The following is a 57,671-nucleotide window of genomic DNA, read 5'->3' on the forward strand; positions in this document are numbered from 1 at the left end:
CCTATACCTTCTGCACCGAATTCTTTTGCAATTTTTGCATCTTTTGGAGTATCAGCGTTCGCTCTCACTTTGACCGTTTTGATTTCATCTATCCAGTTGATTATCGTTTTGAATTCTTGCGATAATTCAGGTGAAATTGTAGGAAGAATGCCAAGCATAACCTCCCCTGTTCCTCCTTTGATGGTAATTGGTTCACCTTTATTTACTTTTGTATCCCCCACAGAAAAGAAAGTTCCATCTTTATCGATATAAAGTCCACTTACACTGCAAATGCATGGCTTACCCATTCCACGGGTTACAACAGCAGCATGCGAGGTCATCCCTCCCCGTGCTGTTACTATGCCACTTGCAGCATTCATTCCATTAATATCTTCAGGACTCGTTTCTGACCTTACTAAAATCACTTTTTTACCCTGCTCTGCAGCTTTTTCAGCATCACTTGCACTAAACACTACATATCCAGAAGCAACCCCTGGAGAAGCCGGCAGTCCCTTCCCTATTACTTTTTGGTCACTCTTAACGTCAAGAACTGGATGCAATAAATTGTCAAAAGTTTTTGGATCAATTCTCAATATTCCTTCTTCTTTTGTAATCGTTCCTTCGTTTACCATATCAACTATTATGCGAATAGCAGCTTCAGCCGTGCGCTTGCCAGACCTAGTCTGCAAAATCCATAACTTACCGTCCTGCACAGTAAATTCGATATCCTGCATGTCTTTATAATGCCTTTCAAGTTTTCCACATACCACACATAATTCTCGGTAGACACTTGGCAGCAACTTCTCCATGGTGTTTTCTTGCTCTCCGTCAATTGGCATAGGAGTATAAACACCAGAAACCACATCCTCACCCTGAGCATTAACCAAAAACTCACCAAAAAGCTTTTTTTCTCCAGTTGAAGGATTTCGTGTAAATATCACACCAGTTGCAGAATTATCATTTAAATTACCGAAAACCATTGCTTGCACGTTGACCGCTGTTCCAAGGTTTTCAGGAATGTTATGTATTCTTCTATAGGAAACAGCCCTATCATTTTTCCAAGAGGTAAATACTGCATTAACTGAGTTTAACAATTGCTCTTCAACGTTCTGCGGGAAATGTTTTCCTGTTTTTTCATGTACTATCCTTTTGAAATTGTTAACAATTCTCTTTAAAACATCAACATCAAGATCAGCTAAGCTTTTTGCTCCACTCTTTTGCTGCTTATTATCAACAACATCTTGAAATAGGTGATGGTCAAGCTGTAGTACAACATTGGAGTACATCATGATGAAACGGCAGTAGCTATCATAGGCAAAACGTTCTCCACTTTTTTTTGCAAGCCCAATAACTGTTTCATCATTTAAACCAACATTTAAAATAGTATCAAGCATGCCCGGCATTGAACTAACACTACCAGAGCGTATTGAAACTAATAAGGGGTTATTTAAATCCCCGAATTTACAACCGATGTCATTTTCGAGCATCGCCATGTAGTTTTTAATCTCGTTACGTAGGTCGTTAGACAATTCATTATCCTGACAGTAGGCCTGACAAACAGAGGTGGAAATTGTGAAACCAGGTGGAACAGGAATGCCAACATTGCACATTTCTGCTAAATTTGCTCCCTTTCCTCCCAGCAGATTTTTCATTTCTGCATTGCCTTCGCATTTACCCTGGCTAAAGTAATGTATTAACTTTTCCCCCATCATTTTCTCCGGATTTTCACTGATAAACACATTGTACATATAGTTCCAATAAACCTATGAGGACTTGAAACCTTAGGATAATAAATTTTACAAAATTTGGCAACAACGTTCCTTCTGGCAACATCAGTAAAGTTAACAAAAAAGATGACAAATTATTATCAATAAGAATATATAATATAAAGATATATTTAAAAATTTTTTTATGGCTCTTTCTAAGTTTTTCAACCCTAAGAATAATGGTGTGCTGCAGTAACAAACAAAGTAATGTTTGTTTTATTGAAGATGAAGGAAGGCCCTTCAAAATCGGGTTTCAGGAGCAGCCACCCTAAGTGGCTCTACTTAAGAGATAGGGTTAATTTTTCTATGAGCAGCTACAATTTAAAGACCTTGCTTCATCAATGTAATGGAACAAAACCTTTTTAGTAAGTTCAAAACCTTCTAAGGTATCTCCTTCGCATCTTGCTGTAATGCAGTTTTGTGTATTTGATGCTCTAAGGAGCCACCAACCTTTATTATCGTTATCATTTACCTTAACACCGTCAAGATCTGAAAATACAATATTTTGCTTCTCTAGTGTTTTCTTTATTGATTCAATTATTTGAAATTTTTTCTCATCTTTCACTATAATCTTTACTTCATGAGTGATATATAACTTCGGTAAATCCTCAATCACCTGAGATAGGCTTTGGTTTTTCTTAAGCAAAATGTCAACTGCTTTAACAGCAGAATATAGCCCATCATCAAAACCTAGCTCAGAAAAGAAGAAGTGCCCGCTTAACTCACCAGCAAACTTTGCCTCTTCCTCTACCATCTTCTTCTTAACTAGTGAATGTCCAGTAGCGCAGGTAATAACTTGCCCTCCTAACTTACTAACAAAATCATGCACCTTCATACTCATTTTTACGTTAGCAATAACTTTGCTTTCTGGATATTCCTCCAGCACTTCACGTGCAAAAATTATAAATAAATGGTCATTGGAAACAACGTTGCCTTTATTATCAATTAAGCGCACCCTATCGCTATCGCCATCTAGCGCAATGCCAAGATCACATCCATATTCCTTCACAATGTCAATTAATTGAGCGAGATTTTTTTCCTCTATGGGATCTGGATCATGCAGTAGAAATGCCCCATCTATAGAGTTATTGGTTACGATATGCGTATGACCAGGCAAGATCTTTTCAATACACCTTATAATTCCACTTGCTGGACTATTTCCACAATCCCAGGCTATTTTTAATTTCTGTGTAGTATTATTCTTCACTGCACCTTTTAATATGCGAATGTACTCACCATATATATTTATGTTAATTAAGCTTCCAATTCTTGTACTGTTTTTAATTGGACTGCTTATAATTTCCTTCATTTCTTGATCTGAGAAGACTTTTTTATTACTAAAAAATTTAAAGCCATTATATTCGCTGGGGTTATGAGAGGCAGTTATTATGATACCAAGATCCGCCTGCGTGATTTGCGTTGCAGCGTAGAGCATAGGTGACGAGCATAGTCCAACACGTATAACATTTGCTCCAGATAAAGTTAAGCCCCTAATTAATTCTCTTTCTATACCTGGTGAATCTATTCTGCTGTCGTAGCCGACACAAACACTAGCTACGGTTTGGCCAAACTTTCTACCTATCTCGTACCCATCATTAATCTGCAAATCTTTGCCTACTATACCTCTAATATCGTATTTTCTTATAATGGTACTGTCCATACTGCACTGCTTAAGGAGTAACTACTATATAACATAATGGACAAGTGCTCAAGTTTCTTCTTTATTTACCCACATAATTAGTTGATTTTTTAATCAAAGTTGTTAATATTATAGTATACTTTTTAAAGATACAAAATTATGCCACAGGAAAACGAAAATTTATTTATAGCTGAGAATCAAAGTCTAAATGTAGATGAACAGAAGAAAAATGATATTCTAAGTGTCATTGAATCTTGCAACGATCTTCAGGATTTTATTAAAAGACTGGAGGAAGAAAATTTAATCTGGTACTTTATTGGTCATTTACGCAAAGATGAGGACATTACAGGACAGATAAATTTAAAGTGGGAAAAGGAGTTCCAAAAATTTGAGCAATCAATAAACACAATGCATAAAGAACTTAAGTCGTCTCTGCCTGGTCAAAATTTCTTAGCGTATTCAACAAAAGATAACGACTTCAAAATTAGATTTGAAAATGAAGAAAAACCAATAGAAATTAGCAATATTTAAGAGCCAGCAGAGAAGGTAAGGTTTATAACATATCTTTAGAGAAAGATAGTCAAATAACTGCGACCAAAAAAGGCAGCGAAAGGCACTATGATTTTACTGGTTCAAGCTCATGTGAAATGACCATTAACTGGCAGGCTAAAGATTCTGAAGGTAATAACATAGACTGTAGCATGACCGTAAAATTGGATTCTAGTGGTATACAAAGTGTCATTGGTGAGCCAAAGTTTGGTGATTTAAAGTTCACACCAGAGGAAACAAAAGATAAAATATTAAAATTAGTTGAGCAGAATAAAGAAGTTTTTATCAATGGAAAAACTCTGCATCAAGCTTTTACTGACATGTCCAGGAGTGTAGACGATCAGCAAGTACCAGCAGAGGAAATATTTACAAAAGATCCACATATATCACCACAGTCACCTACACCAAACAGCAGTGGGTATTCCTCTCCTAGCACACCTTCTTCACGTAGAAGTTCTTTCTCTAGTGTTAGTGAATTTAGTGATGAAGATGAAATATTTGAGGATGATATGTCTAGTGATGAAGAAGAGCATGAACAAGAAGGAGCAAAAGGTGAAGTAGACGAAATTGAGGAATTAGAGAAAGAAAAAGAAACATTTGCTAAATATTTTGCAGCGCAGGCAAAGCAGCTTGAGGATCTAAGATTAGAACGTGACTCCTTGAGAGATAAAGTTAATGAACAACAGTGAGCGATACTTGAAAGAGATCAAAGAATAAAGGAACAAGATGCTTCTATTGAGTCACTTATAGAGAAACTCGAAAAATTAGAAGAACTTAATCAAAAGATAGAAAAAGAAGGTGATACACAAATAAGCGCATTAAGTGAGGGAAAGCAAACTGGGGAATAAGAAGCTGAAAGACTTAAAGCTGAATTGAAAAGGATGAAGCAAGAATTAGCTTGGAAGGATCAAAATATTGAGCAGTTAACACAAAAGATAGAGAAAGAACTACAGGATAAAATGATGTAATAAAGAGCTTAAATGATCAGTTGAAAGACAAAGAAGATGAAGTTCAATCAGTAAATGGGATAAACAAAGAACTACAGAAGAAATTGAAGCAAAGTGAAGCTAATTTAACTGTACCAGAGGAAAAGAATGCAAATTTGGAGAATGACCTGAAGAAAATAGTGGAAGATTTAAAGGATGATCATGAAAAGTAGTTGGCAGAACAGTTGATCGAAACAAAAAAGGAAAACAATACATTGGCTGAAACGGCGAACCAATTGTCTAAAGAATTAAATGAATTACAGAGAGAAAAGGAAGATTTAGAGAGGGCAATTCGACAACTTGAACCTGGAAGATCACTTGCAGATGAGCTAAGCGAAGAAAATACGAAGGGGGAAATAGAAAAGCTTCAACGTCAGCTTAAGGAAAAGGAAGGGATGTTAACGTGTACACAGGAAGAGCTGGCATCTGTCAAAGAGAGTCTAGAGCAGCTGCAGAACATATTACAGCAGGAAAAAGGTCAGGCAACTCAAACTGAAGTTGAATATGAAAGTAGAGGAACAAGCATGCAGCAGCAAGACCAAGGTATACAAGCTGTAAACAACAACTCAAGCAGAATAGCTAGTGGGTTAAGACAAGAAAACAAAAAATTGACTAGGGACAAACTAACTATATCTGAACAATTAAAACAAAAAATAAGAGAGATTGACGAGTTAAAGAAAAATTTAAAGCAATTACAAGAAGAAAATAAACAACTAAAACAAGAAGTTACTAAAAATGCAGGAGTTGATACACCATCTTCAACAGGTCAAAAAGAAGCTAAAGAAGCAGAAGTTATACCGCAAAACATTATGGATTGGCCTGTTCCAATTCCAGACGATAAACCGGAAGAGCAGAAAACTCCATTAGAGCCAATCAAGGTAAATACAGAATTATCAGATCCAAAATCAATCCCCGCTGAGGATCCAGAAAAATCTCCTCCTCTTTCAAAAGGATGAGTTTTGCTTCTATTGTTAACTATAGCTAAGACGTCATACCGCCACGGCGCTAACGAGTAGCGGAATGACGAGGTTATCGTCATTCCGCCGCAGACCGTCATACCGCGATTCATTCGCGGTATCTCATCCGCTAACACGTAGCGGGATGACGGTTATCAGGGTAGCTGTCATCCCAGTGCCCTGACTACTTGGATCCAGAAAACTTAACTTTAAATAAGTGGCTTCATAATAAAGACTAGATTCCAGCGTCACGCGTTGGAATGACACCATTTTCGGTCTCTTAAATTGCTTTAGCTACAAACATTAAGAAATTTACCAGGCAGAAAAAAAAGGCAAAGAACTCCCGTGGTGCGAGTTTTGACCCTATAATAATTTAAACTGGCGCTGTAATAATGTGCTAACGCTTAAAATAAGCGCGATTTGGCTGAATGTAGAAAAAATAAAAAAGACATGCAGCCGCTATAATTTTATGTAATCCGCCAAAAAATACCCTGAGTTTTTTACTGAATTTTGTCATTGAGCCCGCAGGTCAAAAACAATGAGTCATAAATACCCTTAGTACTGCAATAAGTGGCCTGGAGGAGTTTGTCAAGTAAGTTTTTTCGTTTCTATAGGTTAGTTGGTACGCGCTTTGCCTTTTAACAGATGTAAAAGCACAATTATTACGAACAACATTCCACCAATAACTGATATAGCTCCACCCGCAATAAAACAAGCACGTGCCAACATTGATGAAATACTTGGCAGATCTGCAACTTTTCTTAAGGCACCATATCCACCAAGCCATACAAGTCCAGTAATATGGAGAAAATGCCCCACACTGTACGCATAAATCTGTAATCTTACCATGGAACTTTTTACCTCTTTAAAGTTTAATTTAGGTAACAGCCAATAAATGAAATTCATAAAAGCTATAGTGATCCCAACTACAGAACCATGATAATGAGCGGGAATGGTGACATTTCCTTCAATAGTCAGCACTCCAAGCACATCTCCATAAATGAACAATAAAAATGAATGTAATAAATAGTTGCTTTTATCATTAGTAAAAGTCCTGATGTTGCAGCACACTAATATTATCAAAAAGCACGGCAAAACTGCTCCAGCAATTCTCATATGCCAAGTAAAAAACTGTATTAACTTAACACTATCAACTGGATAAACAAAATATACAAACGGTGCACCTATAGCCAAAATCGTGTTTATAAACAGCGGTAAAATAGTAATTTTATTGCTTGAAGCTAAACTAACATCACTGATTATTAAATACACTAAAAACATTCCTTGAGTAAAAGCAAATTGCAGCAAATGTCCGCCTCCCCAAAAGAGATATTCGTAAAACAAATTCTTATCTGAGTGATATAGACCTGGAGGCATATTTTGATATGCTAAAACAAAGCAAAGAAATGATGAAACAAGTGTAATAACCAGCCCAACTTGCCCCACAGAGAGAAATGAAACCTCTTTTTTTGATGTGTATGCTAGCATTGCATTTACTAATATACTGGTGGTAAACAAACCAAGACCAAATAAGAATAATTTGTTTTGTAACACGGGAATATAGTTACTTTTGATAACTTCAGTGTTTGGAACGAATGCGGATATAAACATCAGCAGCATCGAAAGGGTTGATAGAACCCATGAAAAGTTAAACCAATTATTGGTATTTTGTAGGTTTATAATAAAAAGCAGAGATATTATAGAGCACATCCACACCAAAATTGACAAATTCACGTGTATCACCAGCGCATTATCAAAGATATATTGTGCAGAAGGAACGAGAGAGGAGATAAAAGGCAATCGTAAAAAAATAACAATTATTGACAACAATCCAGAGCAAGCAAGGGCACATACTGCTAAGAATATCCACTGTTTGCAAAGTGCAGCGTTATTTTGTATGTTGAGCACGGTCATTTTCTCTTTTTATTTTTGATTGATAAAGTATTATAATATAAAGCGCTATAAATTTTTCAAATTAATTGGCATTGATGAATAATATCACAGCAAAGCAGGTCATATCCTTATGGAATGCACAAGTTAGTGGATTTTTGCCAGATAAAAAGGAAAGTGAAGAAATTGAATGTTCAAATGAATCATCAGCTACCTAAAACTTTATATTCTTTCATCTGGCATTTTTTTGAAGCCATACAAATTATCGGTCTCGATTTTTGCTTCCCTTGCAATCTTTGCGGGGTTTTGGGGACCTTTTAACAGGATGCTGATTAAACATATAATCAATATTTTGCCCCAGGTACAAGTGGGTGACATCTCTCTCTTAACTTGGCCTGCTGTATTGATTATATTAAATTTTATAATTTTTGATAATGTTACATGGCGCGGAGTCGAATACATTAATTATAAATTCCAGGCTGTTATTAAAATTCAAATCATTAGTAGAACATTGAATTATGCCTTAAGTAGCTCTCATGAATTCTTTCAAAATAATTTATCAGGACGTATTGCAAATCAGATTACGACACTTGCCGACAATATAGAGTTAATCTTGCATATTATTTCTAAAGATTTTATCAGAGGTACTTCATTATTAATGGTTGCATTTATTGCCAGCTATTATGTAAATTCAATGTTTTTTTACACATTATTCTTGTAGTTTATTGCTTTTTCTTCTTTTAGTATCTTGATGTCAAGGCGTCTTGTAACTTTAGCAGATAATCATGCAAGCAGTGAATCCCTTCTTTCTGGTCAATTAGTAGATTGCATAACAAATCACAACAATGTCAGAATTTTTTCTAGGAAAGATTATGAAATATTAAGAATGAACCAGTTTTTTCTGCAACTTCAAAAGGCATTTCAAATAAAAAAGTTTTTCTTAGTTATTTTGTCCAGCGTGCAGGGATTAATGATTGCAATTATGATGGGTTTTACTACATATTTTTTGGTCCATCTATATAGAAAGAATTTGATCAGCATTGTAGACTTTGCCTTAATTTTGGGGCTTTCAATGGAGCTAGGACACATGATGTGGTATACGATATCACGTGTTGATGAGTTCAACCAAGCAATTGGAAAATGCAAACAAAGTCTATCATCTTTAGTGATTAATCCAGAAATCAATGATAGATCAGACGCTCAACCTTTGATCGTGCAAAAAGGTGAAATCAAATTTGATAAAGTTCATTTTCATTATAAAGGTGCAGAACCAATATTTGAAGACAAATCCATAATAATTAAGTCTAGTCAAAAGGTAGGACTTGTTGGTTATTCAGGTGCTGGTAAATCAACATTTGTAAACCTGATTCTTAGGCTTTATGACGTACAATCTGGAAAAATTTCAATTGACGGGCAAGATATTCGCAATGTAATCCAGGATTCTTTACACAGAAATATTGGAATGATTCCACAAGATCCATCACTTTTTCACAGAACTCTGATGGAAAATATTCGCTATGGAAAAATAGATGCTAGCGATGATGAAGTGATAGAGGCTGCTAAACGCGCACATGCTCATGAGTTTATTTCAAAATTACCCCAAGGTTACGAGTCACTCGTTGGAGAAAGAGGTGTGAAACTTTCAGGAGGACAAAGGCAACGTATTGCAATCGCCAGAGCTATCTTAAAAAATGCTCCTATATTAATTCTGGATGAAGCAACTTCTGCACTTGATACTCCAACAGAACAGTTAATACAGGAATCACTAAATGAAGTACTCGAAACAAGCAATGCTACAACTATCGTTATTGCCCATCGTTTATCTACACTTCTACATATGGATCGTATTTTGGTTCTTGACCAAGGCAAGATTGTAGAAGATGGCACGCATCAGGAACTTCTTGATAAAATGGAATGTATAAAACTCTGTGGGATGCACAAATTGGTGGATTTTTGCCGGACAAAAGAGAAATGGAGATTGTATAATATCTTCTTAATCTAATGCTTCAATGTTTCCGACATAGGAAAAGTATCATCTTTATTTTCTATAGAGGAAGGCACACTATTTTGATTATCATCACCATCAATTGGAGTAGTAGGGTGCATTAAAGCAACTTTCATAACTTCATCAATATTCTTAGCAAAAACTACGTTGATCCCCTCTTTGATGCTTGCAGGAATCTCTTGCATATCTTTCTCATTTTCACTTGGTATAATCACAGTTTTGATTGATCCTCTGAGCGCTGCAAGTAACTTTTCTCTCAAGCCCCCAATAGCTAAAACTCTACCACGCAATGTCACTTCGCCTGTCATAGCAACATTTTTGTTAACTGGTATATTTGTCATAAGAGAAACAATAGACGTACATACCGCGCCGCCAGCAGAAGGGCCATCTTTTGGTACAGCACCCTCAGGTACATGCAAATGTATATCATTATTTTGGAATTTTTCGGGCTTTATACCAAAAAACAAACAATTTGATCGAATATAACTATACGCAGCTTTTATAGATTCTTGCATAACCTCTCCAAGCTTTCCTGTGTATTTTATTTCTCCCTTGCCCGGAATTAGGACTGATTCTATCATCAAAATATCACCACCTGTTTCAGTATAGGCAAGCCCAGTTACTACTCCCACTAAACTCTCATTTTCTGCAATACCAAAGGTATATTTACGTACCCCTAAATAATCTTGTAAATTGTCAACCCCTACGGATATTTTCTTATTTTTATCAGTCAATATTTCTTTAACTGCCTTTCTCATGAGCTTTGCAAGCTCCCTTTCCATACTCCGCACACCACTTTCACGTGTATATAAACGTATCAACTTGTATAACGCCTCATTAGTTATGTCCCATTCCTTCTGATACAAACCATGCTCCTTCTTTAACTTCGGAATAAGGTGGTGTGTAGCAATACTGATTTTTTCATCTTCAGTATACCCGGACAATTGTATAATTTCCATCCTATCACGCAAAGGATGTGGCAAATTTAAGCTGTTTGCCGTAGCTACAAACATTACACTTGAAAGATCAAACTCAACTTCCAAGTAATGATCCGTAAAGTGTTTATTGTGCTCAGTATCTAAAACCTCAAGTAATGCAGATGCAGGATCGCCACGCGAATCAGAACCCATCTTATCTATTTCATCAAGCAGAAAAAGCGGGTTGCATGAATTAGCTTTTTTCATATGTTGAATAATTTTACCAGGCATTGAGCCAATATAAGTTTTCCTATGCCCTCGTATCTCGGACTCATCACGCACACCACCAAGAGCTATGCGAACAAAATCTCTTCCTACTGCTCCTGCCATAGACTTAGCTAAAGAAGTTTTACCAACACCTGGCGGTCCAACCAAGCAAAGTATAGGACCTTTTATCTCTTTTACTCTTTTTAATACTGCTAAAAATTCTATTATCCTATCTTTTACTTTCTCTATGCCATAATGATTTTCATCTAAGATTTTCTTAGCTGCATTTAAGTTAATTTTTGCATCTTTGTACTTTCCCCACGGCAAATCAAGTAACCAATGCAAGTAACTAGATATAACTGTAGCTTCAGGAGAAATGGGATTCATTTTCTTGTATCTCTTCAAATCAGTTATAGCTTTCTCTCTTGCTTCCTGAGAAAGCTTTGTTTCATTTATCTTTTTTTCAAATTCATTGAGTATATTTCCTTCATCACCATTCTCAAATTCGTCTAATTCTTTCTGTATAGCTTTCAATTGCTCGTTAAGGTAGTAAACTTTCTGAGTGCTTTCAACTTGCGATTTAATTGTCTTATATAAACGGTTTTGTGCGTTCAAAATACTTATTTCTCCCTCAATAAAAGCAAAAGCTTTTTTTAAACGCTCTTTTGGGTCATAAGCCTCAAGTATGCTTTGTTTATCCGATACTTTTATATTTAAATGTGAAGCTACCGTGTCTACAAGTTGATCAACTTCTTTGATTTGATCAATGGGGTTAATGGCAACTTCAGGCTGATTTTTCTTGTTTAGCTTACACCAGCTATCGAACGCGTCTATAACAGATCGCCTTAAAGCTTCTAAATCAATATTGTCTTCATCTTCTTTATAATGATTGTCTAACTCTACCCTGGCTTGTAATAAAGTATGAGAGCTAATATATTCTACAACTCTTCCCCTTCTTATCCCCCGGATTATAACTTTTACTGCATTGTCAGGCAATTTTATTAATGGTTGTATAATGTTTGCTAACACACCTACTTCATAAAGATCTTCTGGCTCCGGATTATCAACAGAGCCATCTTTCTGTGCTACAAGAAAAATCTCATTTTGGTGACTACTACTACTTGTTGCATATTCTAGTGCATTAACAGATTTTTCTCTGCCTATGAATAAAGGCACCATTATATTTGGAAAAATTACTACATCTCTTAAAGGTAATACTGGCAATGCAGTAAAACTAGAGCTCACAGCACGTTCAATGTTCATAATATATGCCTCAAATTAATCATTAACCGTTATAACATTGCCATTATTATTATGATTAACCGTTGCTTTTCCTAATTCTACCATTTTCTTAGTGATTACTATAGTGCTACCTTCAAAATCTCCGTTTCCAGCTGTATACATAACGTCAAGCAAAAGTGACTCCAAGATAGCACGTAACATTCTTGCACCTGTTTTATAGCTTATAGCCTTTTTAGCAATAGCTGATATTGCTTCATCTGAAAACTCAAGGTTTACTTTGCTAAACGCAAGCAATGCTTTGTACTGTTTTATTAGTGCATTCCTTGGCTCTGTCAACACATGTATTAAATCTTCATGATCCAACTCATCTAAAACAGCAGCTATTGGAACCCGCCCTACAAATTCGGGTATTAAACCGAATTTGATTAAATCTTCAGGTTGAACATCATGTAAAGCATTCTTTTTCTTTTGCTCTTTAGACTGACTTATATCTGCTCCAAAGCCAACTGACGTTCCCTTTTTTCTCGCTTCAATAATCTTATCGAGGCCTTCAAAAGCTCCTCCACAAATAAATAGTATGTTACTAGTATCCACTTGTATAAACTCTTGTTGTGGGTGTTTTCGCCCTCCTTGTGGCGGAACATAAGCAACTGTACCCTCCATAATCTTAAGCAGAGCTTGCTGGACCCCTTCACCTGAAACGTCACGGGTTATTGAAGTGCTTTCAGATTTTCTTGTAATCTTGTCTATTTCATCTATAAACACTATACCACGCTGTGCTTTTGCAACGTCATAATTTGCAGCTTGTAATAAACGCGACAACACGCTTTCTACATCATCACCCACATAACCTGCCTCAGTTAAAGTTGTCGCATCAGCCATAGCAAATGGCACATCTGAAACTTTAGCAAGTGTTTTGGCTAGCAAAGTCTTACCAGAACCAGTGGGACCAATAAGCATTATATTTGACTTCTCGATTTCAATATCACTTATAGCATGAAATTGTACCATGGATTGACAATGGTTATACATAGCTACAGATAAAACGTGTTGCGCGTGTTCTTGACCTACAACATGCTTGCTGAGAAAATTTTTTATATCCTCAGGTTTCTTTAGTAATAGCTTCATATCAGATATACGATCTGAATTAAAAGATCTATCTTTCTTTTGACTTATTGCTTTATGGGATAATTCTATGCACTCATTACAAATAAACACCTTTAAATCATCCGAGGAGTTAGTAATCAATTTATATACTTCATCTTGCGCCTTGTTGCAAAAAGAACAGTAGTGTAAATCATTATTGTTATCCATTAACCCACCTTTTGTTTAACTTTAATATTTTCAATTTCAATATCTGTACGCTCAGCTATCACCCTGTCAATTAAGCCAATTTTCCTTGCTTCTTCAGGATCCATGAATTTATCTCTTTCCATCATTCCTTCAATTTTCTTCAGTGAATTTCCAGTATGTTTTTCATAAATTTGATTTAGTTTTTTCTTAACTCGCAAAATTTCATTAGCATGTATTTCTATATCAGTTGCTTGACCATGATAACCACCAGATGGCTGATGTATCATAATTCTTGAATGAGGTAGAGAGTAGCGCTTACCTTTTGTACCAGATGCAAGCAATAAGGAACCCATAGACGCAGCTTGACCTATACATAAAGTTGAAACGTCTGGGTTTATATACTGCATTGTATCGTAGATCGACAAACCAGCAGTTACAACACCACCTGGTGAGTTGATGTACATACAAATGTCTTTATCTGGATTTTCCGATTCTAAAAATAAAAGCTGTGCTACTATTACACTGGCCATGTTGTCCTCAATAGGACCTGTTACGAAAATTATTCTTTCTTTCACTAGTCTTGAATATATGTCATAAGCGCGCTCACCGCGACTAGTTTGTTCAACTACAATTGGTATAAGAGTCATACCTTTTCCTATTAAATATTACCAAACAATTCCTTTAATTCTTTCACAGAAATAATCTGCTCTTCTTTACTAACTTTTTCTATTATATAATCTGTCACTTTATACTCAAGCGCTTGCCCCCTAACTAATTCTTGAAATTGTTTATTTGATTCAAAATGCTTAAGTACTCTGTCAAACGGTACATCCTTACTGACATATTGATTTACAATAACATTCAAAACATCATTTTGAGTTAATGATATTTTATTTTCTGCACTAAATTTCATAAATAACATAGCAAGCTTTACACGTTTTTCAGCTTCTTTACAAGAATCATTTTGAGCACCCAGTTCTCCTTCCATTCTTTGTTGCTCCTGTTTTACTATGTCTGTGGGTAAATCAAAACTATAATTAGCATCCAAATAATCAAATAGCTCCTTTTTAATTAAGAGATTTCTCATTTCGGTGCACTGATCACCAATCATTTTTTTTGCATGACTTATTAGCAAAGAATAATCTTTAAAACCAATACTCCTAGCTATTTCATCATCATTTTCAAAATCTTTGGCAATTTGAATCTCATTAACTCGCACAGAAAAATCAGCTTCCTGTCCTGCAAGGGAAATGGCTTGGTAATTTCCAGGAAATTGCAACTTAAAGTCCTTTGTTTCTCCCTTTTTCATACCAGTTAATTGATCTTCAAAACCATTAATAAATGTGCCAGACCCTAAATTAACGGCAAAATTTTTGCTACTTCCACCCTGAAAGAGCTTATTCCTAATCCGCCCTTCAAAATCAATTATCAATTTATCCCCATCTTTCGCTTGATAAGAAGCATCATCAACAGAGGCGAAATTGGGGAACTTTGTTTTAATAGAATCAATAAATTCTTTTATATCTTCCTCTTCAATCTTTGCTTCAATTTTCTTTAAGTTTATTTTGTCAAGATCTATCATCGGTACTTCAGGCATCGACTCAAAAGATAGCTTGTATACAAAATTGCCCTCCTCATTTTCTTTGCCCAGATCTGGTAATGATATAACATCAACCTTAGGATAAATGTGAGACCTGACTTCAATTTTTTTCATCAAATCACTTGAGCAATAATCAATTGTATTATTTATCACATATTCCAAAGCTTCGTTTTTATAATTTGCAACAACAAGGTCATAGGGCATCTTTCCAGCCCTAAATCCAGGTGATTTTGCATTTTCTGCTATCTCTTGCAACCTGGAATTTACCTTTTGTTTTATATAATCACTACCAACTGTGATTTCATACTCATACTTTAGTTTATCTATACTAAGCTCTTTGTAGGTATATACGCTACTTACTTCGACTGTATTTTGAGGTATATTATTAGACATCATAATTCATTTATTAACATTTTAACTCATATCTTAATAGAGTCATTTTACCAGAATTTAAGTTAAACACAATCCTTAAGAACAGGTTTTTATACAAACAAAAGTGTATTCAGTGATTATAAATTTTCCCTTAAAACCTAAGTTACATGACTTTAAAGTGCGGATAGAGGGACTTGAACCCCCACGAGCAAGCTCACCAGGACCTAAACCTGGCACGTCTACCAATTCCGCCATATCCGCAAGAAATTTTCAGTACCCTATTATAGGTATTCCATTAAAAATATTCAAGGTTTAAAGTCTTACTTAATTTATAGTATTTACACAATCAAAAAAGCTTATTAACATTTCTTAATGAAAGCTCTAAATCCTGAAAATCAATAATGAGATTAATAACAAGCTTCTTACTTGCAATTTTTTTGATTACACAAAGTGGTTGCACAACCCTTATAATAGGTGGTGTGGTGGCTACAGCGACAGCAACAGCAATAACAATGCAGGACAAATCCTTGGGAAATATCATTGATGATACGACTATGGTCATCAGAATTAATAAGGGGCTCTTAAAACATGGGCTATTTTCATCCATAAAAGTTAAAGTAAGTGAAGGAAGAGTATTGCTCATTGGAAGTGTTGACACTCCTGAAAAACAACTTACAGCAGAAAAAATAGCTTGGCAGCAAAAAGAAATTAAAGAAGTGATAAATGAAATAAGAGTAATACCAATTCAAATGGCTTCCATGCTAGACACTACTGTAGATGGCATGATAACAGCGGAAATAATAACAAGACTTCTGGGGAAAAGAAATATTAAATCAATTAATTATAGCGTTAATACGGTTGATAGAGTTGTTTATTTGATGGGTATAGCCCAAAATAAAGCGGAATTAAAAGCTGTAATATCAATTGCAAGAAAAGTAAAGGGAGTAAAACAAGTTGTAAGTTATGTACGATATAAGTACAGTAAATTACGCCATTAGGCAAAAATCGCCTTCAAATTATAACATTTGTACAGTTGTGACAATAGGTAGAGAACATAAATGAAAGTTGCCTTTCAGATGGATGAAAATATAAATTTTGAAACTGACACTACATTCGTGCTAATAAAGGAAGCACAAAGGAGGAAGCACGAAGTTTTTATCTATGCTCCTAACAATTTAGCACTAAAGCTAAACCATCCAATTGCTCTTGCTCAGAAAGTCAGCGTTGATGATTTTAGTTTTATCTCTAAAGAGGATGTAGCAATCAACTTGAATGAAATGGACATCATATTTATCAGACAGGATCCACCCTTTGATATGCGCTACATTACAACAACCTATATCTTAGAAAAAACCAGCGCATTGGTAATTAACAATCCAACAGAAATAAGAAATTGTCCTGAAAAATTGATAACTTCATTATTTCCAGAGCTAATTCCGTCGACTTTGATCACTGAAAATATATCGATGATTAGAGATTTCTACTACAACTATCAAGATATTATTCTGAAGCCATTGTATAGCTATGGCGGAAATGATGTAATAAGAATACGAGATGAGAATAGTATTCAAGTAGTAGTGGATCTCATGACAGCAAAATATGAATGTCCTGTAATTGCGCAATCATTTTGTAAAAACATAGATAAAGATAAAAGAATATTGCTACTTTATGGTCAACCAATTGGAGTAATGAAACGAGTTCCAAAAATCAGTGGAGAGATCAGAACAAACATGCGACTTGGAGCAAGTTTTGAGCCCGCTCAAATGAACGATAGAGACAATGAAATATGTAACAAAATTGGTCCTGAATTAAAGAAAAGGGGGCTAATATTTGTTGGTATTGATATTATAGATGACTTCCTGCTCGAAATTAACACAACTTCACCCACGGGAGTGGTTTATATCAATAAATTATATAATATATCGCTAGAAAAAGACCTTTGGGATGTGTTTGAAGAAAAAGCAAGCAGCCATCAACTAAACCTGTGAACAATTACCTTAACAAACTCAGTAGTCCCATTCTTTATCCCTGTTTTTTTTGTATTATTGGTCATATCACGCAATTTTTGAGAATTATTTAATAGATCAAATAGTACCTCTGTTAGATTTTTTTTTGCTTCACTATTCTGCTCAACTATTACAGATGCTCCCGAATCTTCAATATATTTTGCGTTATAAAATTGGTGATTATCTTTTGAGTCAGGGTAAGGAATGTATATAGTAGCGCGCCTAGCAAGAGTGATCTCTGCTATTGAAGTTGCTCCTGCTCTGCTAATTACCAAGTGAGCATTGGCCAATCTATTTTCCATATCATCAAAAAATTCACTCAATTCACAATCGATCTTTTCACTTTTGTATAGACTCTTGACCTTGTTTACATTTTTCTTCGTACATTGCTGCGTCACTCTAATTTTCTTTTTCATTTTAATAGGCAAATTACAAATTACGCTGCTTACTACATCATCAAAAAAATTTGCACCTTGGCTACCTGCTATGACTAATATGTTTAGGGCTTTCTCAGTGCTAGAATGGCTCTGTGCTTTTATATCAATAAAATTTCCTGTAAAAATACATTTATTACCTTCTGCATATTTAGTCTCCGGAAAGCTGGTTGCAATTAATTTTGCACTCTTGAAAAAGAATCTATTTACTCTTCCTAAAACTGTATTTTGTTCATGTAAAATTATAGGTATAGAAAGAACCCTTGCTGCAAGAAGAGTTGGAAAAGAAGCATAGCTACCAAAACCAATTACTAATCTTGGCTTCAATTTTCTGATTTTATATATTGCTAGCACACAACTATACATTAATAAAAGGAAAAACTTAAATTTGTTGCCGCTTGGTCTACATAATGGTAAAATATAGTTTTCTATGTCGATATTTTTATTTGTTTTTTTATCAGTGAATAATATGCAATTGTATCCTTGTGTCTTTAGTGCTTTTGCTAAGGCTATGGCCGGAAAGATATGCCCACCTGTGCCACCTGTTGCTAAAATAATATCCATCTGTAAATAATGAATCCTAGATTGTTAACTGTTATTTAATAATTTGCACGTAGAATTTTATTAAGCTTTATGATAGTTGAGTTAAAAATGCCTAAAACTAATAGCAAAAAAGAACCTAATGAGAAAAATAAATCTCAAGAACAAAGAGAAGGCAGAAGCGGAGGTTTTTTAGAACTGCTAAAAAATATAATAAAAATTCTTTTCAATTCGGTTGTTGACCTACCTGAGCACGAGCAGCATAATAAAATGAAAAGCACTAATCTACAACAAGGTTTGGATACTAAAGGAAAAGGCCCAGAAGATCTTCATCCAAAGGCAAAGCTTGAAGTCAAAGAAGCAGCTAAGGGATTGAAAGAAGAGTTACAGAATTCTGATGCTGGTGGTAATCAATCTATTAAAATTAAAGTGCCTAATCAAACTACTACCCAAGACATTGACAACTCTAAAACGATAGAACGTTAGTTCAACTATTTAACGACTCATCATCTGCAGCAAGCACTGATTCGTGTATCGTCTCTGAAATGGTTGGATGAGGAAAAATCGTAGATTTTATGTCGAAGTCTGTTCCTTCTAGTTGCTTTGCAAGAGCAAAATTGCTAATTAACTCCGTTACTTCTGCACCTATCATGTGGCTACCCAGAAGTTCGCCTGTCTTTTTGTCTATAATTGTTTTCACTAACCCTTCAGTTTCACTGAGTGCAATAGACTTACCATTAAAGTTAGAGTGAAATTTTCCTATTTTTACATCATACCCACCTCTTATTGCCTGTTCCTCAGTAAGGCCGATGCTCGCTATTTGTGGATGAGAATAAGTGCAATTTGGTATGCATTCTTTTTTTAACGCATGAGCACTTTTACCAGCAATCTTTTCAACGCAGATCACAGCTTCATGGCTCGCTTTATGTGCTAAACATGGTGGGCCAGCTACATCACCTATTGCATACACATTTGATTCACTAGTTTCATACCATTCATTCATTTCAATAAAACCAGAAGAGCTTAATTTAATTTTTGTATTTTCTAAACCTATATTTTCAATATTTGCTTGAATTCCAACCGCAACAATCACCCTATCAAATTCTTTGCTCTCGCCACTACTTAGTAGCACTTGAGCAGAGTCTTTACTTTTAGTAAGAGCTTTTACGCTACTGTTTGTATATATTTTTATCCCCTGTTTTGTGAATATTTCTTCTGCTAGGCCTGAAATGTCTTTATCTTCCAGCGGCAAAATAGTGCTCTTTATCTCTATGATTGTTACATCAACCCCCAAAGTACTATAAAAACTTGCAAATTCTATTCCAATTGCACCAGACCCTATGATTAGTAGTGATTTTGGTAATCTCTCTGGAGTCATAGCGTGCTGCGCATTCCATATTAAATCTCCATCTGCCTCTATTTCAGGCAGATTCCGTGCCCTCACTCCTGTTGCTAAAATGATATGTTTGGAAACAATTTCTTGTTCTTCCTTATCGCCAGCAACTTTTATAGTACTATTGCCTGCAAGTTTACCAAAGCCTTGATGAACTTTGATGTTATTTTTTTTCATCAAATATGCAACACCGCTTGACAATTTATCAACAACGTTTCTTGAGTATTTCACTATTGATTGTATATCAAAACTCGCTCCCTTTACTTCTATACCAAACTCTTTTGATCTTTTTATTAGCCTATAAACCTCAGATGCTCTAAGCAGTGATTTTGTTGGTATACATCCCCAATTTAAGCATATACCACCTAAATTTTTTTCTTTTTCCACAATTGCAGTTTTAAACCCAAGCTGTGCCGCCCTAATTGCCGCTATATAACCACCAGGACCGCTACCTATAACCGTAATATCATATTCATTCATCAGTTTTCTTCGTATTCAAAAAGATTATATATAACAGATGGAACCCATATGATCAATATTCAGGTAGCTGACAACATAGAAACGAAAAAACTTACTTGACAAACTCCGCCAGCCCCCTTATTATGACAATAAGGGTATTTGTAACTCAAAACTTGTTTTTGACCTGCATGCTCAATGACAAAATTCAGTAAAAAACTTAGGGTATTTTTTGGCGGATTACATAAAATTATAGCGGCTGCATGTCTTTTAAAATTTTTCTACATTCAGCCAAATCGCGCTTAATTTAAGCGTTAGCACATTATTACAGCGCCAGTTTAAATTATCAGAGGGTCAAAACTCGCACCACGGGAGTTCTTTGCCTTTTTTTTATTTGGTGAATTTCTTAAGTATTTATGGCTAAAGTAACTTAAGAGACCGAAAATGGTCAGCGCTCCTTTTTTTGTCATCCCAGTGCCCCTATGATGTCATTCCAGTCTGGAATCTAGTTCTTATTGTACATTTACTTGGTGTAGAGTTAAGTTTTCTGGATCCAAGTAGTCAGGGCACTGGGATGACACCCTCTTGGATGGAAACCAGTGTCAGCTACTTTCATGACACCATGACAACCGTCATCCCGCTACTTGTTAGCGGCTGAGATACCGCGAATGAATCGCGGTATGACGTAGAAGCTATACTTTTATACTCACCAACTCAGTATCCAATCTGGATCCAAGTGTCAGCTACTTGAATGACACAGTTTTTGCTTAAACCTGTAACGTTCGTACATTTTGCTAAAAGTTCAAATATCAACATCATGCACGTTGAGTGCATTGCTATTAATAAAGTCACGGCGTGGTTCAACTATATCACCCATTAATATTGAAAATATGGAATCAGCTTCTTCACAATCTTTTATTTCAACCTTCAATAAAGTTCTAGCCTCAGGATTTAACGTAGTATCCCATAGCTGATCAGCATTCATTTCACCAAGACCTTTAAATCTCTGCAGAGTTAAACCTTTTTTACCATAGTCCATTATTATTTTTGCAAGCGTACTTGGAGAAGTGATTTTTATTTCAGTTTCTTGTGACTTTAAAAATGAATCACCATTAAATAAATTACTTATACCATCAAGCAAACTTAATATGTTTTGCATATCTTTGCCTTCAAGCATACTAAGTGCAAATATATATTTGTCTGCCAATCCTTGAAATAATTTAGAGATGTGAATTTCTTTTTCTTCATCCTTTATTTCTACTTCCCAAGTATATTCACTGTACATTAATTTTAAATACTTTAATATCTCATCAGCCGATGATAGAGCATTCTTTTTGCTTAAAATTAGCAATGACTCTAAGAGATTTTGTGGTATTTCTCTATCATAATTTTTGCTAATATTAGAAATGCTAACGCATTTATTCAAAATAAGGCGCAAGTCGTTAAATTCTGTAGCTGTACCACTTAGTGTTAATCTTTTAACTGCTGAGTTTATTATATACTCTTCAAAAGTTTCGTCATCTTTAATATAAGTGTCTTTAGCATTCTTTGTAACTTTATAAAGGGGTGGCTGTGCTATGTATAAGTAGCCTTTTTCAATAACTTCACGCATATGTCTAAAAAAGAAAGTTAGAATCAAAGTTCTTATATGTGAACCATCAACATCTGCATCTGTCATGATGATAATTTTATGATATCTAGCTTTTTCAATATTGAAGTGTTCACTCCCTATTCCAGCACCAATTGCAGTAATTAAAGAGCCTATTTCTGCAGATGAAAAAATACGATCTAAACTTACACGTTCTACGTTTAGAATTTTTCCTCTTAAGGCAAGCACTGCTTGTGTTTTACGATTACGCCCCTGCTTTGCAGTACCACCTGCTGAATTACCCTCTACTATAAATAATTCCGATAACTCAGGGGCTTTTTCCTGGCAATCAGCAAGCTTTCCTGGCAGAGTTGCAATACCAATATTGTTTTTGCTTTTAACTAACTCTCGTGCTTTTCTTGCGGCTTCTCTTCCTTTTGCTGATCTGATTGCTCTTTCTACTATACTTGCTGCCAATTTGGGATCAGTTTCAAGGATTGTGCTCAATTTATCAGAAACTATGCTCTCCACAACTGTACGCGCTTCAGAACTAACTAGTTTATCTTTTGTTTGTGAAGAAAACTTAGGATCAGGCATCTTAAGAGATAAAACACAAGTTAAACCTTCTCTAACGTCCTCTCCAGTTAAATTTACTTTTGCTTTCTTTAAAAACCCTTCATTAGTTGCATAGTTATTGATACATCTGGTTAAAGCGGATCTAAATCCTGCCAAATGCGTACCACCATCTCGTTGCCTTATATTATTCGTGAAGCATAACATATGTTCATAGTAGGAATCATTCCATTCCATCGATATTTCCAAGCTGATGCCAAGATCTTCTGCATCTCCTTTCATACTGGCAATTTTAGTTACATGTGTCTTATTCTTATCTAAGTACCGCACAAAATTCGCTGTACCAAAATTGTCTTTAGATTGATTGCTCTGATTGAAATGAGATTCTGTATATGGTTCATTGCGCAGATCACATAAAGTAATGTCGATATTTGAATTTAAAAATGCTAATTCTCTTATACGACTTTCAAGCGTTGAGTAACTGAAATTAATGCCATTAAAAGTCTCTGTTGATGGCATGAACGTGACTTTAGTTCCTCTTTTGTTTGTATTTTCGTTGACTACCTTTAAAGGTTCAATAGACTCACCATCTTCAAAGCGCATAAAGTGTTCTTTCTTATTGCGCCAAATAGTTAATTCCAACCAGCTTGACAATGCATTCACAACTGAGATTCCAACACCATGTAATCCCCCAGAAACTTTATAGGTATTACTGTCAAATTTACCACCAGCATGGAGCTGAGTCATTATTACCTCTGCTGCTGATATTCCTTCTTCTTCATGAAGGTCAGTTGGAATGCCACGACCATTATCAGTTACAGATACTGAACCATCTTTATTTATGCTAACTTCAATTTTATCACAATATCCAGCTAAAGATTCATCTATTGCGTTGTCAACAACCTCATATATCATGTGGTGCAAGCCAGATCCATCGTCAGTGCCACCAATGTACATACCTGGACGTTTCCTTACAGCATCAAGACCCCTTAAGATTTTTATTGCATCGGCATTATAACTATTTTCCATTAGATTGCTTCATTTATACACGTTAATTGATGTTACATTCAGATATACTAGTTAGCAACATTTTTAAACTGATAACCCATGTTAAAAGCACAACTTTACGAATGCTCATTTTTGAAGACAGCAAATAGTGTCATTCCAATGCGTCTTCCCGGTGGAGATTAAATTATAATGCTCATGCAGTTGCGTGCTCGACTAATTAACAGAAAAATCTATAATTCAGTTTACGTATTTTCTTATCTCAGCCAAAATTTTATCAGATTGACTTTCGTCTGAATTTAAATCAGCTGCAAAGTGTGTAACATATTTTCCTCCAGGGCCAATAAGATATATTATCGAAGAATGGTTGATTTCTTCTTCTCTGTCTACTTTGCTTGCATATACTTTATATTTCGCAACTACTTCGTCTATTTTTTCTCTTTCACCAGTTAACATTTGTATTCTATGGTCAAATTGCTGCTGAAATTCTTTAAGTCTTTCCGTGCTATCGCGCTCAGGATCAACTGTGATGAAGAATGTTTGTAGCTTGTTGGTAGTTTTCTCATCTAACTTTGCAAGTGTTTCTGAAATTATCCCAAGGTTCATAGGACAAATTCTTTTACATGAGGAAAATCCAAAGAAAATCATCATGTATTTATCTTTAAAATCACTACTGCGCAGAATCTGTCCGTCCTGATTAATTAAAGAAAAATCTCCGCCTATCTTAACTTCCGCGTTGTGAATCGCTGCCGGGGCAAATATGCCTTTTTTAGTGAAATAACAATAACCTAAAAAAACAACTGCTAATGCTGCTAGCACATTAGATAACAATCTTATAAACCTTACCATTAGAATGCTCTCAGTAAAATCAAATTGTATCTTTATTGGTTAACCTATTCAATATATTTATCCCAAAGTGTATTGTTAATTTTGTCTAACAGTTTCTTATGTTCATCAATTTCTTCACTATTTGGTGAATGTTCTCTGGGAGTTAGATTGCGCACTTTATGCTGAACGAATTTAGAGTTACTGTCCTGATTGCATTCATTATCAAACAGAAAGGTTTGTAACCCTCCTGTAAGTTCAACATATACCTTTGCAAGCAATTGAGCATCAACTAGTGCTCCGTGCAATTCTCTATTCTCTAGCGATATATCAAAACGCTTACATAATGCATTCAAAGAAACAGGTGATCCTACGAATTTTTTCCTCGCAAGAGGTAATGTATCTAGCACTCTATCTGAGGAAATTAACCCAGCATTCAGCTTGCTTAACTCCATGTTAAGGAACTTAACATCGAATTCAGCGTTGTGAATTACCAAAATATCATTAGATATAAAGTCAAGAAATTCAAGTGCAATATCTGAAAATAATGGTTTATCTTCTAAAAATTCTTCACTAACACCGTGAATCTTAAACGAGTGATAAGGTATATCTCTTTCTGGGTTAAGGTACCGATGGAGTACTTTACCTGTTGGAATACGATTAATTAATTCCACACACCCTATTTCAATAATTCGATGACCAGATCCAGTGTCAAGACCTGTCGTTTCAGTGTCAAGTACTATTTCGCGCAGCTTGCTTTCCATGGTTAACTCTAAATGAAACTAATCTTACTTGTCATTTGTCTTATCGTTATTTGTCTTTTTATAGTTAATAGAAACAAGCAACCAGCTTGGGTCTGATGAATTAACATTTTTTTTGAATTGCCATACATCCTCAACTTTATTAATGGTGGATGTGCTACCTGATATGATATCTCCTTCATTGTTCTTAACGAAGTTAATTTGCTCTGAAAGGAAATATACTGCAATAAACACTGTGTTTTTTACTAGCTTTATTTCTAAAATCTTTTGTGAAACGATAGAAACAATTATAGACTCGTGCACCTCTTTACGATGTTTAATCTTCTCTGCAAAATTATCATATAAGTCTTTATCGAGAAGTGGTTTTAACTGAGACAAATTTCCTTGATTGAAATACTTTATTATTAATTCAAAAGCTATGCTTGAACCTTCTATAAAGTGGGAAATAGAAAAATCTTTGTTTTTTTTTAATATTTGTTCATAAGTAACTTTTATTGAATTTTCATCGTTGCTATCAATGTAACCCTCAATGTTTTCTATTACATCTTCTTTACTTCGGCTTACATCCAACACACCAGTTAGCTTTTTTAGATTGAGATTGGCTGACCTTCCTAAAGAATTATACAAACGTGAAAAAATGAACGCCGCTAATAAAGTATATATTACAAGCTCTATCATAGTAACTCAACTCCTTGGCATATAAAGTATCCGAACATTATTAATTATTAATGAAAATATGTTTTTCATTAATAATTAGGTTTGCTATTCGTTTGTAAATGAATATATTATATAAGAAAGTATTAAATATCTCAACTTAATTAAAGGAGACATAAGAAATGCCACAACAAAAAATGAGAATTCACGGTCAATATGTTAAAGATCTATCGTTTGAGAATCCGAATTCGCCATTCCTTTCTTCAAATAAAGCTCCCGATATTAATGTAATGGTTAATATCAATTCAGCGAAATTAGAAGGAATGGAAAACAAAGAAGGAGTAAATGAAGAAAAATCTTTCCATGAAATTACTTTACATATAGAAGTCAGAGCAACGATAAAAGATGAAGGTATAAAAGATGGCGTAGCTTTCATTTGTGAGACAAAATATTGTGGCATTTTTTCAATAGAAAATTTTAAAGAGTTGAGTGAGGAAGAGGTAAGACAAGCTTTGTTTATTGGCGGACCTACTTTTCTTTTCCCTTTTGCAAGAGAAATAATTGCAAGAGTTACAAGCAGTAGTGGATTTCCCCCACTACTGCTAGATCCTATAGATTTTGAAACTATGTACGAGCAGCAAAGTCAACAACAAAGAAGTAACGGTAGTAATTCCAATTTTAACTAATATGATGTAACCTGATGAATAATTCTTTAAACGCAAAAACGACTTTAAACATTGACGGGAAGTCATACAACTATTTTAGCCTAAGTAGTGCTAGTGAATTTTTAGGAATAGATGTAACTAAATTGCCCTGCTCACTTAAGGTTCTGCTTGAAAATTTATTGCGCAATGAAGATGGAGTAAACGTAAAGCTGGATGATATAAAAATACTAGCAAGTTGCGTTAATAAACACGCTAATCATGAAATTAGCTACAAGCCAGCAAGGGTGTTGATGCAAGATTTTACAGGGGTTCCTGCTGTCGTCGATTTAGCTTCTATGCGGAGTTATGTCAAGAAAAATGGAGGCGATCCAAGCAGCATAAATCCATCTGTGCCCGTTGATCTTGTGATCGACCATTCTGTTCAAGTAGATAGTTATGGAAGTGTTTCCGCATTCAGTAGGAATGTTGAACTAGAAGTAAAAAGAAATTTGGAGAGATATCAATTCTTAAAGTGGGGAGAATCATCCTTCACAAATTTTAGAGTAGTACCGCCAGGTACTGGAATTTGCCACCAAGTGAATCTTGAGTATTTAGCGCAAGTTGTATGTAATAAGGATGGGGTTTTGTATCCTGATACTTTGGTTGGTACGGATAGCCATACTACGATGGTTAACGGGTTATCAGTCCTTGGTTGGGGTGTTGGAGGCATAGAAGCTGAGTCTGTGATGCTTGGTCAACCAATTAGTATGGTGATTCCAGAAGTAGTTGGATTTAAATTAATTGGCAGACTGCCGGAAGGAGTAACTGCGACTGATTTAGTGCTGACGGTTACCAATATCCTAAGAACAAAGGGTGTTGTTGGTAAGTTTGTAGAATTTTATGGTGATGGTTTAGATTATTTATCTTTGGCAGATAGGGCAACTATAGCAAACATGGCCCCAGAGTATGGCGCAACTTGTGGATTTTTTCCAATTGATCAGAAAACGCTAGATTATTTAAGCTTAACCGAAAGGCCAGAAAAGCTAGTTGAGGCTTATGCGAAAGAGCAAGGATTGTGGCGTGGCAATAATGAGTTAGCATTTTTTGACACACTAGAGCTTGATTTATCAAGCGTGAAGCCAGTAATGGCTGGTCCCAAAAGACCACAAGATAAGGTTTTTCTTTCACAAGTGGCAGAGTCTTTTTCTAAATCATTTTCAGTTAACGAATCAAAGGAAAGTGATAAGCTTCAAGATGGAAGTGTAGTTATTGCAGCAATAACAAGCTGCACTAACACCTCAAATCCAAGTGTAATGATTGCTGCAGGTCTTGTAGCTCGTAATGCAATTAAACTTGGATTAAAATCAAAGCCTTGGGTTAAAACTTCTCTTGCTCCAGGGTCGCAAGTTGTAACAGAATATTTAGAAAAGTCTGGATTGCAGGTAGATCTAAATGCTTTGGGTTTTAATCTAGTTGGATATGGTTGCACAACTTGCATTGGGAATTCTGGTCCACTTAATAAAGATATAGAAGATGGCATTAAAAACAAAAATTTAACTGTTGCTGCAGTTTTATCTGGTAATCGTAACTTTGAAGGAAGAATTCATCCGTTAGTCAAAGCTAATTACTTGGCATCTCCTCCACTTGTTGTTGCATATGCACTTGCTGGTACTGTGCAAACTGATTTGACAAAAGATTCAATATGCAAAGATAAGAATGGAAATGATGTCTATCTCAAAGATATATGGCCAACAAACAATGAAATCGAAGATTGTGTTAAAAATGTGGTAACACGTGAGATGTTTATACAAAAGTATAAGGATGTTTTTTCTGGTGATGAACATTGGCGAAAGATAAAGTGTGAAAAAAGTGAAATCTATAATTGGGATGCAAACAGCACTTACATACAAGATCCGCCCTATTTTGATAATTTATCACCTAAAAATAATAAAGATAAAATAATCGATATAAAAGGTGCACAAATATTGGCAATGTTTGGCGATAGCGTAACCACTGATCACATTTCCCCTGCTGGAAATATTGCCTCAAGTAGTCCTGCAGGTATATATTTAAAAAATCTTGGAATTGAGCCACAGGACTTTAATTCGTATGGGTCTCGTCGTGGTAACCACAATGTAATGATGCGTGGGACTTTTGCTAACATTAGAATAAAAAATGAAATGGTAAGCATCGAAGGCGGCTATACAAAATATATTCCTTCTCAAGAAACTATGTCGATTTTTGATGCAGCAATGCGCTACAAAAAAAGTAATGTTCCTCTCATCATTGTGGCAGGAAAGGAGTATGGCACAGGTTCAAGTAGGGATTGGGCAGCAAAAGGTACTTTATTGTTGGGGATTAAAGTTGTAATTGCAGAAAGCTTTGAGCGTATACATAGGTCCAACTTGGTCGGCATGGGTGTTCTTCCACTTATATTCCAAAATGGAATAACCAGAAAGATATTTGATGGTAGTGAGATAATAAGCATAAAAGGTGAAATAGTGCCAAGTGGAAATTTAGAATGTATCATCAAAAGAAAGGATAGTTCTGAACAATCAATTCAACTCAAATGCTGTGTACAAACTGCAACTGAGGTTAAATACTTGATGGATGGTGGAGTATTGAGCTACATACTTCTCTTGACTTAGTAAAGTTAAGTAAGTACTAGACTTCTTTTAGCCAGCCCTGGCTCTTTTATAAATAATAATTTATTCTACACGAAGTTATGATATAATTTTACCTTACATATAGTAAAGGTGTTTTATAGATAATTATGATTACCTCTATACAAGAACCTAACGAATTGAGAAAACGTTTACAAGGATTTTATCGTACTGATGAAAAGAGTTATATACGTTATCTTGTAGAAAAAGCAGAGCTTTCAGCTGATTCAAAAAGTAGAATTTATAATATTGCAAAACAAGTGATTGAAAAAATCAAACACAATAAATTAAGTATTGTAGATTCCTTTATGCAACAATACTCGCTTTCCAATGATGAAGGAATAGCATTGATGTGCCTTGCTGAATCGCTACTTAGAATACCAGATGATTATACAATAGACGAAATAATCAAAGATAAAATTGCCAATCAGGAATGGAATAAATATTTAGGGCACTCTTCTTCGTTGTTTGTCAATGCTTCCACATGGAGCTTGATGATAGGTAGCAGTATATTGAGAGATAATGAAGGCGATTCGAAGTTCTATTACGCAATTTCCAAGTTACTTAAGAATTTAGGAGAACCGATCATTCGCAAAGCAGTAAAACAAGCAATGTCTATGCTTGGTAATCATTTTGTTGTTGGAGAAACCATAGAAGAAGCTTTAAGGTATGCAAAACTAGATGACAATAGCAAGTTTTTATACTCTTTTGATATGCTTGGCGAAGCTGCTCACACAGCTGAAGATGCAGAAGAGTATTTTAATTCATACATGCACTCAATAAAAGCTATAGGTGAATCCACTGAAATAAATGATTGTTTTAAATCGCATGGAATTTCAATCAAGTTGTCTGCGTTACATCCACGTTATGAATTTGGTCAATTCGATAATATAGCTGAAGAGTTGAGAGCTAAACTGCCAGAGCTTTGTCATGAAGCAAAAAAATACAACATTTCATTATGCATAGATGCAGAAGAAACAGAAAGGCTTGAAATGTCCTTAATCTTGTTTGAACAATTACGGCTTGATGAATCACTTTCTGAGTGGGAAGGGCTTGGCTTGGCTGTACAAGCATATCAAAAACGTGCTTTGTCTGTTCTTGACTTTGTAGAGGATGTTGCTATTCGATCAAATCATAAAATTATGGTCAGACTTGTAAAAGGTGCATATTGGGATTCAGAAATCAAGCGTACGCAAGAATTGGGATTAAATGATTACTCAGTATTTACAAGAAAAAGCTATACTGACGTATCTTACCTCGCGTGCGCACAGAAACTTTTGAGTAAACCAAACAGCTTTTACCCATGCTTTGGAACTCATAACGCCTATACTTTTGCTTCTATCATGGAACTTGCTGATAAAAACCACCCTGGATTTGAATTTCAACGTTTACATGGAATGGCAAAAGACTTATATGATTATGCAATGTCAGAGCTTGCAACAAATGTTAGCTGTCGTGTCTACGCACCCGTTGGGGAACATAGTGACTTGTTGCCTTATCTTATAAGACGCCTTCTTGAAAATGGAGCTAATAGTTCATTTGTTAATCAAATAAATGATTCTAACGTTAAAATTGATGAGTTAATTTCAGATCCACTGGAAAAAGCTATAAATTTTAATTATGAACCTCATCCAGGCATTCCGTTACCACAAGATATTTTGGGACCAGAAAGAAAAAATTCTTTGGGAATGGATATTAGTGACTCGGTGATAGTCTCACAATTTGCAGATGATATAAAGAGCTTTAGTGAAAAAAAATGGCAAGTTGGGCCGATAATTGACGGACAGTCACTTTTTGATGATGCCAAATTTACTGAAGTGGTGAATCCTGCACATTTAGAAAATGTAATTGGAGAAGTGTCAAATACAACAAGTGCTCAAGTTTTAAACGCTCTTGAAATAGCACATAATGCTTTTACTGAATGGCAGAATGTTTCAGCAGAAAAGCGCGCTAAATGCCTTGAAAAAGCTGCAGATTTGCTTGAAGAAAGGATGAAAGAGTTGATTTACATTCTGATCGTAGAAGCAGGAAAAATTTTATCTGATGCAATAGCGGAAGTAAGAGAGGCAGTGGATTTCTTACGTTACTACGCAACGATAGCAAAAAATGAACTGAGCGACTGGAAAAAATTGCCAGGTCCAACGGGTGAAGATAACTTCATCTTTTTTGAAGGCAGAGGAGTTTTCCTGTGTATATCACCATGGAATTTTCCACTTGCTATCTTCATTGGGCAGGTTTCAGCTGCACTTGCAGCAGGTAATGCGGTGCTGGCAAAACCGGCAGAGCAAACGCCGATTATTGCCTACGAAGCTGTTAAGATACTACATGAAGCTGGGATACCAAAAAATGTGTTACACCTCATTCCTGGGGATGGTGGATATTTAGGCAAAATATTAGTTCCAGACAATAGAATTGCTGGAGTAGCTTTTACTGGCTCAACACAAACTGCTCAAATAATTAATAAAATGCTTGCGGATAGGGATGGTCCTATTGTACCACTTATTGCTGAAACAGGAGGGCTCAATGCTATGATTGTTGATAGCTCCGCTCTCTTAGAGCAAGTGACTACAGGTGTTGTACTTTCTGCGTTTCGCAGTGCCGGCCAACGCTGTTCTGCACTTAGAGTGCTGTTTATTCAAGAGGACATAGCAGAGAAGCAGATAAAAATGATATGTGGTGCAGCGCAAGAACTCAAGATTGGTGACCCAATACAACTTAGTACTGATATTGGTCCAATAATTGACAAAGCATCTATCGATATGCTAACTCAACATACGCAAAAAATGTCAGAGGACGAAGATTCAAATCTGTTATTTAAAGTACCCATGGATACAAATTCTCATAATGGTTATTTCTTTCCTCCATATATTTATGAGATACAAAAAATTTCGCAATTAAAGCAAGAAGTATTTGGTCCTATTTTGCATATCATACGTTTTAACAAGTCACAATTAAATGAAGTTATAAGTGATATAAACAATACAGGATATGGGCTTACATTTTCTTTGCAGAGCCGTATACAAAATCAGATCGATTTAATAAGCAAAAAAATATCAGTTGGAAATGTCTACATCAACCGTAACCAGATAGGTGCAGCAGTTGGGATACAACCATTTGGTGGTAGAGGACTATCTGGCACTGGGCCAAAAGCTGGTGGTCCTCATTATTTACAGCGTTTTTCTACAGAAAAAGTTGTAAGTGTTAACACTACAGCATTCGGTGGTAACACTACACTTATGTGTTTGGATTAATTTGCGGGCCCTAATTTTTCTCCTATCTTACCCCTAAGCTAGACGTTCGTGCAGTTATGTACACAGCGCTAAGATCCGAAAAGGACCAGCTCATGCACTGAAATAAAGCGGCTCCAAAGGAAGTCTTATCTTTAAACAAAAGAAAAAAGCTGCTATAATCTGAATAAAAGCATTATAAATGAAATGAATGTGAAAAATATCTTATTAGCGCTTTTAGTACAAACGGTATTCAGTTTGCCGCTATTTGCAGCTGATCCTGTTTTGCTCAACTGCATTGAAACTCCAGAAATATATGACCTTGATGCAAGGCCAAAAAATTTTAGCTCTTCAAACAATTTAAGAAGGAAACCTGGTTCTCCAAATAGCGCAACAGGAGAATTAATACACATAGTGGGTAGAATTACTGATATAAACTGTTTACCAATACAAAATGCTGTAGTTTCTATATGGCACGCGAATTCACGCGGCGTGAACCATTACGATGAGAATATAGAGGATAATCAACTCGATCCGAATTTTGCTGGATCAGGAAGGTTTGTAGTGAATAATCCTGGCTATTATAATTTTATTACGATAGCACCTGGTAAAATTGGTGATAGAGCTCCACATATTAACTTTCTAGTTCAACATCCAGATTTTCCAGAATTCACAACGCAAATGTTTTTTGCTGACCATAATTGCGATAATTGTGCTGATCCTGTTCTTGAAGATTTTGTTAGTAACGGGCTTGCAAGCCTTCTCATAACACCATTTACTTACAGTGATCAGGTCATAAAAACCTATACGTTTAACATTACCTTGGGCGGATATAATAAGTTCTCTAATAAAAGATAAAAAACCCTTGCATGTAAGGGAGTCCATAGTAAACTTGAGTGTTATTGTACTTAGGATGTACATGAAAAATATCTTACTGATGTTTTTGCTATGTTTTATGTACAGTTTACAACTATTTGCAACGGAGATGCCAGCAATGAAAATAACAATTTCTAAAATTTCGCCCGATTTTAAAACAATAGTAATGGGTTTATTTGAAGACAATGAAACCGTAAATGATGGCGGAGTTTTGCAAGGAAAACAGATCATAGATAATATAAAGCAATTTAGCGATTTTAATGGAAGCTTTGGTGAATTTTCTTCTACCATTTTACCAGAAGGAAAAAACGTTGTAGTTGTTGGACTTGGTAAGAAGGATGAATGGAATGAAAATAAAGAATTAAATATTGGTGGTAAAATATATTGTGAGCTAAGCAGATTAAAAATTAAGAAAGCAGCGATTTTAATCGAAGGTAGTGCAGCAAATGTTGCATATGGTGCGTTTCTGCGTAGTTTTAAGTTTGATAAGTATAAAACTAAAAAGGACGAGAAAATTACAGAGGTAGAGGAAATTACCGTATTAGTAAAAGATGAGCAATTAAGTAATGCTGAAAGATCATTTGAGCACTCAAGGCAAGAAGGTGAGAGTATATTCCTTGCGCGCTCTTTTATAACAGAGCCTCCTAACATTCTATATCCAGAATCCTATGCTGATCATATAAAAAAAGAGCTTACTAAGCTTGGCCTTGAAATCGAAGTGCTTGATAAAAAGCAGATGGAAGAGAAAAAAATGGGAGCCTTGCTTGGAGTCGCACAAGGAAGTAGTAAAGAACCAAAATTAGTAGTGATAAAATGGAATGGGGCTTCTAAAGAACAAAAGCCAATAGCTTTTGTTGGTAAAGGTATAACGTTTGACACTGGTGGAGTATCACTCAAACCTTCACGTGGTATGGAGTCGATGAAATATGACATGGCAGGCTCTGCTGCTGTAGTTGGGGTGATGCATGCTTTAGCAGGACGAAAAGCAAAAGTAAATGCAATCGGCGTGGCTGCACTTGCAGAGAATGCAGTGGGTGGTAATGCTCAAAGGCCGAGTGATGTAGTAACTTCAATGTCTGGACAGACGATAGAAGTGTTGAACACCGATGCAGAAGGAAGGCTCATACTTGCAGATGCTTTATGGTATACGCAAGACAGATTCTCACCAAAATTTATGATTGATCTTGCAACTTTAACTGGTGCTATAGTGGTTGCACTTGGAAATAACGAATATGCTGGTCTTTTTTCAAATAATGATGAATTAGCAAACCGTCTGATTGATGCAGGAAATGAAGTAAGTGAGAAGTTATGGCGTTTTCCTATGAATGAAACTTATGACAAAATTATTGATTCACCGATTGCTGATGTTCAAAACATCGCTCCTGCAGGCTCTGGTGGAGATAGCATAATGGCTGCACAGTTTTTACAGCGTTTTGTGAATGAAACTTGCTGGGCACATTTAGATATCGCAGGCACTGCTTGGCACGAAAAAGGTACTGACATTTGTCCAAGAGGAGCAGTAGGTTTTGGTGTAAGGTTACTTAATAAGTTGGTTGAAAAGTACTACGAAGCCAATGATTAAAGGTCTTTATACTGGATTTATGGCTTGACTCACAGCTACATGAACGTTTATTTTCGAGGTGCAGCAAATGAAAGTAGCTGATGCATATTTCTTTTTTTCTGGTCAAGCACTGGAATGATATCAAGGAGTAACTTTTTATTTAAACAATGATTATAATAAGAGATCTATTGAAATTTTAAAGTTATTAAATATTGACGCTATATACTTAAGTGTTAAAATAGAATGAAAAGTTTTTAGGAGTTTATATGGCAGTAGGTGGGAAAGCAAAGACAGCTAGTAAAAATAACCCTACTCAGCGTAAGAAGGCCGAGCAAAAAATGTATAAAGATAAACCGGTAAAACCTGTTAGATATATAGATCGTGACTCGCGCATGAATTATATGTCTGCTCAATATGACAACGGCAATCTGGTTGAAGATGAGGTAAGCGGCAATCCTATAAAGTGGGAAGCTGTATAATAGTTGTGGTTAAAGTTACTATTAATTCTAAGGAATGTGAAGTAGAGCATGGGCTCACTATAATTCAAGCTTGTGAAGTCGTGGGCGTTGAAATTCCACGTTTTTGTTATCATGAGCGTTTAGCAATTGCTGGTAACTGCAGAATGTGTTTGGTTGAAGTTGAGGGTGGGCCTCCAAAACCAGTAGCCTCTTGTGCAATGCCAGTTGCAGAAGGGATGGTTATTCACACTGATACCCCTAAGGTTAAAAAAGCACGTGAAGGTGTGCTTGAGTTTTTGCTAATTAACCACCCGCTTGATTGCCCGATTTGCGATCAAGGTGGTGAATGCGATTTGCAAGATATCACGATGGCTTATGGGAAAGGAACCAGCAGACTTGATGAGCATAAGAGGGCTGTGCCAAAAAAACACTTCGGACCACTGATTGAGACTGCGATGAATCGATGCATTCATTGCACTCGGTGTGTTAGATTTTTGTCTGATGTTGCAGGTACAAATGAACTTGGAGGAATCGGAAGGGGAGAAAATGTAGAGATTAGCACTTACATAAAAAGGCATATTAGTTCTGAATTATCTGGAAATATCATAGATCTCTGCCCGGTAGGGGCTTTAACTTCAAAGCCTTACTCCTTTACAGCGCGTCCATGGGAGCTATCACATTGTGAGACTATAGATGTGCTAGATGCTGTGGGAAGTAGCATTAGAGTTGATTATCGTGGCCTGGAAGTTATGCGAATATTACCAAGACTGAGCGAAGAGGTAAATGAAGAATGGATATCAGATAAAACCCGCTTTGCCTATGATGGACTAAAAGTTCAGCGTCTTGATCAACCTTATGTAAAAAAAGATGGTAAATTAGTTCCAGTTAATTGGAATGAGGCATTAACTGCTGCTGCAAAAAAAATTAAAGAATACAAAATCAAATAAAATAGCTGCGCTTGCAGGGGATTTAGCAGACTCTGAGTCTATGCTTCTGCTCAAAGAAATGATGCAAAAACTTGGTTCTGGAAATATAGATTGCAGACAAGATGGTGCAAAACTGATCCCAAACAATAGAGCTTCTTACGTATTTAATACTACAATTGAAGGTATAGAAAAAGCAGATTTATGTCTTCTGGTAAATACAAATCCAAGAATAGAAGCGCCGATCATTAATGCAAGATTGAGAAAGAGATACTTGCAAGGTGATTTTACTATCGTAAGCATTGGTCCAAATATTGAATATTTATATAATGTTGAGAAATTGGGCGATAATCCTGATATTTTGAGTGAAATAGCAAATGGAAATCATAAATTCTGCGAGCTGCTGGTAGCTGCTCAAAACCCTATGCTGATCATTGGTCAAGATGCATTAGTAAGAGATGATTCTGAATCAGTTCTAGTTCTAGCTGGCAAAATTGCAGAAAAATTTAACATGATCAGAGATGATTGGAATGGCTTTAATGTGCTGCATAAAGCTGCAGCAAGAGTCGGTGGTCTGGACGTTGAGTTTGTTCCTGAAAAAGGTGGAAAAGACACTAATCAGATACTGGAAAATGCAGAAAGTGGTGACATAGAAGTGGTTTATCTTCTTGGTGCAGATGAAATTGATACATCAAAATTAGAAAATACATTTGTAATTTATCAAGGTCATCACGGTGATAAGGGTGCACATGTGGCAGATGTTATCTTGCCTGGTGCTGCATATACAGAAAAATATGCAACTTATGTAAACACTGAAGGTCGAGTGCAAAGAACAAATTTAGCTGTATTCCCACCTGGTGAAGCAAAGGAGGATTGGTTAATTATTAAAAATCTTTCACAATATTTAGACCTTTCTTTACCGTATGATAGTTTATTTGATGTGAGAAAAAAATTAGATACTATCGGTCCACAGTTTAGAAATGGCGATCAAGTGGTAAAAAACACATGGGTGCCAATTAGCAATGATGGGATAAGCTTAAGTAATACACCTTTCACTTTAAAGGAGTGTAATTTTTATATGACGGATTCAATAAGTCGCGCTTCAAAAATAATGGCAGATTGTACTAAAGCTTTTTATGAACACGCTAGTTAATATTTTATTTATTTTAATACCGCTACTACTTTCAGTTGCGTACTTGGTATACTTTGAGCGTAAGGTTATTGGTGCAATTCAACTGAGACACGGCCCAAGTGTAGTTGGACCTTTTGGGCTATTGCAGCCATTTGCAGATGCTATTAAGCTACTGATTAAAGAGCCGATAATACCATTTAGAGCGAGCACCATACTGTTCATTATGGCTCCAATGCTTACCTTTATCTTGGCATTAATTGCCTGGGCAGTTATACCGTTTGGTGCTGAAGTAATTGTAGAAAATGGCCAGCAAGTAGTGATTCCTAAGGTTATAGCAAATATTAATGTTGGAGTGCTTTATGTGCTAGCTATATCGTCGCTGGGAGTATACGGCGTAATTATTGCAGGCTGGTCAAGCAATTCTAATTATGCATTTCTTGGCGCTATACGGTCGGCTGCTCAGATGATTTCATATGAAGTTTCAATAGGCTTAATAGTTGCTACAGTTGTTGTTACAACTGGTACGTTGAACCTTGGAGAGATGGTGGTAGCGAAACACAATATGCCATTTTGGGTTGATTTGCTACTAATACCTATAGGAATAATATTTTTTATTTCTTTGCTTGCAGAAACTAATCGTCACCCATTTGATTTACCAGAAGCTGAAGCAGAGCTTGTCTCTGGATATAACGTTGAATATTCATCCATGCCTTTTGCCCTCTTTTTTCTTGGAGAATATGCAAATATGATTCTAGCAAGTGCTATGATGACGATATTCTTTCTAGGAGGATGGTATCCGCCGCTGGAGTTCAGTTTACTTTACAAAATTCCAGGTTCGATTTGGTTCGTTTTGAAGATAGTTATACTTTTGTTCGTATTTATTTGGATTAGAGCAACAATACCTCGTTATCGATATGATCAGCTAATGCGTCTTGGTTGGAAAGTGTTTCTGCCAATATCGGTGCTTTGGGTGGCACTCATTTCAGGAGTGTTGCTCTTTACTGGGAATTTACCTGGGTCCAATGTTTAATTTTCCAAATACAAGATTAAGGCGCAGGCGCTCGAGCAAATGGGTTCGCAATTTAACAAGTGAAAATAGTTTATCAGTAAATGATCTGGTTCTTCCTCTGTTTGTTCACGACAGAGAAGAAACAACTGAACCAATTTCTGGCTTACCAGGCGTAAAGTGTTATTCAATAGATGGATTAGTGTCTATAGTTAAGGAAGCTAAAGATTTAGGAATTAATGCTGTTGCAATTTTTCCTGTAGTTGATAGTAAACTAAAATCTGAAAACGCTGAGGGAGCATATAATTCTGACAACTTAATCTGCAAAGCAATCCGTGCTGTAAAATTAAAGGTACCTGAAATTGGTATTATTGCAGACGTTGCACTGGATCCATACACTATTCATGGCCATGACGGCATTTTAAAAGATAATCAGATGGATGTAGAAAACGATGAAACTATATCAGTACTGTGTAAGCAAGCACTTGCTTTAGCGAAGGCAGGATGTGATATAGTTGCTCCTTCTGATATGATGGATGGTAGAATAGGAAGAATCAGAAAATCATTAGATGATAATAACTTTCAAGACGTATTAATATTATCTTATGCGGTGAAATATTGCTCTAGCTTCTATGCTCCATTCAGGCAAGTCGTTGGTTCATGTGGGCTATCACATTCTATAGACAAAAGTGGTTATCAAATGGATTATAAAAATGCGCACGAAGCAATGTGCGAAATTGAAATGGATATAAATGAAGGTGCAGATTTTATTATGATTAAACCAGGTATGCCATATTTGGATATTATCAAAACAGCAAGTGATAAGTTTAATTTTTCGATTTTTGCTTACCAAGTAAGCGGTGAGTACGCAATGATAAAAGCTGCTGCAAATAATGGCTGGCTAGATTATGACAAGGTGATTTATGAATCTTTGATTGGTTTCAAACGTGCGGGTGCAAGTGCAATATTCACTTACGCTGCACTTGATATTGCAAAAAATTTAAGTGCACAAGCCCTATAAAATTACTAAATTTTTGGCGCATGTTCTTCTACTGTTGCTGCATATTACCTAAAATTTTCCAATACATGTTTTAAGTTATTGATAAGTCTGTTACAATACAGTATTATAAATAATGTAAACCAAGTGTTACTTAGAGCATGGGGATTTTTTTTGAATTTTTGGGAAAGATGCTAGGTAAGGTTTTTCCTGCCAAAACAGTAAGCTCTTTTTTGGGAATAGGATATTTACCAGGTTGGCAGAACTATTGGTCTTCTTTTTTAATATTATTTATTGTCGATGTTATATTGATTTTTACATATGGAGACGAATATTTACTATATAAAATGCCAAATTCAGGAATAGTTGTAGCTGCTGTTTTTACAAAATTGGCAATAGTTATGTTAGTAATGCAATTAATTGGAATATTTATTTTTCATGCTCAGGACCCTTCAGCAAACAGTGGTGAAGACATAGTAATACAAATAGCGTCAGGGCAAGTATTGACTGTAGCACTTTCAATGCCAGCAATAATATCAATTTATTATACTGTAAGTAAACTCTATGGGAGTATATGTAAGCAGATGTTTCAATGCCCATTTTGGTTTAATGATTTTATGCACTTTTTCTTTTTTCTTATGATACCTTACGTATTTTTTAATGTCGTAGAAGTGATAAAACCATGGCCAATAAGTTCAATACAACTCAGCTATAATAATGCAATTTCAATTACATTTGAGGGGATTTTTCACACATTTTATGCGGTGATTTTACTGTATTTAACAGCATTTATATTCTGCGATTTAACTATGCATGATGCAATTGTCCTAAATAAAAGCATAATTCAGTATGTGAGGGAAAGTTCAGCAGTTTTAGGTGATTATTTACATAGTGCTGCAAAAAAAATAAATATTGAATAGTACTTATTTATTTATATATTTAGTATAAAAAGTGTGCAGTTTGTGTGAATTTACAAAGTATAATAAAAGAGTTGCAAGATTTTTGGGCTGGTGAAGGGTGCGTTATACTTCACCCATACACATCTGAAGTTGGTGCTGGTACATTACATCCTGCAACAATTATGTCTGCAATTGATACAAAACCGACAAAAATTGCATATCTACAGCCAGTAATTAGGCCAGCAGATGGACGCTATAGTGATAATCCTAATCGCTTGTATCAACATCACCAATATCAAGTTATAATAAAGCCATCTGGTAATAATTTACAAAACGTCTATTTAGATAGCTTAAAAGCTCTTGGCATATCTACAGAAAAATATGATATTAAGTTTGTTGAAGATGATTGGGAAAACCCAAGTGTTGGTGCATCAGGACTTGGATGGGAAGTTACATGCAATGGAATGGAAGTAACACAGCTTACTTATATACAGCAAGTTGGAGGGATTGACTGCAAGATGATTCCTGGTGAGGTGGCATATGGGTTGGAACGTTTAGCAATGTGCATACAAGGTGTAGATAATGTTTACGATATAACTTGGAACGATAACGGTGTAACTTACGGAGATATTTTTAAACAAAGAGAATATGAATTTTCTTATCTAGCGTTAGATTATTATGATACTAAAGTGGTACAGCAGCAATTTGAAGATACGGAAAAATTATGTAAGTTCCTTATTGAAAAGGAGCTACCAATGGCAGCTTATGACCAATGTATTAAAACTAGTCACCTACTTAATCTGCTTGATGCAAGAGGTGTGCTTGGTGTCAATGAACGTACAGCGCATATTGGTAGAGTTAGAGAGCTGACAAAAAAATGTTGCGAATTGTACATGAGTAAATAGCATATGTCGTTGCAGTTGTTATTTGAGTGCCTTTCAGAAGAAATACCACCGAGAATGCAGAATGTAGCTGCAACTCAAGTTAAGAGCTGTATTGCCAATGTTTTTAACAAAAATAATGTAAAATTTACATCAATGGAGGTTTTTGTAACGGCACGTCGCATTACCCTATTTGTTAACAACATAAATGCTTTGGAGCTAAAGGATTCCAATAACGAAGTTAAGGGACCAAACATTAACACACCAAAAAGTGCTATCGAAGGTTTTTTAAGAAAATATCAGAAAAATGAAGAAGATTTGCTCGTTCGAAAAGTAAATAATGAGGATTTTTACTTCATTAAAAGAGAAAGCTGCTCGTTTAACATCAGAGAATTCCTCAAAAATCAACTGGAGGAAATGCTCAAAAACTTTTCTTGGTTGAAGAGCATGAGATGGGGCGAAGGAAAAGAAAGGTGGGTTAGGCCAATTAAAAACATTTTATGCATTTTAAATGACGAAATAATACCTGTGTCTTTTGCAGGGATCACAGCATCTAACACAACATATGGCCATCGATTTCTCTCAAGTGATGCGACGTTAACTATTAAAGCACCTAAAGACTATTTTGAATTGCTAGAAAAAAACAGCGTAATTCTCCAGCTGGACAAAAGAAAGCAATTTATACTAGATCAGATTAATAAATTCACAAAAGAGCAGAATTTACAACTTGAGAAAAATGATTATTTACTAAATGAATTGACAGGGCTTATAGAGTGGCCAATCGTACTGTTTGGTGAAGTGAATCAAGAAAAGTCATTTGGATTACCGAAGGAAGTAATTCTTAGTATAATTAATACGCAGCAAAAATATCTTGCTTTAAGTAATGGAAAGAGAATTTCACACTTTGTCACTGTTGTCAACGTCAACAATGGTGAAGTTGTTAAAGGACACGAAAGAATATTAGAAGCACGTCTTGCTGATGCACAATTTTTGATATCTCAGGACAAAAAGGAAGATCTGGATCATTATGTCAAAAAATTGGGTTCGATATTATTTCATGCTTTTCTTGGCAGCGTGGGGGAAAAGGTGAAGCGTATTACGTCTCTGTCAAAGTATATAGCTATATTTATTCCACATGCTTCGCTGATAAAAGTTGAACGTGCTGCATATTTGGCAAAAGCTGATTTGGCAACATCGATAGTAAGAGAGTTTCCAGAATTACAAGGAGTAATGGGTGGATATTATGCTTCTTATTTTCAAGAAGATAGAGAAATAGTGGAAGCTATAACTGAACACTATAAGCCAATCGGGCCAGAGCAGGAGTGTTCTAAATCCCCTTCAGCAATTGCTGTGTCAATTGCTGACAAAGTGGATAGCTTAGTTGGTTTAATTGCAGCAGGTGAGAAAATCTCTGGTTCGTATGATCAGTTTGGTTTGCGGAGAATGACAATTGGTATAATTAGAACAATACTTGAAAATAATTTGGATATTCCAATTAGGCTATTGATAGATAAGTCAGTATCTTTATATTCAAGGCTTCTATTTAATGAAAATACAACATCAGTTGATAAGCCAAATAGAAAACAAATTTCAGAACTAGTATTTAGATTCTGCTTAGAAAGATTCAAGGTTATTTTAAAAAATAGAGATATAAGGCAAGATGTCGTAGATTCAATACTATATAAAATCGATATTAATGATCTGCTGACAGCAGAAAAGCAAACTGTTATATTGGATCGTTATCTTAGTACGCCAGAAGGTGAACAGATTCTAAGCACTTACAAAAGAGTCAGTAACATGATGAGCAAAGTAAGGAAAAGTGATGGCACTACTTATAGTGCATCTTACGGTAAGAGATTTTTGATTGAAAATGAAGAAATTGCGCTATCAAATTGTGCTATAACTGCTTGTAAAAACATAAAACAAGCGATAAAAAATAACCACTTTAATGCAGCGCTTGATGAACTTGCTGGTTTTGCTCCGTTTATCAATCAGTTTATGGACAGTGTAAAGATTAACTGTGATTCTGATAAGCTGAGAAGAAACAGATTATCTTTGCTTGAAAATGTAGTTTCCGTCTTTCATTTAGTAGCAGATTTTAACCTCATACAAGTCAAGTAATGGATCAATGTTCAAGCAATATAAAGAACAGATAAAATTATCTCCGCAGTCTTGTGGTGTGTATAAGATGATTGGAGATAAGGATAAAGTTTTATACATTGGTAAAGCAAAAAACTTGAAATCGAGATTATCTGACTACCTTCAATTTGAAAACCTTTCTGAACGAATTAGAGTTATGCTCTCACAGGTTGTTAAGGTTGAAATATTCATCACTGAGAATGAAATCGAAGCACTGCTTCTTGAAGCACAGTTAATAAAATCATTGAAACCACTTTATAATATTGTGCTCAAGGATGGAAAATTTTATCCTTATATAATAATTTCCAAGCACGATTATCCAAGAATAGCAAAATATAGAGGCAAATTTAAGAAGAATGAGTTTCATTATTATGGTCCCTTTACATCTGCCGCTGCTGTTAAGCAAACTATATTGTCATTGCAAAAAGCTTTTCTCCTAAGAGTATGTTCAGATCAATACTTTTCCTCAACAAAAAGACCATGTATTGAATATCAAATTAAGCGCTGCTCAGCACCATGCATAAACAAAATCACAAAAGACGACTACTGCCAATCAGTAAAACAGGCACGAAATACATTGCTTGGAAGAAATAAGGAAGTGAAAGAACAGTTACTTTTCACAATGAGAAAGTGCAGCAGTGAAGAAAACTATGAGCTTGCTGCTATATATAGAGATCGGGTAAAGTTTCTTGAGCAAATTCAAATACAGCACACGGATTTTTCTTTTGAAAAAGATGCAGATTTCTTCAGTATTGTACATGAAGAGGATCTAGCATGTATTAGTGTGTTATCGTTCAGAAATAAAGACAACTACGGCAGCACTCCTTACTTTGCCGAGAACTGTGGTGATCACTCAAATGATGAAATTTTATCCACCTTTTTGGTCAATTTTTATAATTCAGCTAACATATCTCCAATACAAATTTACGTTCCAGATTCTATTGTGGATAAGGAAATTATAGAACAAGCACTATATAAGGTTGCTCAAAAGCCAGTAAAAGTTCTGCATGCAAAGAATAAAAAAGAGCGTGATTTATTGAAATTTGTTTATGATAACTCTCAGCATAGCTTAGAGCAGAAGCTTATCGATTATAGAAATAACCTAGAAAAGCTTGAGGAGCTTAGCAAAATCTTCTTGTTACCAAACATTCCAAAGCGTATTGAGGTTTATGACAATAGCCATATATTTGGAAATCAACAAATTGGTGTAATGGTTGTTGCAGGGCAGGAGGGTTTTTTAAAAAGTGAGTACAGAAAATTTACTATAAAGGAAAAATTTTCAGGCGATGACTATAAAATGATGAGGGAAGTGCTAACCAGACGTTTCTCCGGCAATATAAAAGGCATAATACCTGATTTTTTACTGATTGATGGTGGACCAGGACATGTTTCCATAGTACAGAATGTACTGGAAGTATTGAATATAAACGTTCCTTTTGCTTGTATGGCAAAAGGTCCTGATCGTAACGCAGGAAATGAAACATTTTATATGCTGGGTAGGGAAGAATTCAGTCTGGCAAATGACAGCAAAGTCATGCTTTACTTACAATTGCTGCGTAATGAAGCCCACCGTTTTGCGATAACTTCACATAGAAAAAAACGCGATAAACAGTTTATAGTTTCACAATTAAGCACAATACCCGGCATTGGCAACAAAAGGAAAAAGGCGTTGATGTCTTATTTTGGTTCAGTGAAAAATATAAGCAAAGCTTCTCTGGCTGAAATTCAAAACGTACATGGAATTAGTAAAGGCTTAGCAGAAGTCATTCTTAAATACGTGAATTATAAGAGAGGAGTGCTCTTAACCTGACACATATGGCTTTTTGAATACTCCTAATGAACATATTTATAAATAAATATTTACTCTTCTTTTTTATTGTTTTTGGGTTTTTCTTGATCAACCATTTCTCCACCGATCTCTTTTATTTTTAGTATCAACGACTCTGGTACATACATGTCAATTACTTCTTCTGCTGTCACAAATAAAGCCTGATAAGAGTGTGAATTTATTATCCAATTAGGCAATATGTCTTCTGCTTTTATTTCAGAATGTTCCTCTTTTTTGCCATATTCTTTTTTGTCATATACTGTGTAGCAATATAAGTGCACAGCAAAAAATAATACATAAGAGAGCAATATTCCTTTAAGCACTCCGAGAAAGATTCCAGTAACTCTATCGATAAACCCCAACCTTATGGGTGATAATATGTACATTAGCCAGTTGTTTATTATCATGAATATAAGATTAAGTATAATAAATACAGAGATTGTAGAAAGTATGTTTAGTATAACTTTAGAATCAAAATATTTACTATAATTTGGAGTGAAAAAATCATAGTGATTAGCTGTCAGAAAAATTGATAAAAATAGAAACATTAGTGCGCATAGCTCTTTTATAAAACCTCTAGTTACCGAGATTATTACGCATAGAACAACAATGAAGATAATTAGGCTATCGAAAAGCATATTTTATATCTATATGGTTTTCAAGATATAATAGTTGTAAATAACAAGGTTGTAAAATTAATTGTATTTATGCTGCATCAATTGATCTAAATACCTAGCGATCATGTCAATTTCTAAATTCAGATAATCATTTATTTTGTTGTACTGAAAAGTTGTATTTTCCCATGTATAGGGAGTGATATTTACTGTAAATTCCTGATTAATAACTGAATTCACTGTGAGGGAAACCCCGTCTAGTGTAACGGAGCCTTTTTTTGCAACAAATTTAATTAATTCTTGTGGGCACGATAGTTTGATTTCATGAGAATCTAAATTTCGCTCAATTGTTAAAATTTTTACTATCCCATCAACATGACCCTGAACCAAGTGGCCATCGATTCTGTCGCTTAGCCGCATTGCTTGTTCTAGGTTTATTTTTTTTCCTATTCTCCACGTATTTAAGTTAGCAACCTTCATAGTTTCTTGAGACACTTGAACTGTGAATACATCGTTCAGTATGTTCACAACAGTTAAGCATACACCAGAGCAAGCTATTGAATCTCCTTTGTTTATAGAGGGTAAATTTTGTGTTTTGATATGGAAAATTTGATCAGAGTTGGAGTGAGTGGTAGTATCAGTTATAGTCCCGATATCCGTGATAATTCCTTTAAACATATGGTGAAAATAAATAATTTTACCATGAAAAATTTTTTACAACAACTTACTTCTATTTTGTTATAGCTAAAGTAATTCTGGTTTACCGACGATTTAAAAAACGACAAATTCGTCATTCCGCTGCTTGTTAGTGGGATCTATGTGAGATACCGTGACGGTATGACGTAGGACTGCTGTCATCCCGCTGCTTGTTAGCGGGATCTATCCGCGGCGGTATGTCGTAGGAAAACTGAGCCTGCACTAGCTATAGGCGCGAGAAAGGGGATCGTTTTCACTTACTTGCTTAACAGATTCTATAGAATATTCAGAATATATAAAGTAAGCTAAACTCAAAACACATAATGTAATCAATGTTGGTAACCCTATGTTCAATGCTAACCCAATATTTTCTCTTTTTTCTGGTGGCACTAATCCTTTTAACATTGACACTTTTCCTAATGGAAAATGCCATAAGCAAAGTGTTGATGCAGATGCTACTATTATAAATAGACAAAAATAAGCCTTTTTTGAGGAAAATACAGTTTTTAACGGTGATTTGAGTGTAATGTTAGTAGGTGGTAGAGTTTTAGCTTCATTTGTTACTGGCGAAGGATCTTTAGATTTATTTATTGGTAAAGGGTTTGTAGATTTATGAGGAGTATTTTCATGTTGCGTAGGCGGTTGTTGTATATAAACACCTGAAACTAATTTGAGCAATTGCTCTTTTTTTTTTATATACTTGCTTATGTAAATACTCTTTTGGAAAAGAAGACTTGCCAGCTGGTTGTGGTATTTCTAATACTTCTGATATCTCACCTGACTCTAATATTTCATGTAATTGTTTATCTTGAAAATAAACAATATTGAATATTGAGTTAAAAACATTGCGAAATGTTTCTGGATCTTGATTTTTGTATCCATTCATCACTTCAATAAATATTTCATCGAGTTTTTTTCCCCTGCGCTCAATCTGGTTATCTAACATAGCTACTCTAGCATCATTTTGTGCTTGTTTTATGTCTAATTGTTTTTCTTTCTCTGATAGTTCTTTGGTCTGCTTTTTTGACTTCTTTTTTCTGTTAGCCTTAAAATACTCTGTGTGCGAAGTAGTTTGACCTACATTCTGTTCTGCTTCTTGAGGTATTGGATTTCCTATACTACTTGTCATCCAAGTAGCTGACACTGGGGTCCATTTTTTTTCTGGATTCCAGCGTCAAGCGCTGGAATGACACCAAATGGTATATTGTTGCTCTGTATAGAAGGTTTTGGTGTTCTTAAAAGGGATAACCTTATTACATCATTAAAAAAATTGGATAAGGGAAGGAAGATTCTATATTTTGGTGTATTAGCTTTTATTGCAGCAGTAACCACTGGAGCTTTACAATTTACTTTGCTTGCTACGTTAAAGCCAAACGAGCCTGTAAATGGTACAATTTGTCTATTTTGTGCGTTTTTTTGCTTAGTTTCACTCTGTTCTTGCCTGTCTTCATTTTCTGCTTCTTTTACTTGTAGTGTAACTTGACTCTGTTCCTCATTTTCAGTTTTTTCTGCATGTTTTAGCTTTTCATTTAAAAATGACCCTATTTGGTGCAAATTATCTAAATTAATGTCTTTAACATTTGTTTGTAGTATGATTGTTATTCCTTGCAGAAGGATTTGAGGCGGAGCATTATTTACGAATTCTTCTACAGTTTTATCACTATTAGTTTTACAGTAGTTATTATATAATTCACTGCTTTCTTTTTGTACTTTTATGTTGACTGTAAAATTTTTTTCCCGAGAAAGGCAGATTTTAAAAAAATCAATTAAAGATTTTATTTGAAATGGTCTTGTATTAAAGGTGTCTTTACCTGTTGCTGTTAGCTCAAATGAAAATTCTTGTATATTACTTTCAATACTTCTCGAGCGAATGGTACTGATCTTAATTATTTTGCTAGAAAATGCTTTACTTATGTTTTTGGATCTTTCCTTAAAGAACTTAGGTAAATCCTCTATTTTGTACTTATTATCAGTTTCAGCGTCACTGTTGTGCATGGTTGATACAGCAAATTCATCAACGCAAAGGTAAATAAAAAAACCAATTGGTCAATAAATTAATAATTAAAATGGGACAGTTTTTAGATTGTTGATGCTATTCAAGATTTTACTATAATTAAAGTTTAAGTCAGCGTTTCTAAGATGAATAAAGAGCTACTGAATGAAATACCTTCACTTGAAGATAAAGCGGTCTCTGAAATTGAGAATGCTTCTTCTTTACAAGATTTAGAAAAAGTCAGGCTATCATATTTGGGAAAAAAGGGTGTAATTAAAGCTTATTTTGACAACTTAAAAGAGATAGAAGACGCAGGAAAAAAGCGCAATTTAGGCGAAGTTATCAACGTTTTACGTAATAAGCTAGATCAGCTTATAATGAATAAGGAAAATGCACTAAAAGCCGAAGAAGTTAACTTTAAATTGCAGAACGAGGCGGTTGATATCACGTTGCCCATTAGACCAGAAAAAATGGGCAAGGTCCATCCACTCAGTAAGGTTCTAAATGAAGTAAAGCTTATTTTTGCACATATGGGTTTTAAAGCAGTTGATGGCCCTGACATTGAAGATGAATTTCATGTATTTGATGCACTGAATACTCCAAGTCACCACCCTGCGCGGGAGGAGCAAGATACCTTCTACTTAAAGAATAAAATAAACGACAAAAGAATGGTGCTGCGCACTCATACCTCATCTGTGGAGATCAGAACTATGGAAAAAGCGAAAACTTTTCCGATTAAAATCGTATCTCCTGGTAGAGTATACAGAAACGACTTTGATGCAACTCACACCCCTATGTTCCATCAAATAGAGGGGTTATATGTCAATGAGAATGTCAATATGGGCCAGTTAAAATTTACTATTCATCACTTCCTTAATAAGTTTTTTGGAGATAAAGGGCTGAAGATACGTTTTCGTAATAGTTTTTTTCCCTTTTACCGAGCCTTCTGCAGAAGTGGACATAAGTTATAAAGGTAGTAAATGGATAGAAGTACTGGGATGCGGTATGACGCATCCAAATGTATTTCAAAATGTTGGAATAGATCACACTAAATATAGCGGTTTTGCGTTTGGCATTGGTATAGAAAGGCTTGCAATGCTAAAATATCAAATTAGCGACTTAAGGAGCTTTTATGACAACAAAATCAGCTGGCTTGATCATTACGGTTTTCATTTTTCATCTTTAAGATAAGTGATAAGTAAAACTCATACGTTCGTTATACTTGCTGCAGGGCATGGCAGGCGGATGAATTCAGATTTGCCTAAGGTCCTACACAAAATAGGCAGTTTTTCCATGCTCCAGCATGTCATTTACAATGCAAAACAGTTAAATCCTGAAAATATTGCTGTTGTAGTTGATCTGCCTTTAATTGAAAGACTAAAGTGCTTTAAGGATATACAGTTAATTACACAAGAATTAACACTTGGCACGGGAGATGCAGTCAAAACTGCGATGAGAAACCTGAAAGAATTGCCAGATTCGAGCATAATTATTGTGCAGTATGGAGATACCCCACTCATAAAAAGCAGCACAATAACTAAAATGGTTAGTTGCTTAGAAGGCAAGGCTCTAGTTTGCCTAGGTTTTAGGACAAGCAATAAAGAATACGGTAGGTTAATTATCGAGAATGGTTCCTTAAGAGAAATCGTAGAAGCAAAGAGTGATAAAAATAATCATGAAGAGTTTCTTGCAAATGCTGGAATAATGGTTGCATGTGCAAAGAATTTACGTGAATTGGTGGAGAAAATAGAGTGCAATAGCTCAACTCATGAATATTATTTGACCGATATAGTTTCCATTGCAGTGAAGAGTAATTTAAATGTCGGTTACGTTATTACCGGTGGAGAAGAGGCAACGGGAATAAATAACAGAAATGACCTTATAAAAGCTGAATTTTACTTTCAAGAAAACAAAAGAAAATTTTTTACCAACTCTGGAGTAACGCTTGTTGCTCCAGAGACTGTTTTCTTTTCTCTTGATACGCAAATTGCCAGAGATTCAGTTATTTACCCATATGTTTTTTTTGGTACTGGAGTGAAAATAGAGTCTGGTGCGAAAATACTGCCATTTTCGCATTTAAAAAACTGCTTAATTAAAAGTAATGCTGAGGTCGGTCCATTTACCAGAATACGCGGAAACACAACAATTGGTAATAAGGCAAAAATAGGAAATTTTGTGGAAGTGAAAACAAGTGAAGTTGGTCAAAACACTAGAATAAAACACTTAAGTTATATAGGAAATGCTAAAGTAGGGCAGAGGAGTAATATAGGAGCAGGTACTATTGTTTGTAATTATGATGGGAAAAAGAAACATAAAACGAACATAGGAAGCAATTGCTTTATTGGTGCCAATAGCTCACTCATTGCACCGCTTAATGTTCATGATGACTCTGTAATTGCGGCAGGTAGTGTTATAGTGGAAGATGTACCAGAAAAAAGCCTTGCAATAGCAAGAGAAAAGCAGGTGATTAAGAGAATAAAGTAATTCGCTGCAATTATATTATTTTTAATGCTTATATTTGTATACATGCGTATATCAATATTTGGAGGGTAAAAATGAAAAAATTACTTACCTTAGTAGCTATATTACCTGCTGTTTCTTTGTCAGTACCATGTTTTGGAGTTGATTGGGTTAGAGATAGGATCTATACTTCTTCGTCATACAGTTCTGGCAATTTTAGTCATAGTATCGGTTATCACTACACAAACAGCGTAAAAATTTCAGTTGAGCCTATGATTTCAGTTGCAAATATTTTTAAATATAGACTGCAAGGAGGAATTTTAGCAAATTTACGTTATCATTACGAGTTTACAAACACGGATATCACTCCGTATGTCAATGTTGGTATAGGTGCTGCTATCGATTTGAGTAAGTTAGAATTTGGTTTCTCATATAAAATAAGTTCTGGTCTGGACCTTCCGCTTTCTTCAAGGACAAGTGCTTTTGCTGGTTATAGTCTATTGAAAGCATTTGAAGATTATAATCATGGATTTGAGCTTGGAGTAAATTATAACTTATAAAACCCCAGCTGAATAGCAACAGGTTGTACTTTTTTCAAATTGAAGCTGAATTTTTGCTAGATAATTAATAAGCCATATTATGGAGTTTTAATTAGAGACCTGCCGCAAAAGCAAAGTGAGGGAGATTAAAAATGATCAAGTTTTGCTTCTGTTCAAAACAAGATTTTTTGAGAATTAATTATTGTCTGAGAAAAAGCAGATAACAAGGTGAAAAAAGATAGAAGTATTTAAGTAGCTCAGAAGGAGCATTAAGTCATGTTTTTTATTTATATTGACAGCATGTATGACATCGTTTACGATTAAAGTTAATAACAATAATTTATATTTATCATGTTTGCAGTAATTGAGACTGGTGGAAAACAATATTTAGTAAAAGAAGGCAGTATAATAAAAGTAGAGAAGTTAGAAGTTGGAGAAAAAAAAGAGGTAGAAGTCAATAAGGTGATTTGTATTTCAAATAATGGCTTATCTTATTCATCTAATGCTACTGTTAAAGCTGAAGTATTGGAGCAGTGTAGAGGAGAAAAAATTATAATCTTTAAGAAGAAAAGAAGAAAAAATTACCGTAGAAAGACTGGTCATAGGCAGTATATAACTGTTCTTCGTATCAATGAAATTAATCTTCAAAAGTAAGAGGTAAGATATGGCAACTAAAAAATCAGGTGGTAGTTCCTGTAATGGTAGAGATTCAGCAGGTCGTAGGTTAGGAATAAAGAAGAATGGGAAGGTTATTCCTGGTAATATAATTGTGCGCCAAAGAGGCACAAAATTCCATCCTGGGAAGAATGTTGGTATAGGTAAAGATCATACGATTTTTGCCAAAGTAGAAGGCTGGGTCAGCTTTAGAAGGTCAGCAAATAAAAAGACTTTTATTGATATCTTGCCTACAGATAATATGAAAGCTTCAGCTTGAATAAATCAGGGGTCTGTAGCTCAGGTGGTTAGAGCGCACGCCTGATAAGCGTGAGGTCGGAGGTTCAACTCTTCCCAGGCCCACCATTTAGTAATTACTAACTGTGTTTTTTATAGCGGTTTTGGTATTGTATAAGCAGAAACCTAAAGCATGAGTTTATATAAAAATTTAGTAACCAGTGAGTCAGTGGCGGCTGGTCATCCAGATAAAGTAGCAGACCAAATTTCAGATGCAATACTTGATGAATACCTTTTCACTGATCCTTTTGCGCGAGCTGCAATAGAGACTTTAGTCACCAAAGATAACGTTATTATAGCTGGGGAAGTATTCGGACCTAACATCAAAAATAGCAGGATTGAAAGTATTGTATGGAATACAATAAAAGATATTGGTTATGAGCATGATGGTTTCCACTGGAGAAAAGTGAAGGTAAATATACTGCTGCATGAGCAATCAAATGACATTGCAATAGGGTTGGATCAAGGTGCTGGGGATCAGGGCATAATGTATGGCTATGCAACAACAGAGACAGAAAACCTTATGCCAGCACCCATTTTTTATGCACACTCGATTCTGAAAAATATCATGAGCGCAGTTAAAGAAGCAAAGCTTGGTCCGGATGCAAAATCACAAATCACTTTGGCATATGAGAATAACCTCCCGGTACGTGCTGAAAGTATCATTGTCTCAATACAGCACCCTGAGAATTTGGATCAATCAAAAGTAAAAGAAATAATTTATCCTTACATAGTTTCATCTTTACCTAAAGGGTGGATATGTCCTGAGGAAAATCTCTTAGTCAATCCAACTGGTAGATTTGTTATTGGTGGACCGGTTAGTGATTGTGGATTAACCGGACGAAAAATTATGGTTGATACCTATGGAGGTTATATTCCACACGGTGGAGGGGCATTTTCCGGAAAAGATGCAACCAAAGTTGATAGATCTGCAGCTTATATGGCAAGATACCTTGCTAAAAATATTGTCTTTGCAGGTTTAGCTGAACGTTGTCTTGTGCAGCTTTCTTATGCAATTGGTGTATCAAAACCTACTTCATTCTATATTGATACATTTGGTACGAATGCGGTGGAGGAAAGAGTAATTAAAGAGTTTATCGAGAATAGTATAGATTTATCAACAAAAGGCATAATCAAGCATTTATCGCTTAATCGCCCTATATATAAACGTACAGCCTGTTATGGACATTTTGGTAAAGAGTCAGAAAATGACGGTGGATTTTCTTGGGAAAGCATGAACTTGTCTGCTGATCTTTGTAGAGAATTCAATATAGAAGGTAATAGTAAAATTTCTTTAGATTGCTAAAATTTTTGATTTACAGCCTCATATTTATATACTAGCTTATTGTTGAAGTATAATTGCTTTTTCATAATAATTATACTATATTAGTGATAATTATTATATTCAGTTTTTATTGTGAGGCTCATAAAATGTATAACGGAATAGAAGAAGAATTCTGTAGCATAGCTATAAAAGAATTATCTGATCTTATTGATAGAATAGAAGAACATCCTTTTTATGCTGAATTGATGAATGGCAAATTAAGTTATAAGAAGTTCAAGTTCTACGTTCAACAGACTTTTTTATGCTTAGTGGATTGCACTCGTGTTTTTTTAATTATTGCAGCTAGAGCTAATGATATTGAAACAATGGATAAATTAACCTTTATAGCTCGTAAAATATTCAGTATGCGAAGTCTATGTGAGGAGCAGTTTACAGAATGTAACTCATCCGATAATCACAAAAGATCGAAATCTAGTTCTGCCTTTATTGATTTCTTCATGCGTGCTGCATACCATAATTCAGTAGCTGAAGGCTTAGCAGCTTCTTATCCATGTTTTGGTATGTGTCAGATCACCTTTCAACATACGGTAAAAGATAGCATTCCTTCAAGCAATAAGTATAAAAAATGGATTAATCTCTATAATACTAATATAGTGGATAACACAGCTGATGCTATAACTGAGATTGTGAATAAGCTGTATAGAGAATCTAGTAATAAGGAGAAGAAAAAGATGCTCGAGTTTTTTCGTAACGGATTAGAACTTGAGGTAATATTCTGGGATGAGATGTATTATTCTAATATATCTAGCAAAGAATATTAGAAGCGGATTATTTACGTTGACTTGATCTTTATCGGTAACTACAGTGTTCAGTGGCATAATTAGGAGCTGTTACGGGTCAAATCTTTTAAAGGATATAATTGAGCATCCTTTTAATGTTAAGTTGGCGAATAACACCCTAAATATAGAGAACTTCAAATTCTATGCTCAACAAAAGACGTTGCTCTTAGGTGATTATATTCGTACCACCTTAATTACTGCATCCAGAATGGAAGATTATAGTAGTATTATCTCGCTTACTGAAGTAGCCCAAAGAGCAGTGACTGTTAATAGAGTGCTATATGACTACTACTTTACTATGTACAGTATAAGTCGTGGAAAGAAATCTCTTGAGTGTTTTAATTTCACTAATTTTCTTTTATCCATCTCGCATAGTAATACCTATGAGGCTATGACGGTTTTGTATTCTTGCATGTTTATATACAAGACTGTCGTTGATAGCATGAAAAATAGATTCAAAAAAAATAATAGATATAGGGATTGGTTTTATTTTTGTTACAGTGATTCAGCAAAGTCTGGATGCATTATTTTGGAAAATATTATTGATGGATATTGCAGCAGAGCAAGAGAAAATGAAAAGAGCAAAATGCTTGAGTTGTTTAGAATAACTGCACAATTTGTGTTAGATTTTTTGAACGGTGCATATAATTTTTCAAGATTCAATCAATTTCCTAAGGAACATTGACAATTTTAAGCTAATTTGTATCCTTAGTAAGTATTTTTTAAAATGCTATGAAAAGTAAAGAACATGATTTTCATTTAGTGGACCCAAGTCCTTGGCCAATTGCTATATCAGCAGCAATTCTTATTCTTACACTTGGATTAGTTGGCGCGCTTCATAAACAAATTTTCGGAATGTTTTGTTTAGTTCTGGGAATCTCCGCAGTATCAGGGGTGCTGTTCTATTGGTGGAGAGATGTAATAAGGGAGGCCATTTATGACAAATGTCACACTGCCATTGTAAAACATGGACTCAAATTTGCAATGTACTTATTTATTCTCTCGGAGGTCGTGTTTTTTATAGTGTTCTTTTGTTCATTCTTTAAAGCCTGGCTTGATCCAGTTTTTTTATTTGAGGCGTTTTCTCCTGCAAAAAAAGTTGAATGGCCCCCTGAGGGGATTTTGCCGCCTGATCCATGGTCATTACCATTCATGAATACATTAATATTATTGCTTTCTGGTACAACAATTACTTGGGCAAATCACTCTTTACTTGAAAATGATAAAAAGAGCATGATTAAAATGCTGTCCATAACTATATTGCTTGGGGTTTTTTTTATAATAGTGCAAGCAATAGAGTATCATGAAGCGAGTTTTTCTCTACAAGAAACAGGAGAAAAGCTTATTTATACATCCAATTTTTATATGATTACCGGTTTTCACTGCGCACACGTTATAATAGGAATAATATTTTTATCAGTGTGTTTATTTAGAGCGCGGAAAGGCCAGTTTACACCTCAGGACCATTTGTGCTTTGAGTTTGCCTCCTGGTATTGGCACTTTGTAGATGTAGTCTGGATGTTTTTATTTTTGTTTGTCTATTGGTTAAGCGTTTATTAAGTGGTTAAAATAATAGGTCTAGATCCAGGGATAAGCAAGACTGGTTGGGCCATTATCAGCCTGAACGAGAAAAATAATATTGAATTTTTGGGCGGCGGTACCATATCAACTGATGGTAAATTGGGTACAGGTGAACGCTTACATATAATTTTTGAACAATTAAAGAAAGTAATATTTCAATATTCTCCGAATGAAGCTGCAGTAGAAAAAATTTTTGTTAATAAAAATCCTAAATCTTCACTAACTTTAGGATATGCAAGAGGGGTTGTAATTTTAGCGTTAAAAATAACAAAGCTAACTATGAATGAATATGATGCAAACTATGTAAAAAAAAGCATTACCGGAAATGGCCATGCTGATAAGGATCAGATTATATTTATGGTGAAGCAAATAGTTAAAAATTTGAGTATAAAATGTCACCATGCTGCTGATGCTCTTGCTGTAGCAATTTGTCATGCTTATACGAAAGGTTCTTGTTTTGTTGAGTAACTTTTATATGAGATTCAGTTTGAAGATTTCCAGATCTGAAAAAACTATTTGATTGTATTTATCTTGTCTAACGTTCGTTGCAAAATAATACATGCGGAGATTTTATCATCTATTTTTTTCGATTTTGTGGTTGATATTCCAGTGATTTTTAGTGTATGAGTTGCGATAGATGTTGAGAAGCTTTCGTCTTGTAAGTATATATGTACTTTATATTTTTTTATTATTTTATTTGCGAATTGGATTATGGTTTTACACCATTTAGTTTCTTGCTCGTCCATTTTTAATGGTAGTCCTATTACCATTGATCCAGCTTCATTTTCTTTGAATATTCTATGCAGATAACCTAAATCTTTGCTCATATTTTTCCTATAATATACACTATGAGCTGTGGCTATAAGCTGTGTTTTATCGCTAAATGCTATGCCTATTTGCTTTTCTCCCATGTCAAGGCACATTATGCGCTTATCTTTTGGAATAGACTTTAGAAACTCATCTGGATTTCTATGTAGCATCTATTAGACTTCCTTTAAAGTGACCTTACCCAGAAAAAGTAGAGAGAAAGTCAAGAAAATTTTTTACAAAAAGAATAATGAATCAAATTGCTCAGGAATGCAATAATTAATAGCAGAATGTCTACGCTGTTTAACATACAGCTTCTAATTAAAACTCAACTGTATATTCTCTTCTTTTTGTCATTACTACTCCTTTTGAAAAAACATTTTTATTATAAAAAAACGCCTTTTCTTTCTCTTCACTCTTTCTGGGTAAGGTCATATTTTAATTACTATAGGTTAAAAAGTTAAGACAAAAAATAAAAATGTGGGTTTTGTTTTGACTTTTTGTGTTAATTTTGCAGAATATTAAGATTATCATTTAAATAAAATACATGACGAAAGAGGATTGGGAAGCGGTAATTGGGCTTGAGGTGCACACTCAAGTTTCTTCTAATACGAAGCTATTTTCTAGCTCATCAACGGAGTTTGGTGCTGAGCATAACACTCAAGTTTCTCTAGTTGATGCGGCAATGCCAGGTACGCTGCCAATACTAAATTATTACTGCATAGAGCAAGCAATACGCACTGGTCTTGCACTTTCTGCAGAAATTAATAAGTGTTCTTACTTTGATCGGAAAAATTATTTTTATCCTGATTTACCGCAAGGTTACCAGATAACCCAGTTTTTTGAGCCAATAGTTAAAAATGGTAGAGTATTTATCAACGACAATGAAAAGGAAATAAGAATTGCGAGAATTCATTTAGAGCAAGACGCAGGAAAGAGCGTTCATGAGGAAAGCAAAACTTATGTGGATTTAAAT

Annotated in this window: 42 protein-coding genes, 2 tRNA genes and 5 pseudogenes (2 of these 49 only partly in view); 31 read left to right on the forward strand and 18 right to left on the reverse strand. The window is 35.1% G+C overall.

Translation table 11 applies throughout. The annotated features are described in order from the left end of the window. Positions 1 to 1,688, reverse strand: the 5' portion of a protein-coding gene (gene ppdK, locus OM966_RS06765) for a pyruvate, phosphate dikinase (protein WP_264329404.1). It extends 994 nt beyond the left edge of the window; only the first 1,688 of its 2,682 coding nucleotides appear in the window; the start codon lies at positions 1,686 to 1,688; its stop codon lies beyond the left edge, outside the window. Positions 1,689 to 2,049: 361 nt separating this feature from the next. Beyond that, positions 2,050 to 3,405 carry a phosphomannomutase/phosphoglucomutase gene (locus tag OM966_RS06770; RefSeq protein ID WP_264329316.1) on the reverse strand — a complete coding sequence of 452 codons (1,356 nt, stop codon included), beginning with the start codon at positions 3,403 to 3,405 and terminating at the stop codon, positions 2,050 to 2,052. A 138-nt stretch (positions 3,406 to 3,543) separates the two neighbouring features. On the opposite strand from OM966_RS06770, the pseudogene OM966_RS07440 reads away from it, so the two are divergent. After that, a pseudogene (locus tag OM966_RS07440) lies at positions 3,544 to 5,713 on the forward strand (hypothetical protein); the annotation flags it as partial. Between the two features lie 777 nt (positions 5,714 to 6,490). On the opposite strand, the gene OM966_RS06795 reads toward OM966_RS07440, so the two are convergent. Beyond that, entirely contained in the window at positions 6,491 to 7,783 is a 1,293-nt protein-coding gene (locus OM966_RS06795; RefSeq protein WP_319605115.1) for a cbb3-type cytochrome c oxidase subunit I, read from the reverse strand. A 229-nt stretch (positions 7,784 to 8,012) separates the two neighbouring features. Here OM966_RS06795 and OM966_RS06800 point away from each other — a divergent pair, with 229 nt between their 5' ends. Together OM966_RS06800 and OM966_RS06805 are read left to right on the forward strand one after the other, a co-directional pair. Next, positions 8,013 to 8,486, forward strand: a complete 474-nt coding sequence (locus OM966_RS06800; RefSeq protein WP_264329322.1) for an ABC transporter ATP-binding protein — start codon at positions 8,013 to 8,015, stop codon at positions 8,484 to 8,486. Positions 8,487 to 8,516: 30 nt separating this feature from the next. Next, a pseudogene (locus tag OM966_RS06805) lies at positions 8,517 to 9,751 on the forward strand (ABC transporter ATP-binding protein). A 12-nt stretch (positions 9,752 to 9,763) separates the two neighbouring features. Here the strand turns inward: OM966_RS06805 and lon are convergent. From lon to OM966_RS06830, 5 genes are all read right to left on the reverse strand, one after another. Continuing rightward, positions 9,764 to 12,217, reverse strand: coding sequence for an endopeptidase La (gene lon / locus OM966_RS06810; RefSeq protein WP_264329324.1), 2,454 nt, complete (start codon positions 12,215 to 12,217; stop codon positions 9,764 to 9,766). A 15-nt stretch (positions 12,218 to 12,232) separates the two neighbouring features. Further along, positions 12,233 to 13,510 carry an ATP-dependent Clp protease ATP-binding subunit ClpX gene (gene clpX / locus OM966_RS06815; protein ID WP_264329325.1) on the reverse strand — a complete coding sequence of 426 codons (1,278 nt, stop codon included), beginning with the start codon at positions 13,508 to 13,510 and terminating at the stop codon, positions 12,233 to 12,235. After that, positions 13,510 to 14,136, reverse strand: a complete 627-nt coding sequence (gene clpP, locus OM966_RS06820; RefSeq protein ID WP_164225183.1) for an ATP-dependent Clp endopeptidase proteolytic subunit ClpP — start codon at positions 14,134 to 14,136, stop codon at positions 13,510 to 13,512. Before clpP ends, clpX begins: the two co-directional genes overlap by 1 nt. 11 nt (positions 14,137 to 14,147) lie before the next feature. Continuing rightward, complete coding sequence (gene tig / locus OM966_RS06825) at positions 14,148 to 15,482, reverse strand: trigger factor (protein ID WP_264329405.1); 1,335 nt, start codon at positions 15,480 to 15,482, stop codon at positions 14,148 to 14,150. A 158-nt stretch (positions 15,483 to 15,640) separates the two neighbouring features. Continuing rightward, positions 15,641 to 15,722: transfer RNA gene (locus OM966_RS06830), tRNA-Leu, on the reverse strand. A gap of 140 nt (positions 15,723 to 15,862) precedes the next feature. Between OM966_RS06830 and OM966_RS06835 the strand changes: the two genes are divergently transcribed. Both OM966_RS06835 and gshB read left to right on the forward strand, forming a co-directional pair. Further along, positions 15,863 to 16,459: a BON domain-containing protein gene (locus tag OM966_RS06835; RefSeq protein ID WP_264329326.1), complete on the forward strand. Its 597-nt coding sequence runs from the start codon at positions 15,863 to 15,865 to the stop codon at positions 16,457 to 16,459. 60 nt (positions 16,460 to 16,519) lie between these two features. Further along, the gene (gene gshB, locus OM966_RS06840) at positions 16,520 to 17,449 is read left to right on the forward strand and encodes a glutathione synthase (protein ID WP_264329327.1); all 930 of its coding nucleotides are present in this window, start codon (positions 16,520 to 16,522) and stop codon (positions 17,447 to 17,449) included. Here gshB and murG read toward each other — a convergent pair. Further along, entirely contained in the window at positions 17,434 to 18,465 is a 1,032-nt protein-coding gene (murG, locus tag OM966_RS06845; RefSeq protein WP_264329328.1) for an undecaprenyldiphospho-muramoylpentapeptide beta-N-acetylglucosaminyltransferase, read from the reverse strand. The two genes, gshB and murG, sit on opposite strands and share 16 nt — an antisense overlap. Positions 18,466 to 18,534: 69 nt before the next feature. Between murG and OM966_RS06850 the strand changes: the two genes are divergently transcribed. Then, on the forward strand, positions 18,535 to 18,927 hold the full coding sequence (locus tag OM966_RS06850; protein ID WP_264329329.1) for a hypothetical protein: 393 nt from the start codon (positions 18,535 to 18,537) through the stop codon (positions 18,925 to 18,927). Position 18,928: 1 nt separating this feature from the next. Here the strand turns inward: OM966_RS06850 and lpdA are convergent, their stop codons facing one another. The 5 genes from lpdA to OM966_RS06875 all read right to left on the reverse strand — a co-directional run bounded on the left by lpdA (position 18,929) and on the right by OM966_RS06875 (position 25,720). Beyond that, positions 18,929 to 20,314, reverse strand: coding sequence for a dihydrolipoyl dehydrogenase (gene lpdA, locus OM966_RS06855; RefSeq protein ID WP_264329330.1), 1,386 nt, complete (start codon positions 20,312 to 20,314; stop codon positions 18,929 to 18,931). 778 nt (positions 20,315 to 21,092) lie between these two features. Then, positions 21,093 to 23,480, reverse strand: a complete 2,388-nt coding sequence (gyrB, locus tag OM966_RS06860; RefSeq protein WP_264329331.1) for a DNA topoisomerase (ATP-hydrolyzing) subunit B — start codon at positions 23,478 to 23,480, stop codon at positions 21,093 to 21,095. 216 nt (positions 23,481 to 23,696) lie between these two features. Next, positions 23,697 to 24,305, reverse strand: coding sequence for an SCO family protein (locus OM966_RS06865; protein WP_264329332.1), 609 nt, complete (start codon positions 24,303 to 24,305; stop codon positions 23,697 to 23,699). Positions 24,306 to 24,349: 44 nt separating this feature from the next. Next, positions 24,350 to 25,045, reverse strand: a complete 696-nt coding sequence (gene dnaQ / locus OM966_RS06870) for a DNA polymerase III subunit epsilon (RefSeq protein ID WP_264329333.1) — start codon at positions 25,043 to 25,045, stop codon at positions 24,350 to 24,352. Positions 25,046 to 25,069: 24 nt separating this feature from the next. Continuing rightward, positions 25,070 to 25,720 carry a Tim44/TimA family putative adaptor protein gene (locus OM966_RS06875; protein WP_264329334.1) on the reverse strand — a complete coding sequence of 217 codons (651 nt, stop codon included), beginning with the start codon at positions 25,718 to 25,720 and terminating at the stop codon, positions 25,070 to 25,072. Positions 25,721 to 25,878: 158 nt separating this feature from the next. Here OM966_RS06875 and secB point away from each other — a divergent pair, with 158 nt between their 5' ends. From secB to uvrC, 13 genes and pseudogenes are all read left to right on the forward strand, one after another. Continuing rightward, the gene (gene secB / locus OM966_RS06880) at positions 25,879 to 26,382 is read left to right on the forward strand and encodes a protein-export chaperone SecB (RefSeq protein ID WP_264329335.1); all 504 of its coding nucleotides are present in this window, start codon (positions 25,879 to 25,881) and stop codon (positions 26,380 to 26,382) included. A 14-nt stretch (positions 26,383 to 26,396) separates the two neighbouring features. Continuing rightward, entirely contained in the window at positions 26,397 to 28,988 is a 2,592-nt protein-coding gene (gene acnA, locus OM966_RS06885) for an aconitate hydratase AcnA (RefSeq protein WP_264329336.1), read from the forward strand. A gap of 125 nt (positions 28,989 to 29,113) precedes the next feature. Continuing rightward, positions 29,114 to 32,254, forward strand: coding sequence for a bifunctional proline dehydrogenase/L-glutamate gamma-semialdehyde dehydrogenase PutA (putA, locus tag OM966_RS06890; RefSeq protein WP_264329337.1), 3,141 nt, complete (start codon positions 29,114 to 29,116; stop codon positions 32,252 to 32,254). A gap of 183 nt (positions 32,255 to 32,437) precedes the next feature. Beyond that, positions 32,438 to 33,088 carry a protocatechuate 3,4-dioxygenase gene (locus OM966_RS06895; protein WP_264329338.1) on the forward strand — a complete coding sequence of 217 codons (651 nt, stop codon included), beginning with the start codon at positions 32,438 to 32,440 and terminating at the stop codon, positions 33,086 to 33,088. Between the two features lie 97 nt (positions 33,089 to 33,185). Further along, positions 33,186 to 34,688 carry a leucyl aminopeptidase gene (locus tag OM966_RS06900; protein WP_264329339.1) on the forward strand — a complete coding sequence of 501 codons (1,503 nt, stop codon included), beginning with the start codon at positions 33,186 to 33,188 and terminating at the stop codon, positions 34,686 to 34,688. A 245-nt stretch (positions 34,689 to 34,933) separates the two neighbouring features. Beyond that, positions 34,934 to 35,146, forward strand: coding sequence for a hypothetical protein (locus OM966_RS06905; protein WP_006015760.1), 213 nt, complete (start codon positions 34,934 to 34,936; stop codon positions 35,144 to 35,146). A 5-nt stretch (positions 35,147 to 35,151) separates the two neighbouring features. Further along, a pseudogene (gene nuoG, locus OM966_RS06910) lies at positions 35,152 to 37,201 on the forward strand (NADH-quinone oxidoreductase subunit NuoG). Then, on the forward strand, positions 37,185 to 38,210 hold the full coding sequence (nuoH, locus tag OM966_RS06915; protein ID WP_264329340.1) for an NADH-quinone oxidoreductase subunit NuoH: 1,026 nt from the start codon (positions 37,185 to 37,187) through the stop codon (positions 38,208 to 38,210). The pseudogene nuoG and the gene nuoH overlap by 17 nt, the downstream one beginning before the upstream one ends. Then, entirely contained in the window at positions 38,203 to 39,207 is a 1,005-nt protein-coding gene (gene hemB, locus OM966_RS06920) for a porphobilinogen synthase (RefSeq protein WP_264329341.1), read from the forward strand. Before nuoH ends, hemB begins: the two co-directional genes overlap by 8 nt. A gap of 137 nt (positions 39,208 to 39,344) precedes the next feature. Continuing rightward, positions 39,345 to 40,103 (forward strand): phosphatidylglycerophosphatase, encoded by a 759-nt coding sequence (locus tag OM966_RS06925; protein ID WP_264329342.1) that lies wholly within the window; start codon positions 39,345 to 39,347, stop codon positions 40,101 to 40,103. A 44-nt stretch (positions 40,104 to 40,147) separates the two neighbouring features. Continuing rightward, positions 40,148 to 40,987, forward strand: coding sequence for a glycine--tRNA ligase subunit alpha (locus OM966_RS06930; RefSeq protein ID WP_264329343.1), 840 nt, complete (start codon positions 40,148 to 40,150; stop codon positions 40,985 to 40,987). Positions 40,988 to 40,990: 3 nt separating this feature from the next. Continuing rightward, complete coding sequence (gene glyS / locus OM966_RS06935) at positions 40,991 to 43,084, forward strand: glycine--tRNA ligase subunit beta (RefSeq protein ID WP_264329344.1); 2,094 nt, start codon at positions 40,991 to 40,993, stop codon at positions 43,082 to 43,084. 7 nt (positions 43,085 to 43,091) lie between these two features. Continuing rightward, on the forward strand, positions 43,092 to 44,912 hold the full coding sequence (uvrC, locus tag OM966_RS06940; RefSeq protein ID WP_264329345.1) for an excinuclease ABC subunit UvrC: 1,821 nt from the start codon (positions 43,092 to 43,094) through the stop codon (positions 44,910 to 44,912). Between the two features lie 50 nt (positions 44,913 to 44,962). On the opposite strand, the gene OM966_RS06945 is transcribed toward uvrC, so the two are convergent. From OM966_RS06945 to OM966_RS07445, 3 genes and pseudogenes are all read right to left on the reverse strand, one after another. Further along, complete coding sequence (locus OM966_RS06945) at positions 44,963 to 45,568, reverse strand: CvpA family protein (protein ID WP_253307316.1); 606 nt, start codon at positions 45,566 to 45,568, stop codon at positions 44,963 to 44,965. A gap of 57 nt (positions 45,569 to 45,625) precedes the next feature. After that, on the reverse strand, positions 45,626 to 46,222 hold the full coding sequence (locus OM966_RS06950; RefSeq protein ID WP_264329346.1) for a riboflavin synthase: 597 nt from the start codon (positions 46,220 to 46,222) through the stop codon (positions 45,626 to 45,628). Positions 46,223 to 46,462: 240 nt separating this feature from the next. Then, positions 46,463 to 48,235: pseudogene (locus tag OM966_RS07445) on the reverse strand (hypothetical protein). A 144-nt stretch (positions 48,236 to 48,379) separates the two neighbouring features. On the opposite strand from OM966_RS07445, the pseudogene pheS reads away from it, so the two are divergent. From pheS to ruvC, 11 genes and pseudogenes are all read left to right on the forward strand, one after another. After that, positions 48,380 to 49,424, forward strand: a pseudogene (gene pheS / locus OM966_RS06970) (phenylalanine--tRNA ligase subunit alpha). Further along, positions 49,425 to 50,717 (forward strand): bifunctional UDP-N-acetylglucosamine diphosphorylase/glucosamine-1-phosphate N-acetyltransferase GlmU, encoded by a 1,293-nt coding sequence (glmU, locus tag OM966_RS06975; protein WP_253307320.1) that lies wholly within the window; start codon positions 49,425 to 49,427, stop codon positions 50,715 to 50,717. A gap of 71 nt (positions 50,718 to 50,788) precedes the next feature. Then, a complete protein-coding gene (locus tag OM966_RS06980) occupies positions 50,789 to 51,253 on the forward strand; it encodes a P44/Msp2 family outer membrane protein (protein ID WP_264329350.1) in 465 nt (154 codons plus the stop codon). 330 nt (positions 51,254 to 51,583) lie between these two features. Then, positions 51,584 to 51,886, forward strand: coding sequence for a 50S ribosomal protein L21 (gene rplU / locus OM966_RS06985; protein WP_264329351.1), 303 nt, complete (start codon positions 51,584 to 51,586; stop codon positions 51,884 to 51,886). Positions 51,887 to 51,896: 10 nt separating this feature from the next. Next, positions 51,897 to 52,166 carry a 50S ribosomal protein L27 gene (gene rpmA, locus OM966_RS06990; RefSeq protein ID WP_096617064.1) on the forward strand — a complete coding sequence of 90 codons (270 nt, stop codon included), beginning with the start codon at positions 51,897 to 51,899 and terminating at the stop codon, positions 52,164 to 52,166. A gap of 9 nt (positions 52,167 to 52,175) precedes the next feature. After that, positions 52,176 to 52,252: transfer RNA gene (locus tag OM966_RS06995), tRNA-Ile, on the forward strand. 64 nt (positions 52,253 to 52,316) lie between these two features. Continuing rightward, positions 52,317 to 53,489: a methionine adenosyltransferase gene (gene metK / locus OM966_RS07000; RefSeq protein WP_264329352.1), complete on the forward strand. Its 1,173-nt coding sequence runs from the start codon at positions 52,317 to 52,319 to the stop codon at positions 53,487 to 53,489. Between the two features lie 125 nt (positions 53,490 to 53,614). Then, a complete protein-coding gene (locus OM966_RS07005; protein WP_264329353.1) occupies positions 53,615 to 54,289 on the forward strand; it encodes a TenA family protein in 675 nt (224 codons plus the stop codon). 43 nt (positions 54,290 to 54,332) lie between these two features. Further along, positions 54,333 to 54,992 (forward strand): TenA family protein, encoded by a 660-nt coding sequence (locus OM966_RS07010; RefSeq protein WP_264329354.1) that lies wholly within the window; start codon positions 54,333 to 54,335, stop codon positions 54,990 to 54,992. A 47-nt stretch (positions 54,993 to 55,039) separates the two neighbouring features. Next, positions 55,040 to 55,867: a cytochrome c oxidase subunit 3 gene (locus tag OM966_RS07015; RefSeq protein WP_264329355.1), complete on the forward strand. Its 828-nt coding sequence runs from the start codon at positions 55,040 to 55,042 to the stop codon at positions 55,865 to 55,867. Then, positions 55,868 to 56,356, forward strand: a complete 489-nt coding sequence (gene ruvC, locus OM966_RS07020) for a crossover junction endodeoxyribonuclease RuvC (RefSeq protein ID WP_253309367.1) — start codon at positions 55,868 to 55,870, stop codon at positions 56,354 to 56,356. Positions 56,357 to 56,400: 44 nt separating this feature from the next. On the opposite strand, the gene ruvX is transcribed toward ruvC, so the two are convergent. After that, positions 56,401 to 56,868, reverse strand: coding sequence for a Holliday junction resolvase RuvX (ruvX, locus tag OM966_RS07025; protein WP_264329356.1), 468 nt, complete (start codon positions 56,866 to 56,868; stop codon positions 56,401 to 56,403). Positions 56,869 to 57,242: 374 nt separating this feature from the next. Between ruvX and gatB the strand changes: the two genes are divergently transcribed. Further along, positions 57,243 to 57,671, forward strand: partial view of an Asp-tRNA(Asn)/Glu-tRNA(Gln) amidotransferase subunit GatB gene (gene gatB / locus OM966_RS07030; RefSeq protein WP_264329357.1) — the beginning only. It continues 996 nt past the right edge of the window; 429 of the gene's 1,425 nt are visible here — the first part of the coding sequence; the start codon lies at positions 57,243 to 57,245; its stop codon lies beyond the right edge, outside the window.

It is taken from the genome of Wolbachia endosymbiont (group A) of Andrena hattorfiana (genome assembly GCF_947179565.1).
Lineage (GTDB): Bacteria > Pseudomonadota > Alphaproteobacteria > Rickettsiales > Anaplasmataceae > Wolbachia.

Excerpts from the sequence above, each read along its gene's own strand:
- OM966_RS06770 (WP_264329316.1), bottom strand. The coding sequence starts at position 3,405 with ATGGACAGTACCATTATAAGAAAATACGATATTAGAGGTATAGTAGGC.
- lon (WP_264329324.1), bottom strand. The coding sequence starts at position 12,217 with ATGAACATTGAACGTGCTGTGAGCTCTAGTTTTACTGCATTGCCAGTA.
- clpX (WP_264329325.1), bottom strand. The coding sequence starts at position 13,510 with ATGGATAACAATAATGATTTACACTACTGTTCTTTTTGCAACAAGGCG.
- clpP (WP_164225183.1), bottom strand. The coding sequence starts at position 14,136 with ATGACTCTTATACCAATTGTAGTTGAACAAACTAGTCGCGGTGAGCGC.
- tig (WP_264329405.1), bottom strand. The coding sequence starts at position 15,482 with ATGTCTAATAATATACCTCAAAATACAGTCGAAGTAAGTAGCGTATAT.
- OM966_RS06835 (WP_264329326.1), top strand. The coding sequence starts at position 15,863 with ATGAGATTAATAACAAGCTTCTTACTTGCAATTTTTTTGATTACACAA.
- gshB (WP_264329327.1), top strand. The coding sequence starts at position 16,520 with ATGAAAGTTGCCTTTCAGATGGATGAAAATATAAATTTTGAAACTGAC.
- murG (WP_264329328.1), bottom strand. The coding sequence starts at position 18,465 with ATGGATATTATTTTAGCAACAGGTGGCACAGGTGGGCATATCTTTCCG.
- OM966_RS06850 (WP_264329329.1), top strand. The coding sequence starts at position 18,535 with ATGATAGTTGAGTTAAAAATGCCTAAAACTAATAGCAAAAAAGAACCT.
- lpdA (WP_264329330.1), bottom strand. The coding sequence starts at position 20,314 with ATGAATGAATATGATATTACGGTTATAGGTAGCGGTCCTGGTGGTTAT.
- gyrB (WP_264329331.1), bottom strand. The coding sequence starts at position 23,480 with ATGGAAAATAGTTATAATGCCGATGCAATAAAAATCTTAAGGGGTCTT.
- OM966_RS06865 (WP_264329332.1), bottom strand. The coding sequence starts at position 24,305 with ATGGTAAGGTTTATAAGATTGTTATCTAATGTGCTAGCAGCATTAGCA.
- dnaQ (WP_264329333.1), bottom strand. The coding sequence starts at position 25,045 with ATGGAAAGCAAGCTGCGCGAAATAGTACTTGACACTGAAACGACAGGT.
- OM966_RS06875 (WP_264329334.1), bottom strand. The coding sequence starts at position 25,720 with ATGATAGAGCTTGTAATATATACTTTATTAGCGGCGTTCATTTTTTCA.
- secB (WP_264329335.1), top strand. The coding sequence starts at position 25,879 with ATGCCACAACAAAAAATGAGAATTCACGGTCAATATGTTAAAGATCTA.
- acnA (WP_264329336.1), top strand. The coding sequence starts at position 26,397 with ATGAATAATTCTTTAAACGCAAAAACGACTTTAAACATTGACGGGAAG.
- putA (WP_264329337.1), top strand. The coding sequence starts at position 29,114 with ATGATTACCTCTATACAAGAACCTAACGAATTGAGAAAACGTTTACAA.
- OM966_RS06895 (WP_264329338.1), top strand. The coding sequence starts at position 32,438 with ATGAATGTGAAAAATATCTTATTAGCGCTTTTAGTACAAACGGTATTC.
- OM966_RS06900 (WP_264329339.1), top strand. The coding sequence starts at position 33,186 with ATGTACAGTTTACAACTATTTGCAACGGAGATGCCAGCAATGAAAATA.
- OM966_RS06905 (WP_006015760.1), top strand. The coding sequence starts at position 34,934 with ATGGCAGTAGGTGGGAAAGCAAAGACAGCTAGTAAAAATAACCCTACT.
- nuoH (WP_264329340.1), top strand. The coding sequence starts at position 37,185 with ATGAACACGCTAGTTAATATTTTATTTATTTTAATACCGCTACTACTT.
- hemB (WP_264329341.1), top strand. The coding sequence starts at position 38,203 with ATGTTTAATTTTCCAAATACAAGATTAAGGCGCAGGCGCTCGAGCAAA.
- OM966_RS06925 (WP_264329342.1), top strand. The coding sequence starts at position 39,345 with ATGGGGATTTTTTTTGAATTTTTGGGAAAGATGCTAGGTAAGGTTTTT.
- glyS (WP_264329344.1), top strand. The coding sequence starts at position 40,991 with ATGTCGTTGCAGTTGTTATTTGAGTGCCTTTCAGAAGAAATACCACCG.
- uvrC (WP_264329345.1), top strand. The coding sequence starts at position 43,092 with ATGTTCAAGCAATATAAAGAACAGATAAAATTATCTCCGCAGTCTTGT.
- OM966_RS06945 (WP_253307316.1), bottom strand. The coding sequence starts at position 45,568 with ATGCTTTTCGATAGCCTAATTATCTTCATTGTTGTTCTATGCGTAATA.
- OM966_RS06950 (WP_264329346.1), bottom strand. The coding sequence starts at position 46,222 with ATGTTTAAAGGAATTATCACGGATATCGGGACTATAACTGATACTACC.
- OM966_RS06980 (WP_264329350.1), top strand. The coding sequence starts at position 50,789 with ATGAAAAAATTACTTACCTTAGTAGCTATATTACCTGCTGTTTCTTTG.
- rplU (WP_264329351.1), top strand. The coding sequence starts at position 51,584 with ATGTTTGCAGTAATTGAGACTGGTGGAAAACAATATTTAGTAAAAGAA.
- rpmA (WP_096617064.1), top strand. The coding sequence starts at position 51,897 with ATGGCAACTAAAAAATCAGGTGGTAGTTCCTGTAATGGTAGAGATTCA.
- metK (WP_264329352.1), top strand. The coding sequence starts at position 52,317 with ATGAGTTTATATAAAAATTTAGTAACCAGTGAGTCAGTGGCGGCTGGT.
- OM966_RS07005 (WP_264329353.1), top strand. The coding sequence starts at position 53,615 with ATGTATAACGGAATAGAAGAAGAATTCTGTAGCATAGCTATAAAAGAA.
- OM966_RS07015 (WP_264329355.1), top strand. The coding sequence starts at position 55,040 with ATGAAAAGTAAAGAACATGATTTTCATTTAGTGGACCCAAGTCCTTGG.
- ruvX (WP_264329356.1), bottom strand. The coding sequence starts at position 56,868 with ATGCTACATAGAAATCCAGATGAGTTTCTAAAGTCTATTCCAAAAGAT.